The organism is Ruegeria sp. R13_0 (assembly GCF_017743995.1).
GTDB lineage: Bacteria > Pseudomonadota > Alphaproteobacteria > Rhodobacterales > Rhodobacteraceae > Ruegeria.
In genome coordinates this window covers 114,860-172,530 of record NZ_JAGHRB010000008.1, presented here as the reverse complement: position 1 = coordinate 172,530, position 57,671 = coordinate 114,860, and the positions used below count along the sequence as shown (strand labels likewise).

Annotated in this window: 47 protein-coding genes and 1 pseudogene (2 of these 48 running past the window's edge); 18 read left to right on the top strand and 30 right to left on the bottom strand. The window is 58.9% G+C overall.

The window, feature by feature from the left end:
* The 21 genes and pseudogenes from tssM to tssA all read right to left on the bottom strand — a co-directional run.
* On the bottom strand, positions 1 to 2,258 hold the 5' portion of the coding sequence (tssM, locus tag J7394_RS12420) for a type VI secretion system membrane subunit TssM (RefSeq protein WP_209253422.1). 1,312 nt of this gene lie to the left of the window's left edge; the window shows 2,258 of its 3,570 coding nt (coding positions 1-2,258); it begins with the start codon at positions 2,256 to 2,258; its stop codon lies off the left edge, out of view.
* Positions 2,258 to 3,694: a type IVB secretion system protein IcmH/DotU gene (gene icmH, locus J7394_RS12415; RefSeq protein WP_209253420.1), complete on the bottom strand. Its 1,437-nt coding sequence runs from the start codon at positions 3,692 to 3,694 to the stop codon at positions 2,258 to 2,260. Before icmH ends, tssM begins: the two co-directional genes overlap by 1 nt.
* 98 nt (positions 3,695 to 3,792) lie before the next feature.
* Positions 3,793 to 5,133 carry a type VI secretion system baseplate subunit TssK gene (gene tssK / locus J7394_RS12410; RefSeq protein WP_209253418.1) on the bottom strand — a complete coding sequence of 447 codons (1,341 nt, stop codon included), beginning with the start codon at positions 5,131 to 5,133 and terminating at the stop codon, positions 3,793 to 3,795.
* Between the two features lie 39 nt (positions 5,134 to 5,172).
* Positions 5,173 to 6,600 carry a type VI secretion system-associated FHA domain protein TagH gene (gene tagH / locus J7394_RS12405; RefSeq protein WP_209253416.1) on the bottom strand — a complete coding sequence of 476 codons (1,428 nt, stop codon included), beginning with the start codon at positions 6,598 to 6,600 and terminating at the stop codon, positions 5,173 to 5,175.
* A 10-nt stretch (positions 6,601 to 6,610) separates the two neighbouring features.
* Positions 6,611 to 6,820 (bottom strand): PAAR domain-containing protein, encoded by a 210-nt coding sequence (locus tag J7394_RS12400; protein ID WP_247748203.1) that lies wholly within the window; start codon positions 6,818 to 6,820, stop codon positions 6,611 to 6,613.
* A gap of 102 nt (positions 6,821 to 6,922) precedes the next feature.
* Positions 6,923 to 7,534 (bottom strand): hypothetical protein, encoded by a 612-nt coding sequence (locus J7394_RS12395; protein ID WP_209253412.1) that lies wholly within the window; start codon positions 7,532 to 7,534, stop codon positions 6,923 to 6,925.
* Positions 7,535 to 7,546: 12 nt separating this feature from the next.
* Positions 7,547 to 9,649 (bottom strand): type VI secretion system Vgr family protein, encoded by a 2,103-nt coding sequence (locus tag J7394_RS12390; RefSeq protein ID WP_209253410.1) that lies wholly within the window; start codon positions 9,647 to 9,649, stop codon positions 7,547 to 7,549.
* A 34-nt stretch (positions 9,650 to 9,683) separates the two neighbouring features.
* Positions 9,684 to 13,442 carry a type VI secretion system contractile sheath domain-containing protein gene (locus J7394_RS23125; protein ID WP_371812006.1) on the bottom strand — a complete coding sequence of 1,253 codons (3,759 nt, stop codon included), beginning with the start codon at positions 13,440 to 13,442 and terminating at the stop codon, positions 9,684 to 9,686.
* Between the two features lie 33 nt (positions 13,443 to 13,475).
* A pseudogene (gene tssB / locus J7394_RS22890) lies at positions 13,476 to 13,973 on the bottom strand (type VI secretion system contractile sheath small subunit); the annotation flags it as partial.
* Complete coding sequence (locus J7394_RS12380; RefSeq protein ID WP_209253524.1) at positions 13,966 to 14,823, bottom strand: ion transporter; 858 nt, start codon at positions 14,821 to 14,823, stop codon at positions 13,966 to 13,968. The gene J7394_RS12380 and the pseudogene tssB (J7394_RS22890), both read right to left, overlap by 8 nt.
* A 57-nt stretch (positions 14,824 to 14,880) precedes the next feature.
* The gene (locus J7394_RS12375) at positions 14,881 to 16,098 is read right to left on the bottom strand and encodes a hypothetical protein (protein ID WP_209253406.1); all 1,218 of its coding nucleotides are present in this window, start codon (positions 16,096 to 16,098) and stop codon (positions 14,881 to 14,883) included.
* A gap of 84 nt (positions 16,099 to 16,182) precedes the next feature.
* On the bottom strand, positions 16,183 to 17,739 hold the full coding sequence (locus J7394_RS12370) for a hypothetical protein (protein ID WP_209253404.1): 1,557 nt from the start codon (positions 17,737 to 17,739) through the stop codon (positions 16,183 to 16,185).
* Positions 17,740 to 17,780: 41 nt separating this feature from the next.
* On the bottom strand, positions 17,781 to 20,498 hold the full coding sequence (tssH, locus tag J7394_RS12365; RefSeq protein ID WP_209253402.1) for a type VI secretion system ATPase TssH: 2,718 nt from the start codon (positions 20,496 to 20,498) through the stop codon (positions 17,781 to 17,783).
* A 2-nt stretch (positions 20,499 to 20,500) separates the two neighbouring features.
* Positions 20,501 to 21,571 carry a type VI secretion system baseplate subunit TssG gene (gene tssG / locus J7394_RS12360; RefSeq protein WP_209253400.1) on the bottom strand — a complete coding sequence of 357 codons (1,071 nt, stop codon included), beginning with the start codon at positions 21,569 to 21,571 and terminating at the stop codon, positions 20,501 to 20,503.
* Positions 21,535 to 23,412, bottom strand: coding sequence for a type VI secretion system baseplate subunit TssF (gene tssF / locus J7394_RS12355; RefSeq protein ID WP_209253398.1), 1,878 nt, complete (start codon positions 23,410 to 23,412; stop codon positions 21,535 to 21,537). Before tssF ends, tssG begins: the two co-directional genes overlap by 37 nt.
* 5 nt (positions 23,413 to 23,417) lie before the next feature.
* Complete coding sequence (gene tssE, locus J7394_RS12350; protein WP_209253397.1) at positions 23,418 to 23,912, bottom strand: type VI secretion system baseplate subunit TssE; 495 nt, start codon at positions 23,910 to 23,912, stop codon at positions 23,418 to 23,420.
* Positions 23,905 to 24,708 (bottom strand): type VI secretion system accessory protein TagJ, encoded by an 804-nt coding sequence (locus J7394_RS12345; RefSeq protein WP_209253396.1) that lies wholly within the window; start codon positions 24,706 to 24,708, stop codon positions 23,905 to 23,907. Before J7394_RS12345 ends, tssE begins: the two co-directional genes overlap by 8 nt.
* A gap of 81 nt (positions 24,709 to 24,789) precedes the next feature.
* The gene (locus tag J7394_RS12340) at positions 24,790 to 25,284 is read right to left on the bottom strand and encodes a type VI secretion system tube protein Hcp (protein WP_209253395.1); all 495 of its coding nucleotides are present in this window, start codon (positions 25,282 to 25,284) and stop codon (positions 24,790 to 24,792) included.
* A gap of 96 nt (positions 25,285 to 25,380) precedes the next feature.
* Complete coding sequence (gene tssC / locus J7394_RS12335; RefSeq protein WP_209253394.1) at positions 25,381 to 26,877, bottom strand: type VI secretion system contractile sheath large subunit; 1,497 nt, start codon at positions 26,875 to 26,877, stop codon at positions 25,381 to 25,383.
* A gap of 3 nt (positions 26,878 to 26,880) precedes the next feature.
* Positions 26,881 to 27,396: a type VI secretion system contractile sheath small subunit gene (gene tssB, locus J7394_RS12330; protein WP_209253393.1), complete on the bottom strand. Its 516-nt coding sequence runs from the start codon at positions 27,394 to 27,396 to the stop codon at positions 26,881 to 26,883.
* A gap of 67 nt (positions 27,397 to 27,463) precedes the next feature.
* Positions 27,464 to 28,510 (bottom strand): type VI secretion system protein TssA, encoded by a 1,047-nt coding sequence (gene tssA, locus J7394_RS12325; protein WP_209253391.1) that lies wholly within the window; start codon positions 28,508 to 28,510, stop codon positions 27,464 to 27,466.
* A 367-nt stretch (positions 28,511 to 28,877) separates the two neighbouring features.
* Between tssA and J7394_RS12320 the strand changes: the two genes are divergently transcribed.
* Genes J7394_RS12320 through J7394_RS23120 form a run of 5 tightly spaced genes read left to right on the top strand, consistent with a single transcriptional unit; the run spans position 28,878 to position 32,113 of the window.
* Positions 28,878 to 29,294 (top strand): hypothetical protein, encoded by a 417-nt coding sequence (locus J7394_RS12320; RefSeq protein WP_209253390.1) that lies wholly within the window; start codon positions 28,878 to 28,880, stop codon positions 29,292 to 29,294.
* A 3-nt stretch (positions 29,295 to 29,297) separates the two neighbouring features.
* Entirely contained in the window at positions 29,298 to 29,918 is a 621-nt protein-coding gene (locus tag J7394_RS12315; protein ID WP_209253388.1) for a MotA/TolQ/ExbB proton channel family protein, read from the top strand.
* A 10-nt stretch (positions 29,919 to 29,928) separates the two neighbouring features.
* The gene (locus J7394_RS12310; RefSeq protein WP_209253386.1) at positions 29,929 to 30,357 is read left to right on the top strand and encodes a biopolymer transporter ExbD; all 429 of its coding nucleotides are present in this window, start codon (positions 29,929 to 29,931) and stop codon (positions 30,355 to 30,357) included.
* The gene (locus J7394_RS12305; RefSeq protein ID WP_209253384.1) at positions 30,354 to 30,764 is read left to right on the top strand and encodes a biopolymer transporter ExbD; all 411 of its coding nucleotides are present in this window, start codon (positions 30,354 to 30,356) and stop codon (positions 30,762 to 30,764) included. The genes J7394_RS12310 and J7394_RS12305 overlap by 4 nt, the downstream gene beginning before the upstream one ends.
* The gene (locus J7394_RS23120; protein WP_209253382.1) at positions 30,761 to 32,113 is read left to right on the top strand and encodes a DUF4384 domain-containing protein; all 1,353 of its coding nucleotides are present in this window, start codon (positions 30,761 to 30,763) and stop codon (positions 32,111 to 32,113) included. The genes J7394_RS12305 and J7394_RS23120 overlap by 4 nt, the downstream gene beginning before the upstream one ends.
* 12 nt (positions 32,114 to 32,125) lie before the next feature.
* Here J7394_RS23120 and J7394_RS12295 read toward each other — a convergent pair whose 3' ends face one another.
* Complete coding sequence (locus J7394_RS12295; RefSeq protein ID WP_209253380.1) at positions 32,126 to 35,677, bottom strand: PA14 domain-containing protein; 3,552 nt, start codon at positions 35,675 to 35,677, stop codon at positions 32,126 to 32,128.
* Between the two features lie 180 nt (positions 35,678 to 35,857).
* On the opposite strand from J7394_RS12295, the gene J7394_RS12290 reads away from it, so the two are divergent.
* Genes J7394_RS12290 through J7394_RS12280 form a run of 3 tightly spaced genes read left to right on the top strand, consistent with a single transcriptional unit; the run spans position 35,858 to position 40,982 of the window.
* Entirely contained in the window at positions 35,858 to 37,564 is a 1,707-nt protein-coding gene (locus tag J7394_RS12290; RefSeq protein ID WP_209253378.1) for an ABC transporter transmembrane domain-containing protein, read from the top strand.
* On the top strand, positions 37,561 to 39,651 hold the full coding sequence (locus tag J7394_RS12285) for an ABC transporter transmembrane domain-containing protein (protein ID WP_209253377.1): 2,091 nt from the start codon (positions 37,561 to 37,563) through the stop codon (positions 39,649 to 39,651). Before J7394_RS12290 ends, J7394_RS12285 begins: the two co-directional genes overlap by 4 nt.
* 2 nt (positions 39,652 to 39,653) lie before the next feature.
* Entirely contained in the window at positions 39,654 to 40,982 is a 1,329-nt protein-coding gene (locus J7394_RS12280) for an HlyD family type I secretion periplasmic adaptor subunit (RefSeq protein WP_209253376.1), read from the top strand.
* Between the two features lie 6 nt (positions 40,983 to 40,988).
* Here the strand turns inward: J7394_RS12280 and J7394_RS12275 are convergent, their stop codons facing one another.
* Genes J7394_RS12275 through J7394_RS12265 form a run of 3 tightly spaced genes read right to left on the bottom strand, consistent with a single transcriptional unit; the run spans position 40,989 to position 43,038 of the window.
* The gene (locus J7394_RS12275; RefSeq protein ID WP_209253375.1) at positions 40,989 to 41,783 is read right to left on the bottom strand and encodes an iron chelate uptake ABC transporter family permease subunit; all 795 of its coding nucleotides are present in this window, start codon (positions 41,781 to 41,783) and stop codon (positions 40,989 to 40,991) included.
* On the bottom strand, positions 41,783 to 42,523 hold the full coding sequence (locus J7394_RS12270; RefSeq protein WP_209253374.1) for a metal ABC transporter ATP-binding protein: 741 nt from the start codon (positions 42,521 to 42,523) through the stop codon (positions 41,783 to 41,785). Before J7394_RS12270 ends, J7394_RS12275 begins: the two co-directional genes overlap by 1 nt.
* A 2-nt stretch (positions 42,524 to 42,525) precedes the next feature.
* Positions 42,526 to 43,038, bottom strand: a complete 513-nt coding sequence (locus J7394_RS12265; protein ID WP_209253373.1) for a transcriptional repressor — start codon at positions 43,036 to 43,038, stop codon at positions 42,526 to 42,528.
* 57 nt (positions 43,039 to 43,095) lie between these two features.
* Here J7394_RS12265 and J7394_RS12260 point away from each other — a divergent pair, with 57 nt between their 5' ends.
* Together J7394_RS12260 and J7394_RS12255 are read left to right on the top strand one after the other, a co-directional pair.
* Complete coding sequence (locus J7394_RS12260; protein ID WP_209253371.1) at positions 43,096 to 44,256, top strand: zinc ABC transporter substrate-binding protein; 1,161 nt, start codon at positions 43,096 to 43,098, stop codon at positions 44,254 to 44,256.
* Between the two features lie 155 nt (positions 44,257 to 44,411).
* On the top strand, positions 44,412 to 46,595 hold the full coding sequence (locus J7394_RS12255) for a Tex family protein (RefSeq protein ID WP_209253369.1): 2,184 nt from the start codon (positions 44,412 to 44,414) through the stop codon (positions 46,593 to 46,595).
* A gap of 2 nt (positions 46,596 to 46,597) precedes the next feature.
* On the opposite strand, the gene J7394_RS12250 is transcribed toward J7394_RS12255, so the two are convergent.
* The 5 genes from J7394_RS12250 to J7394_RS12230 are packed head-to-tail and all read right to left on the bottom strand — an operon-like array spanning position 46,598 to position 49,543.
* Positions 46,598 to 47,710, bottom strand: coding sequence for an energy transducer TonB (locus tag J7394_RS12250; RefSeq protein ID WP_209253367.1), 1,113 nt, complete (start codon positions 47,708 to 47,710; stop codon positions 46,598 to 46,600).
* On the bottom strand, positions 47,707 to 48,084 hold the full coding sequence (locus J7394_RS12245) for a biopolymer transporter ExbD (protein ID WP_170488189.1): 378 nt from the start codon (positions 48,082 to 48,084) through the stop codon (positions 47,707 to 47,709). Before J7394_RS12245 ends, J7394_RS12250 begins: the two co-directional genes overlap by 4 nt.
* Positions 48,085 to 48,088: 4 nt before the next feature.
* A complete protein-coding gene (locus tag J7394_RS12240) occupies positions 48,089 to 48,454 on the bottom strand; it encodes a biopolymer transporter ExbD (protein ID WP_247748191.1) in 366 nt (121 codons plus the stop codon).
* Positions 48,447 to 49,112, bottom strand: a complete 666-nt coding sequence (locus J7394_RS12235; protein WP_209253365.1) for a MotA/TolQ/ExbB proton channel family protein — start codon at positions 49,110 to 49,112, stop codon at positions 48,447 to 48,449. The genes J7394_RS12240 and J7394_RS12235 overlap by 8 nt, the downstream gene beginning before the upstream one ends.
* The gene (locus J7394_RS12230) at positions 49,109 to 49,543 is read right to left on the bottom strand and encodes a hypothetical protein (RefSeq protein WP_209253363.1); all 435 of its coding nucleotides are present in this window, start codon (positions 49,541 to 49,543) and stop codon (positions 49,109 to 49,111) included. The genes J7394_RS12235 and J7394_RS12230 overlap by 4 nt, the downstream gene beginning before the upstream one ends.
* Before the next feature lie 231 nt (positions 49,544 to 49,774).
* Between J7394_RS12230 and J7394_RS12225 the strand changes: the two genes are divergently transcribed.
* The 8 genes from J7394_RS12225 to J7394_RS12190 all read left to right on the top strand — a co-directional run.
* Positions 49,775 to 50,125 carry an MbcA/ParS/Xre antitoxin family protein gene (locus J7394_RS12225; protein ID WP_170378480.1) on the top strand — a complete coding sequence of 117 codons (351 nt, stop codon included), beginning with the start codon at positions 49,775 to 49,777 and terminating at the stop codon, positions 50,123 to 50,125.
* The gene (locus tag J7394_RS12220) at positions 50,125 to 50,637 is read left to right on the top strand and encodes an RES family NAD+ phosphorylase (protein WP_209253361.1); all 513 of its coding nucleotides are present in this window, start codon (positions 50,125 to 50,127) and stop codon (positions 50,635 to 50,637) included. The genes J7394_RS12225 and J7394_RS12220 overlap by 1 nt, the downstream gene beginning before the upstream one ends.
* 49 nt (positions 50,638 to 50,686) lie before the next feature.
* Positions 50,687 to 52,240: a caspase family protein gene (locus J7394_RS12215; RefSeq protein ID WP_209253359.1), complete on the top strand. Its 1,554-nt coding sequence runs from the start codon at positions 50,687 to 50,689 to the stop codon at positions 52,238 to 52,240.
* Positions 52,210 to 52,911, top strand: a complete 702-nt coding sequence (locus J7394_RS12210) for a hypothetical protein (RefSeq protein WP_209253357.1) — start codon at positions 52,210 to 52,212, stop codon at positions 52,909 to 52,911. The genes J7394_RS12215 and J7394_RS12210 overlap by 31 nt, the downstream gene beginning before the upstream one ends.
* A gap of 11 nt (positions 52,912 to 52,922) precedes the next feature.
* Complete coding sequence (locus J7394_RS12205) at positions 52,923 to 53,327, top strand: hypothetical protein (RefSeq protein ID WP_209253355.1); 405 nt, start codon at positions 52,923 to 52,925, stop codon at positions 53,325 to 53,327.
* A 221-nt stretch (positions 53,328 to 53,548) separates the two neighbouring features.
* A complete protein-coding gene (locus J7394_RS12200; RefSeq protein ID WP_209253353.1) occupies positions 53,549 to 55,645 on the top strand; it encodes a hydantoinase/oxoprolinase family protein in 2,097 nt (698 codons plus the stop codon).
* Positions 55,642 to 57,282, top strand: a complete 1,641-nt coding sequence (locus tag J7394_RS12195; RefSeq protein ID WP_209253351.1) for a hydantoinase B/oxoprolinase family protein — start codon at positions 55,642 to 55,644, stop codon at positions 57,280 to 57,282. Before J7394_RS12200 ends, J7394_RS12195 begins: the two co-directional genes overlap by 4 nt.
* Positions 57,279 to 57,671, top strand: the 5' end (the start) of a protein-coding gene (locus J7394_RS12190) for a histidinol-phosphate transaminase (protein ID WP_209253349.1). 675 nt of this gene lie beyond the right edge of the window; only the first 393 of its 1,068 coding nucleotides appear in the window; the start codon lies at positions 57,279 to 57,281; the stop codon falls past the right edge of the window. Before J7394_RS12195 ends, J7394_RS12190 begins: the two co-directional genes overlap by 4 nt.

The following is a 57,671-nucleotide window of genomic DNA, read 5'->3' as shown; positions in this document are numbered from 1 at the left end:
ACATCACGGCTGAGGGCGGCAAGCGCTTGCTCAGTCTGTTCGGCCTCACCTCGGGGTCCCAGAACCCAGCTTTCCTTCTGCACCCGTTTTGCGACACCGATGGCCTCTCCTAGGAAGACATTGTTGAAGCCATTGTAGGTAAATATGCCCTCAATCCCGTCGTTCAGAGGTTTCCCGGAGGACCGCACCAGAACGCGCCCGACAGCGGGGCCACCCACTTCGGTGATCCGCCACTCCGGCAGCGCTGTGGCCGCGGGGCTGGAGACGATGCCGTTATAGACACGCTGCGCCAGCGGGAGTTCCGACAGGATACCCTGAATCTGATCCACCATTGGGCCATTCAAAGCGATCTCTTGCATTGGCTGGCTGAGCATGGCGTCGAGGTGATCGTTCAGGTCGGCACGGAATTCCTCACGCGATGGGCCGGGGAAGGACACGCTCCAGTCAATGTTCATCCACTCCTTGACCAAATCCTGGTTCATCGGCCCCTGCAGACCCAGCATCAGATAGACCTTCAGCGCCTCATAGAGCACATCGGGGTTGTTGATGTTGGCGCTCATCTGTTCTTCCAGACGCAGCAGAAGACGCGGCAACAGGCGCTGGTTCAACGCAGCACGATAGGTTTGCGCCGCCTGTGTGCCGATCACGTCGCCCTGGTATAGACCATAGGTCAGGCGTGATTCTGGCTCAGGATCCGAGAGTGTCGGGTTGGCCGGCAGGTCGCGCAACGTGTTCAAAGCTTGAACGACTGGAACCAGATCGGTGTCGCCAACGGGGCTGGGCGGCAAAGTCGCAGCGGCGGCCTGATAGGCGGATACACCCTCCTGAGCCTCGGCGATCAGGTCGGTATTGCCCATAAAGCTGCGCACCAACAAGGCTCCGACCGTGACGGCGGCAATAACAGTTGCGGCAATCGAGGCCCATTTGGTGATCTTGTAGCGCTTTTCGACCTTGTCATCGGCGCTGACCAGCCCGGCCTCGCGGAAGATCACCTGATCGAACAGGCGCGTCAGGAAATAGGACCGACCCGACCCCTGCCCCGAGCCGATGGCCTGACGGCCAATCCCAAAGGTCCGCGCCATGCCCAGCATTAGACGGTCAATTGGCGTGCCTTCTTGCGTGCCTGACGTGAAATAGACCCCGCGCAGCATGTGGCGGTGCTGATAACGGCTGTCCTGAAAAACCTCGGTCAGGAACTCATGTGCGACTTTGCGAACCGAGGCGACCTGCATCGGGAACCCGGCAATCAGAGCCCGGCGCTGCGGGTCTGTCTCGGTCTGCATCCGCTCCAACGACTGCGAATTCAGACGACCCAGAAGCAGGGCGAATTCCTCATCAAAAGCCGCGACCGGCGACTGTTCGCTGCGCGATTTGTCCAGTGGCAGAGTAAAGCCCCAGACCTGCTCGCGATCTTCCTTGCCTAGATTGTCGTGGAATTCGGCAAAACCAGCGATCAGGTCGGCCTTGGTAAACAGGATGTATACCGGGAACCGCACGCCCAATTTTTCACGCAGCTCTTCCAGCCTGCGGCGGACGGCCTTTGCGTGTTCCTTTTGCGTGACCTCGTCCTGCAAGGACAGGTCAGACAGCGAAATCGCAATCATCGCGCCATTGATTGGCTGCCGCTTGCGGTATTTCTTGAGTAGATTGAGGAACCCGATCCAGGCCGCATTGTCGACCTCGGCATCGCTTTCCTGCGTGGTGTAGCGCCCGGCCGTGTCGATCAGAACGGCGTTCTCAGTGAACCACCAGTCGCAGTTCCGCGTACCTCCGACACCACCAATCGCAGTCTTGCCTAGCTCATCAGCCAGCGGGAAGTTCAGGCCCGAGTTCACAATCGCCGTCGTTTTGCCAGCCCCCGGAGGGCCGATCATGACGTACCAGGGCAGCTCATTCAGATGGCGCCGCCCGTTCTTGGACTTGCGCAAAGCCGCCATCGCGGTTTTCAGCTTGCCGCGCAGCTCGGAAATCTCGCTGTCGATCATATCGCCGCCATCGGCGACGGATTCCGTTATCTCTTCCGTCAGTTTCTTTTCGCGACGTCGGCGCAGAAGGAAGATGGTCAGACCGATCAGGAAGAAGACCAGATAGATCACCCCGCACCAGATCAGGCGCGTCCCGACCCCGTCCAGCGGTCGCCACTCATCCGAGCCGATCCACGGGCCGAAATAGTACAGACACCCGGCCAGAACCGTCGCCGTGAAGAACAGCACGGTGTAGATCGACATGAAAACATATCTTAGAACGCGGCGGATCATCAGTTCTCCTCCTGAACCAGCAGGACTTCGATCCGGCGGTTCGTGGCCCGCCCTTCGCGGGTCGAGTTGTCGGCAATCGGTTCGCTATCGGCACGGCCTTCGGCGCTTAGGCGGTCGGGATCGGAAATCTCACCCGCCATCTGGTTCATCACCGATTTGGCCCGTGCCAGAGACAGCGCAAGGTTGGACGGAAAGCGTGATGAGCGGATTGGCACGTTGTCCGAATGCCCGGTCACGATCACCCCTCCGGGTTCTCCGTCTAGCGCTACAGCCACACGGCGTACCGGTTCCTTGAATTTGTCCTGCAAGTGGTCAGAACCCGACCCGAACATGCCCGATCCCTTGACCCGGATAATCAGCGTGTTGCCCTTCTCAAAGACCTCAACCAGCCCTTCGTCGATCTCGGGCTGCAGGAAAGCAACGACCTTTTCGACCTGCGGCTGGGCTTGCGGCGGTGGCGGAGGCGGCGGCGGGGCGCGGCGCTGCAGCTCTGTCACCCGGCCAGCATCAATCACCGACATTTGTCCCACAAGGTTTTCTGTCTTGTTGGACAGCAGATAAGACAACCCGCCAAATTCGATCAGTAGCAGCAGAGCGGTCACGCCAACAGCGATCCAGACCGGCTTCCACAGGCTGAGGGCGCGGTATGGTTTATCGACCCCTTCCCAATGCGGAGCGAGATCCCGTTCCACGTCACCACGCTGCGCGCGAATGATCCGCGCCAGACCCTGACGGATCTGCATATGCTTGTCCGCGCCGCCCTGTTCGACGCGCAAGCGCCCCTCAAACCCAAGCGAGAGGCACATGTAGACGAATTCCAGCAGCTCAATATTGTTGGCCGGGTCCTGTTCGAGACGTGCCAGCAGGTCATAGAAGCGATCACCGCCGACGGTCTCTCGGTGGAAGGTGCCCACCAGCGACTGGGTCGCCCAACTGGATTGGCCACCCCACGGTGTATTCAAAACAACGTCGTCCAAAGTCGCGCACAAAGCATAGCGTGCGATCTTGACGGTCTGCGCCGCAATGCCCGCCTGCAAAGCGGCATTTTCAAACGCGCGTACCTCGGCCACAACGCTTTGGCGCAGCTTGTCTGGGTCCATATGCTGCGCACGGTTGCGAATACGGCTTATCAAAGAAAACAGCGACGCGGCGCAGGCGTTCAGCCGGTTCATACCGGTGGTCGCAACCTCTTCCCCGCCCGAGGCAGGCCGGGATTGAGGCGTCTGGGGTTGAGGCACCCCGTATCCCGCGCCGCCCTGCGCCGGTTGCGCCATAGGATCGGGCTGTGCCACCTGCATCGGATCGGGATATCCGGCTGGTTGCTGCGGAGCCGGCTGTTGCGGCATGCCACCCGCCTGACGTCGCCCACCGGGATTGGGGCGAATGACCGTCTTGTCGGTGTCGTCCGGTTCGGCAAATGGATCTTTGTCGGACATTCTTTGACCTGTTCCCCTAAGGCTTCCGCGTCACGAGTGTGACCCACATATCAAGCCCTATCAAATTGTTTTGGCGCCGCCAGTGATCACGTTCACTCTTATTGGTTGCGGATCGCCCACAGCTCCATCTCAAGTCCCGGATATTGCCCCGATACATGAACCGCGATCCCACCCGAGGTGGTCATCTTGCCCCAGTATGGGCTGGCGGCATCCAGTTCGAAATAGACGACACCGGAGTGATATGGAATCTGCCGCGGAGCGACCGGCAACGGGCGCAGCGTGATACCGGGAAGGGCCGAGTTCACCAATTGACGGATTTCCTCAACCGGGCCGGTTTTGGCTTGCCCGGCGAAATGACGGCGTACGTCCTCGGCCGGGATATCTGCGTTCACGGCCAGCACGAAACCGGCGTTGCCGATAAGCTTGCGGTCGGCAATCACGCCCACGCTGATACCGTATTTCCGTGCCTCCAGTGGGATTGAGACCGCCGTCTGCTCCAACACCGAGCTCAGATATTGCCGCAGGGTTCGAATGACTGGCGCGAACGAGGCGGTCAGGTCGTCATGCTGGTAGGCCGGGAATTGCACGGCCTCTTTCTCGGTGCTCATGAAGGTCGCCAGCTCACCGGCGAGCGCGGCGCAGACACGGTAGACATGTTCGGGATGCACGTTTTCGATATTGGCGAAATGGCGCACCAAGGGCAGGTTGCGGTTGATGGTCATCAACAGCAGGAAGTCCGAAATCTCGGCAGCCCCTTTGGCTGGCCCTCCATCCGAAAGACGCCCTGCCAAGGCCTGCATGCGGTGCGACAGCATCCCCTCAAGCTCATTCATGAATCCGGCCAGCGCAGCGGCGGCGCGCACGTCCAACACAGATGGGATGAAACCGCGATCCAGAATGATCTCTTTGTCCGGGCGCATTTCGATGATCTTGGCAATCGGGATCGCCAATTTATCCGCCAAATCATCCACTTCCAGCGCGAACTGCAATCGGAGTTTGCCCACACCCAACGTGACAGGCTTTTTCTGTTGGCTCATCACATCGGTGATTTCCTGCTCAGCCGGGCGTAGACGGCTGACCGATTGTTCGGCCCCGCTCAGATCCACCTCTGAGGCACCCTGCCGCCGCTGCGGAACCGTTAGGTAGACGACGCAATCCTTGATTGTCTCTGGCACTTCCAGCGCAGGAGGGTGATCTTCGGCCTGCGGCACGCGAAATACCTGCCCGTCCGGTGTCAGACCCGAGCACGATTTCAAGGCAAACTGACCGACCTTGAGCACTTCATCATCGATCTCTAACGCACTGACACCCCACGCATAAGGCGTGACCCGGCGTGCGAGACCAGCCACCAGCGCCTCGGTATACCGATCCGCCTGCTGGAAGTGATGGGGCTGCAGAAACAACCCTTCGGTCCAAAGCACCTTGCTGTCCCAGGACAATGGCTGCCCTCCCTTGTTCTTGCCGCCCGCGATGGGGCGCTACTTCAGCTTTTCCAGCTGTTCTTTATACGCGCGCGCGAATTCCCGGCTGAAGAGATCGTGAAAGTCATTCTCTGCCTGATCCGAGATATCAGCATACATCTTCTCGTACACTTCCCAGTACTGAGCCTTTTTACCTTTAAAAAGTGACCCAAGTTTGCCGGAACCCTCAATTTTTCCTGCCAGCACCTCGGGGTCCAGCCGGGCCAGAACGCCTTTGAGCGCGGCCTCCATGCCAGTGACCATCGCAACCTCATGCGCCTTGATGTCGTTCAATGCCTGTTCGGTCGCCTCTTCCGAGGCAAGGTAGCCTTTGACACGCGGTTTGACCAAGGCCTCAATCGCCTGTTCCGGGCTGATCGAGAACTTCAACGGGTTGTTGCCGCCCGCATTGATCATGGTCTGTTCGATACGGAACTCTGACTTGATCGAGGTGCGGGTCATCAGGATTTCCCGCAAGCCGGTGATCATCACCCGCAACACACGGCCCATACGGCCCATCGTGGCAGGCAAATCGGCGTCGTCGATACGCAGATCGTCGACCTCCAACGCCTCCAGCAAGGCACGGGCAGCGGATTGATCGCCACCGCCGGTCGGAACGGGTTTTTCTGCCTCAACCGGTTCGGAGGGCGGAGCTACCTCGGCTTGCCTGCCCGGCTTTGGCTTGATCGGAGGCGGCGCGGTGGGTTCCGGACGCGCCGGTTCAGGCGCGGCAAATGGATCCGAGGCAGAGCCGCCCGAGGGCGACAGCAGATCATCATCCCAGTCATCAGGGATCAGGTTCGCTCCGCCTGCGGAGGGTGCGGTAAACGCGTCGCTGGCCGACGGGTTATGCATCGCATCGCTTGCGCCCATATCCGCATGCACATCCTTGGGCTTGGCAAAGAACGGATCGTCATCCTCCAAAGGTGGCAGCAGTTCATCCATCGGGTCAGGCGTGGAAATCTGCCCGGGCCCTTTGGCGTCACCGCCCAAAAGGTCATCCAGAAAATCCCCGCCCGGAGCGGCATCGTCCAACAATGCCATCGGATCCGGCGCGTTCTGGGACATACCCGGAGACACCCCCGCCTGTTGCACCGGCTGCGGGATCGATTCTTCGAAACTGGGCAGGTCCGCCCCGATTTCGACAACCATCTCGTACCCGCCCGCAGCAAGCACGTCGCCATTGTTGAGCGGCGTCGGTGTCCGACCTAGTGGGATTTTCGAGTAGTTCAGAAAAGTTCCGTTTGTCGACAGATCAACAATCACCACGTTTCCATTGTGATCTTCAATCACGAAATGGCTTTTGCTCAGCGTCTTTTCAGGGTCAGGCAGGACCAAGTCATTGGCCGCCCCACGCCCTACGGTCAAAGAGCCCCCCTGCATCGAGACCGGGCGCCCGTCGCCCGGGACCACGCCGGTGGATTGGAATTTCAAAGTGACCGTCATTCGTTTGTCTTCATCCTCCGACCAGTACGGTGGGGCAGCACGGCGGTATAATGAGGCCACCACAGGCGCAATTATCTGTAACCCGCGCTGCTGGAAGCTTGCTGATCAACACTGTTGCTGACCCTTTCACAATTGGATGCGGGAAAGCGGGCGTGGCCAGATCCGTTACACGTGCCGCGGGCAGTTTTGACACCAGAACCGTGGGGCAGCAGGGCGGCATGATCGGCATCGGAACTGGCGCTGGCGGCGGCGGCGCTGGCGGCGGGGCCGGCAACGTGCACAAATGCATATCTGTGACGCGGGCTTGCGGAAATCCCATGTCCTACTCCTCTGTCTCCAAACCGTCTTCCTTGCGGTCAAGCTTACCATTCCCACCCCGAGCAATATCGACCCCGCGGTCGATCAGCAACTGCACGTAGGCGTCAAAATCCTCTTCGTGATTGTCCATTGCAACAATATTCATGGCAAAGGCCAAAATCTCGGCCGCGCCGGGCGGCGCGGGCATGGTCGCCAGATCACCGGTTCCCAGGGTTCCCTCCGCATAGAGAACCCCCATGGCGCAGTTTATCGTCTCATCATCCGGTTCGGCCACCTCGATTGTAGCTTCGGCCTTTTCCCGATTCTCGGGCGTAGGGCGAAACACCCATTCCTCGGACGCCGCCAGTGCGGGTGTGTTGTTGTCCGGGGCCTCACCGATATAGTCGCGCGCGGCCAGACAAGACCACCACACACGCTCTCGGGCAGGCAAGGCCACCCCCAGAAGGCGCAGGATATCGATCACTGCGCCTTTCTCATCCAATTCAGTCAACACCACATCCAAGGGCGCACTGGCCGGGGCCTCAAGCTTGACGCTCAGACGTGCATTTGCATCGGCCAGCATGCGCGCAGCAGGCATCTGGGGCGTTTTGGTCATTCCGGAAAAACGGTCTGTCATCGCGCTGCCCCCTTAGTTGATCATGGTCAGGCCGCCCTTGAGGGTCAGCATGGCGTCACCGTTGACCGTCGTCATCGGGCTTTTTGCATCCAACTTGGCATTGGCCTGCACTTTGATCATCGTGCTCTTGATAGTAATGCTTGTCGGGTCCAGTTTGATCGAAGAGCCACCAACCTTCAATTCGATCGACTTCATTGCGGTCATTGTGATCTTGCCCATTTTGGCATCGACCTGAATATCACCCATCTTGACCGTCGTGGATTTGTCGCCTTCCTTGATCGTTTCGGCATGATTACCCGTCACTGTGCGGGTGGACTTGCCCTCGATGGTCTCGGTCTGGTCAGTCTTGATGCTGACCGTCTGGTTACCCTTCTCGATGGTGAAGGTATGGTCACCTTCCTTGATCGTCTCATCCACGTTCTTCTTGACCACCTGGCTGAGGCAGCCGTCACCGCCATTGCCACCCTTGTCCAGCTTGTCGTAGCCGATAGTGATCGTGGACATATTCTTGACCAGCTTCTCGTGATCCTTCTGCGCCTGAAAGCGCACGAGTTCAGCGTCTTTCTTGTCCTCGAACATCAGTTCGTTGAACGTCTCGGCACTGCCCTGTTTCGAGGACCGCGTCTTGATCCCGGTTTGCGTCTGGTTTGCAGGCAAGGCATAGGGTGGCATGGTGTCGGCATTATAGAGCATACCCGTGCAGATCGGCCGATCCGGGTCACCCTCTTCGAACTGGATGACAACCTCCTGCCCGATCCGGGGGATGCTGACCATACCCCAGTTCTTACCCGACCAAGGGGTGACAACCCGCACCCAGCAGGTGGTCTTTTCGTCCTTCTTGCCTTCGCGGTCCCAATGGAACTGCACCTTGATGCGACCGTATTTGTCAGTCCAGATTTCCTCACCAGCCTTGCCGGTTACGATGGCCGTATGCAGGCCCGAAATCTCGGGCCACGGGATCGTGCGCAGCGACTTGAATTCGGTTTTGCCGGGCTGGGCTTCAAACTCAACCATGAACATCTCATTGCTGTCCTCCGGAAACTCCAGCGCACCGGTGTCCAGATCTTTATCGTTCTTGGCAAATCCATAACCTTCGGTGGTCTGAAGAAAATACCGCGCCTTGGTGATCAGGTATTCCGCATTCTCCGCCTTGTCGGGATGATCCTGCAGCGTGAACTTGCGACCGGTTTCCAGCGCCCGGACCGAAGCCCGCCCGCGCCGCCGGTCGAACAGAGCATCCTCGGCCGTCATCCGCACCTTGGCCAGCGTATTGCCCGGCCCGGTTTCCTTGTAGTGACCAGGGATATCGTAAAGCTCCAGCTTGTCCTTGAACCCGTGCTTTGCACCAGTCGGCGTTTTAGCCCGCGCATCCAGCGATGCCTTGGGCTTTTCGAAATCAAAATCGCCTAGCGAGACAACTCCGGGCCGGATCGTCTCGGACGCGGCCCATTCGGTGACCGAGTCGCCAAGACGTTGGCTGTAGTCATCCCCGCCCCGGAATTCGACCTTTGCGTCCCCGGCAATCGGCGTATGCGCGTTTGGTCCGTCGCACATGACCAGCGTCTCATTCTTGTCTTCGGCATTCGTGTAATCGAAATAGTAGTAAATGCCCTCTTCCTGCATCAGGCGCGAGATAAAATCGAAATCCGTTTCGCGATATTGCACGCAATATTCGCGCTGCTGGTAAGTGGCGCGCAGGCTTTTTCTGAAATCCGTAAGCCCGTATTCACCGAAAATCTTTTCGATGATCTGCACGGCGGTCATTTCCTGAAAGATGCGACTGTCGGTGGTCTGCGTCAGCAGCCAGAACCAAGGGCGCAATTCGGCCAGAAACTGTACATAACCATCGCGCAGCGCCAGCCGCTCCACCCTCACGATCGTGCCGGTGAATTTTCGCTCGGCCCCGTCGGCGGCCAGATGGATGGTCATCACCTTGCCCAGCAGCTTGTCCAACGAAATCGTAGTCTTTTCCGACAGGAATTCGACCTGAATTTCGGTCAGTTTTCCCAGCTCTTCCGAGACGACGGCCCGCCTGATGACAAGATCATCCTCACCATAGATATACGACCCCGTTATCCGAAGCGGCCACTCTTTACTTTGCAGACTCTCAGCCATTTACCGTTCCTTCCAATTCTCGTTCACCGCGCCGTCACAGATCGTTCAGCAGTGCAGCAAGTTCGGGGTCCATATCGTCATCATCACTATCGTCACCGCCATCATCGTCGCCAAATGACGCCAGCAGATCATCAAGATCACCGCTGTCGTCATCTCCGAGGTCCAGATCTAGGTCGAAATCATCGTCGTCGCTTGTGTCGAGGTCCAGATCCAAATCCAGATCGCCATCCTCATCAGCCTCGGGCGCAGCAGGCACATCCGGCGACGGCGCAGGCGCGGGCATACCGGACCACGGGCCCAGAATCTCCTGCCCGGCAACCGAGTTGAACGAGCCCAGCCGGATTTCATCGCGGCCTTTGACCGACAGCACCGGCATGTAGCCGCGCTGGACCGAATGTTCGTGTTTGGGCAGCGTGATATTACGTTCGGTACACGGCAGCGCCACCTGATCGCCGTAGCGGTCATTGACGAAATGGTAAGGTATGCCACCCAAGCTCATGACCGAGCCCAAATTCATCGCCTTGCCATTTTGCTTGAAGGACCGCGCCAACAGGATCGTCACCAGAACCGCCGGATTGGCCCAAAGCATACCGCGCAGACCCTCGGACTCGGTGAATTCCTCAAAATCGAACTCATAGATCGGCTCAGACTTGGCGCCGTAAGGCCGCCGCAGCAGGAACCGGGGAGAGGCCAGACCGACATGCCCGGCTTCGGGCATCGCGCGAAGGGTATCCCAGGCATCGACGACCAGCGGGTGACGGTCCTCGGGCTTCACATCCAGATAGGCCGGAGTGATTGCACTGATGAACGGCGCATCCACATGGGCCGCAACGCGGCCAATACGGCCCAGCAGTTCTGCATGAGGCGGCGTTTCCTCAAAGGTATAAAGCCCGATCAGCGCGGAATATCCACCGCGCCCGTTTTCTTCGTCCAACGGCTCTTCGGTCAACAACCGAACCAGACCGGTTTTTGCCAGATCTTCTTCGGCGGCCAAATCCGCTGCGATCTCTTCGGCCGAGACGTCATACAAAACCACGTCGAGCGTATCGTCATCCTCAACACTGCGTGCAATCAGATCGAGACTGCGCCATTGTGCTTCGACGGATTGGAACTCGGGGTGATGCAGAACCATGCGCATGGCAGCGCTCAGCGCCTCGTCCACTGCCTTTTGCATCGCTTGCACATCGGGGCTAGGCAGTTTGCGGATATGCGGGCCGACCACGCGTTTCAGCAGGTCATCAACGGGTGAGGCCTGCGCCAGCTCTCCCGACGTATCGCCAATCAGCTTCTGAAAGTCGCTGAGCTTCAGGTCAGCACGAACCGTATTACCGCCCGAGGTTTTACGCGGCGGCACCACCGCCTGCCCGAACTCTTCCCCCCAGCCGATCAGCTGTTTGGCGGCATGATCTGCAGTTCCACCCGCGCTCAACTGGCTTTTCAGACCCGAGAGGCCATCGAACAGTTCGACCTTTTCATAGAGTTCGTCGGGGTGCAGATCGTCCAGCTCTTTCAACTTCACTTTGATCCCGGCACCGTCCTTGCCAATCGGCAGCACGAGATCGGTTGCGAAGCCCTCGATCACCTCTTCGACCGTATCGGGATCCAGAATGATCGGCTTACGTGCGGCTAGGGCGTCGCCGGTCTCGATCTGCCCGCGCGCCGCGCGGCCTGAGAAATCACCAAAGAGCGCGATCCGGAACCGGGTGCGTTTCAGCCGTTCAGGGTCAGGTCGATCCGCACTCATGCGGCCAAAGGCCAATTGCGGCTCGTCGTCCAATTCCGCTGTGTCATCTGACGCGTCATCAGCATCGAGGTCACCCAGCAGAGCGTCCAGATCATCAGCTTCGCCGTCATTGTCCAGGTCTAAATCGCCCAGCAAGGCATCCAAATCATCTGTTGGTTCGTCAGAGGATGCCTCATTATCCTCATCTGCGCCCAAATCATTCAACAGATCATCAAGGTCGTCTGAACCGCCCTCATCATCGCCCAGATCCGCCAGCAGAGCGTCCAGATCATCCGCTGCACCCGCCTCAGCCGGGCTGTCGTCGTCCGACCCCAGGTCATTCAGCAAAGCGTCGAGATCATCCCCACCTGCATCCTCATCCTCAACATCGTCGCCAAGGTCCGCCAGAAGCGCATCCAGATCATCTGTATCCACGTCTTCGGTCTCATCACCGCCTTCAAGATCACCCAGCAAGGCATCCAAATCGTCTGAAGCGGCGTCGCTGTCCGGCTCGGACTCCAAATCACCCAGAAGCGCATCCAGATCGTCAGACGCATCATCTGACGTCTCTTCGAGATCACCCAGCAGATCTTCTAGGTCATCGGCCGCTTCATCCGTCAGTGCAGATGTATCCTCATCCGACCCAAGGTCATTCAAAAGATCATCCAAATGGCCGTCAGGCTCTTCGGCCAAATCTGCAAGAACATTTTCTACGTCGGCTTCGTCGACCTCATCAGCTTCGGCTTCCACCAAATCCCCGAGGATGTCATCCAGAACATCCTCCTCCGGCTGGGCCTCGTCAGAAGAATCCGCCAGATCGGCAAGCAAATCATCCAGATCGGACGCTTCTGCCTCTGGATCAGGTTGATCCTCGCTTGCCAGATCACCAAGGATGTCCTCCAACGGATCCGTCTCATCCGTGCTGTCCAGTTCGTGCACCGAGGCGAGTATGTCTTCTGCAGCAGGCTCATCAGCTTCATCGGGAGCCTTCTCCGCCAGATCATCAAGCAGACCGTCCAGATCCACGTCCTCATCCACCTCCTCAGGGGCAGCGTCGGCGAGGTCGGACAAAATGTCCGAGTGATCTTCTGCAACCTCTTCATCGGTATCCGGAAGCGATGAAAGCGCCGCATCCAGCGCGCCGTCCTCTTCCGTCTCCTCCAGTTCCAGATCGGCCAGTTCAGAGAGGATATCGTCGCTCTGATCCGTCTCAGACGCGACCTCAACCTCGGGTACCGAAGCGAGAACATCGCCGAGCGTGTCCTCTTCGACCTCAATGTCCAGCGCGGAATCTGCAAGGTCTGACAGGATGTCATCGGACCCATCACCCTCATCCGCGACATCCGTTTCGGGCAGAGACGCGAGGGCATCGGACACAGAGCTGTCTTCGACCTCTTCCGTGCCCAGATCGCTGAGGTCAGACAAAATATCCGAAGCCACATCCTCAACCTCGGTCGTCTCGGGCGCAGCATCAGCCAGATCGGCAAGAACATCCGTGGTGTCGTCCGACACGTCGGACAGATCAACCTCGGGAACAGAAGACAGAGCATCCGCGACCGACGTATCCTCGGGCTCATCATCAGGTTCGACGCGGGCCAGATCGGACAAGATATCATCCGACGCATCCTCTTCCGCCGTAATCTCGACATCTGGCAGGCTGGACAGGATGTCATCTGCGGCGGTGTCTTCAACCTCATCCGCTGGTGCGGCGTCGGCCAACTCCGCGAGAATATCGCCTGACGTGTCGGCTACCTCAGTAACCTCGGTTTCAGGCAGCGAAGACAAAGCGTCCGTGAGAGAGGTATCCTGAGCCGCTTCTTCAGGCGCGGACGCCGCCAGATTCGACAGGACATCTGCGCTGTCATCTACAGGCGCCTCCGGTTCAACCGAGCTGGGCAAAGAGGACAAGGCATCCGCAACGGCTGTATCTTCAGGCGCGTCCTCCGGAGCGTCAGCCGCCAGATCGGACAAGATGTCAGCCGATTGATCCTGCGCCTCGGCGGTCTCAACTTCGGGCAAAGACGCAAGCGCATCCTCCACCGAATTGTCGGCAGGGGCATCCTCGGGCATCATATCCCGCAAGGCGTCCAACGTGGCCTCATTGTCCTGCTCGGGGAGCGTACTGCCCGCAAGCGCGCCCAGAAGGGCCGGATCGGCCAGAACTTTTTCGATCAGCGTCTCGGCCCCGGTTTTCCCATCCATATAGGCCATCAAGGTCGACAATTGCGTGCGGGCCTCAAGCAGTTTGCGCAGAGGCTCGATTTTTGACGCGATCTGGGCCGGGGTAAAATCGGCCATTTTCTCGAAAGTCAGATCGACGGCCAGATTACCCTCGCCCGTCAGCGTATTGGGCACGGCAAATTCAACGCGCGGGGCCATGGCCTTCATACGGTCGTCGAAATTGTCGACATCAATCTCAAGGAATTTGCGATCCGAGACTGCGGGCGTTTCGACCGTTGACTTGCCGGAGAGATCGCTCATCACGCCCATGACAAAGGGCAGTTGAACCTTTTTCTCGGCCCCGTAAAGCTCCACATCATATTCAATCTGAACGCGCGGAGCCCGATTGCGGGCGATGAATTTCTGAGAGCTGTCAGCCATCGGTTTGACCTTTCAACTCGGCTACTTCGCGCCGCAGGGCGCGAACCTCGACCAGCAGTTCCTTCACGCGATCGTCTACAATATCGGTCTCGCTGCGTACCAATTCGCGCAGGTGCGAGAACTCTTCGACCGACTCGTCCTCCACGGCGGATTGCATGGTGTTGACCAGCAGACCGATGAACAGGTTCAGAACCGAAAACGCGGTGATGACGATGAAGGGCACGAAGAAAATCCAGGCGGTGGGATGAACCTCCATCACTGGGCGGACGATGCCCATCGACCAGCTTTCCAGCGTCATGATCTGGAACAGAGAATAGAGCGACTTGCCCAAAGAGCCGAACCATTCCGGGAAATCCGGGCCGTACATCAGCGTCGCCATGACAGCGAAAACGTAGAACACGATTGAGATCATGATGATCACCGCGCCCATACCCGGCAGCGCGTCAAGCAAGGCCTGGACCACCGCCCGCATCTGCGGGATGACCGATAGCAAACGCATCGCCCGGATGACCCGCAACCCACGTAGCGCAGACAGCCCATCGCGGTTGGGCAGCAAACCGAGCGTCACAACAACAAGGTCAAAGATATTCCAGGCGTTGTTGAAGAAGCTCAGCCGGTAGGCATAGAATTTCAACAACAACTCGGCCACGAAAATGCCCAGCACGATCTTGTCTATCAAAACCAGAGCCGGGCCGATACTCGACTGAACCGAAGGAGAGGTTGATAGCCCCAGCGTGATCGCATTGAAGATGATCACACCAAGAATGGTGTTGGTCACAGCCTTACGCTCGACAAACTCGCGCACGGTGTCGCGGAGCGTTTCGCTCTTCTCGATACCGGATTCCACCAACACCTCCTGTTGTTTTGGGTGTCGGGCGCAGCGAACCGCGCCCAGAATTTTGTTTGTTTAACCAACAACGTCGCTGATTTCGTTCACCAGGGTATATACCCCTTTGACCGAGGTCAGCATCGTCTTGGTTTCTTTCAGGACAGTCATCTTATCCAGCTTCTTCAGCTTGTCGACAATGGTCGTATCATCCACTTTCAGACCGTTGCCTTCCATCAGGGTCTCCATCTCGGCCAGGAACTTCTGACGTTCCTCGAGCTTGGCAGCCATGGCGCTGGCCTCACGCTTGACGGCCATACATTCCGCACCCAGCTTGACGCCCTCTTTTAGGGTTTTCTGCGATTTCGCAGCCTTCATAAGCTTGTCAGCGGCCTTGCCCAGATCATCGACCTTGTGGCGCGTTTTGGTCGTATGCTCGCGATAAAGCGCGCGCTTCTTGTTCGAGTCCTTTTGGTAGGATTGGTACCCTTTGATCGCAAAATCCGCGATTTCCTTTGCGATCTTTTTAGCGTCGCGACCCTTGGTCACTTCTTCGCCCATGGCCACGGCCTTGGCGGTCAGCTTCTGGATCGCCTCCATCGGTTTCTTTACTGAAATTCCCGAAGTATCTGTGATCCCCTGCCGTTCCGCCGCCTGCATGATGGACGTACCCCGCAACGTAATATACTTCTGAATTGCACCATACAGGTCTTTGCGCAGCTTCTCTTCGCCCTTCAACTGCTGCTGAACCTCTTTGCCAAGATCGTAGACCTGTTTGACAATGGTCTTGTAGGCCATGACATCCGCACCCGAGGTCGCCACCAGCCGCGTGACAGCCGTACCGATTTTGATCACACCCGCGGTCACCTTCAGCGTGGTCTTGACCCGCGCTTCTTTCAGCAGCTTGTCCTTATTCGCCTCAACCTTGATCTGCTTTTCTATAGCCACCTGAGCGGCCCCTTCGGCCGACCGCAGGGCGTTCTTGATCATCTGGTTGGTGGCTTGGATCATCTTCTCAGCTTCAGCCTGAGATTTCTGACCCGGCGTTTTCATCAGCTCGGCGACTTTCTTGTCGAGCTTGACTGCCTCTTGGCTGATCACCGTCTCATAACGCTCCAGCTCTTTCATGCCGGCTGCTTCAAGACGTTTCAGCGTGGTCGACGGTACCGGACCCTTGGCCGTGACTTCGAATTTGACGTCAACGCGGTAGCTGGGGATCTCGATATACTGAAGCTTGGGCTTCGATCGGATAAGATCGACCACGTAAAACTTGTGAGGTGTAACTGTCTGCTTTGCCATTTTTTTCGCGCCTATATTCCGTTTCGTTCCTGCCGGATGAGGTCGGCGCCACGTGGCTTTGGGCCACGGGCGCCGCCCCGCCGCTTAGCCGATCGCTTCTTCCAGCTGATCCTTGCCTTCCGAGGCAATGTCGTTGAACAGCCCAAGTGCCGTGTTGACCGTGTCGAGCGTGCTCGACGCTTCCTTGAAGCCAACCCCAGCATTTGCACCCGCCAGCGTCAGGTTAACGACAACCGGGAATACCTTGTCAAAGATCTGAGCATATTTCGGATTGCTCGAATTCAGCGCATCCAGCATCTTCTTGAGGTTCGGCGCGTTCTTATCCGCGTCCGAGACCCGCTTCATCATATCCGAACACCCATCCAGACCCTTCTGCAGCGAGGCACGGGCTTTCTTGAGCTTGTCCAGATACTTACCGGCCTTCTTCGCATCAGCCTGTTTCATGGCTTTCTCAAGCTTGTCGCATTCCTGCAGACCTTTCATGATCGCCTGAGACAGCTTGCGCCCACCAACTTCAAGCCCGGCGACCTTGTTCTGCCACAGGCCGTAGTTCTTGTCGCATTTCGGCAGAGTGGCCAGGAACGGCGTATCGGTGCCCAAGATGCCCTTGAGGACTGAGGCACCAACCTCGGCACCGCCCTGAACTTGCTTTTTGGCTTCGCCTTCTGCATTGCGGTACCGCGCGAGCAGCGTATCGAGATCGCCTTTAAGGTTCTTTTCGACCTTCTCGGCCTCTTGCGCGGCGTCCTTGATCTTGTCGGCCAGTTGCGCAACGCCACGCACCAGAGAGACGATCCCCAAGGCCAGCGACGCACCACCAGTTGCGGCCGCACCGGCAACACCTGCTGCCCCACCAACAACGCCCAATGCGCCAATCGCAATTTCGAAGCCGGTTTTGACCTTGTAGTCCTTGTATTGCTGCTTGCGCTTAACAAAGGCCAGCCAGCGTTTAGCCGGGATCGATTCATAGTGCTTTTTGGCGCCGTTCATGATGGTCGCCAGCTTGTCGTCGAACCCCTTGATCAACGCCGCGCGTTTCTTTGCGTCACTGGCCTTCTTGAACGCCGCATCCGTCGCCTTCAGCTCTTTGACTATTAAATCAACCAGCTTGTCGGTCACCGCATTGGCGTCGTCCACCATCTGCTGCGGCGTGACATAATCGCCTTCATCTTCAAGGACATCCAGAAGATCATCGTTCAGCTTCAACTGGAACGCATAACCCTTCAGCTCTTTCAGCCAATCGGGCTTGTATTTCTTGGTAATCTCGGTGCCCAGGTCCTTTTTCCAGATGACAACCGACTTACCCAGTTTCTGCTTTGGCGCGTCGGCCGAGGCTGACTTGGCCCGAGCCGCTGCGTCCTTTTTCTTTTCCTCGAGTTCCTTTTCTTTCTTGTCGATGATCTTGGGGTACTTTTTCAGGACCGTCACAGTATCCGAGTGCTTGCTGCCCGCGAGCTTCACAGCCTCAGCCACCTTGCGCTTGACGTTGGACAAGGCTTTCAAAGTCTTATCCCAATCCATCTGATCTTCGGCGACCTGGTATGCTTTCAAAGCATCGCCCAGGCCCGTCTTCTTCATCAGCTTCGGTTTGTTCTTGGACCACCATTTCTGATCCAGTTCCGGTGTCATAGTCGCCTTCATAAAGTGTCCCCTTTCTCGGTCAGACGCATCATGCGTTGCGCTCAATCAAACCCGTAAGTGAAGTCCCCGTCTGTGACGTCGATCACGACTTTGGAAACTTCTTCGCCCTCCATCATTCTTTTTAGGAATTCTGCCGAGATATCCGGCAGCATTGTATTGGTCACGATCGCGTCGATCATACGACCACCGCTGTCCAGCTCCTGACAACGGTTGACGATCTCGTCCACCACGGCGTCGGTGTATTCGAACGGTACACCATGAGCAGATTCGACGCGCTTCTTAATTCGCCCAAGTTGTAGCTTTGTAATCTCGCCCAACATCTCGGGGCTGAGCGGATAATAGGGAATCGTCACCAGACGACCCAACAGCGCTGGCGGGAATACCTTGAGCAGCGGATCGCGCAGCGCCTTAGCCATGCCTTCCGGATCGGGCATCAGATCCGGATCGGCGCACATGTCCATGATCATCTCGGTGCCGACATTCGAAGTCAGCAGAATCAGCGTGTTCTTAAAGTCGATCACGCGGCCCTCGCCATCCTCCATGACGCCTTTATCGAAGACCTGGAAAAAGATCTCATGCACGTCCGGGTGAGCCTTTTCGACCTCATCCAGCAGCACGACCGAGTATGGCTTGCGCCGCACCGCTTCGGTCAGCACGCCACCTTCGCCATAGCCGACATAGCCCGGAGGGGCGCCTTTCAGGCTGCTGACGGTATGCGCCTCTTGGTATTCAGACATGTTGATGGTGATGACGTTCTGTTCGCCGCCATAAAGCACCTCGGCCAAGGCCAACGCGGTTTCGGTTTTACCAACCCCGCTGGTGCCTGCCAGCATGAACACCCCGATAGGCTTGTTCGGATTGTCCAACCCCGCGCGGCTGGTTTGAACCCGTTTGGCGATCATCTTCATTGCATGATCTTGACCGATCACACGCTGTGCCAGACGATCTTCGAGTTTCAGGATCGTTTCGATCTCATCCTTGACCATGCGGCCCACGGGGATACCAGTCCAATCGCCAACAACGCTCGCCACGGCCTGATGATCGACGATGGGCAGGATCAGCGGGCTGTCGCCCTGCACCTCTTCCAACTCGGCGTTCTTGGCTTTGAGTTCGGCAAGCAGAGCCTCACGGTCGATGGGCTGCGCGTCCGGGGCCTCTTCTGTCGCGGCTTCTCCCTCGGCGGTACCAGTGCCTTCGACCTCCTGCCCGCCGGAGCGCAGCTTGGCCCGCAGGTCGAGGATTTCTTCGACCACTTTCTTTTCAGCCTCCCAACGCCCGTTGAGTTCGGCCAGCCGCGCCTCTTCAGCCTCTTTCGCGGCATTCACCGCCTCGCGCCGGTCGGCAACGTCATAGCCTGCTGTCTCATCGCGCTCAATGATCTCCAATTCGGTGGTCAGAGCCTCAATCCGACGCTGGCTGTCATCCACCTCGGCCGGAACCGCGTGCTGAGACACCGCGACCCGCGCACAGGCCGTATCCAGCAAGCTGACCGATTTGTCCGGCAGTTGCCGCGCCGGGATGTAACGGGCGGACAGGGTCACTGCCGCTTCGATCCCCTCGTCCAGCACCTGCACGCGGTGGTGTTTTTCCAGCATGGAGGCGATGCCGCGCATCATCAGAACCGCTTTTGGAATATCGGGCTCTTCCACATGCACCACTTGGAAACGGCGGGTCAGAGCCGGGTCTTTCTCGATATATTTCTTATACTCGGCCCATGTGGTCGCGCCGATTGTGCGCAACGTACCGCGCGCCAGCGCCGGTTTCAGCAGGTTGGCCGCGTCGCCGGTCCCGGCAGCGCCGCCCGCACCGACCAACGTATGAGTCTCATCGACGAACATCACAATCGGAGTGGGGCTGGCCTGAACCTCATCAATCACCTGACGCAGACGGTTTTCAAACTCGCCCTTCATGGACGCTCCTGCTTGCAGCAGGCCCACATCCAGAACCAACAGGCGCACATCTTTCAGCGCCGGAGGCACGTCACCGCGCGCAATCCGCAGAGCAAACCCTTCGACCACGGCAGTCTTACCCACGCCCGCCTCTCCAGTCAGGATCGGGTTGTTCTGACGACGGCGCATCAATACGTCGACGATCTGGCGGATTTCCTCATCTCGGCCGACGATGGGATCAATCTCACCATTGCGGGCCTGTTCGGTCAGGTCGGTGCAAAACTGCTCCAGCGCCTCACCCTTGCCCATCGCACCGGGGGCCATTGCGCCGCTGGCCTCGCCCGGCTCGGCGCCACCGCCCACGTTCGAGCCGTCCTGCGCCCCCAGCGTATCCTCAGGCGAGCCATCGGTGGCCTCAGCAAAGCTGTCGGCCAGATCATCCGCGCCAATCTTTGCCAGCTCCGGCGACATGCTGGCCAAGATGTTGCGCAGCGCAGGCGTTTTGAGCATGCCGAGGATCAGGTACCCCGTCCGCACCTTGCTGTCGGAATACAGCAACGAACCCCAGACCCATCCGCGTTCCATCGCGTCCATCAAATGATCGGACAGGTCCGAGATCGAGGACGCCCCACGCGGCAGCATGTCCAGGCTGCGCGTCAGTTCCGATGCAATCTTGCCCGGATCCAGGTCGTAGTGCTGAATGATCCGGTGAATGTCACTGTCCTGACCGTTCAGAATCTGATGCAGCCAATGCTGAACCTCAACATACGGATTGCCCCGCATCTTGCAGAACACGGTGGCCCCTTCGATGGCCTGATAGCCCAGCTTGTTCAACTTACCGAACAGCGAAACGCGGCTGATTTCCGTCATCTTCAATACCTCTCGTTGTGGGCCAGTTCTTCGGCCTCGAATTCTTGTGATACATATCCGGGATACAGGATCAGATCGTCCGCATCCGGGTGGTTCTGTTCAGGATCATCGCGGGTTCTTATCCAGCTGGTATGACCCAGCTGCGTCGTTCCACCCAGCGAGGCGCGCGGCACCTCATCACCGGCCAGCACCAGATTGACCTCCCAATCCAGGGTGTCACCGGCATAGGTGCGGATGATCGCCTCCATCCGTTCCTGAGAAACGCCGCCGGGCAGCAGGCGTTTATAGTCTTCCAGCGACAGTGGCCCGATGCGAATACGGAACTTGGCCGCGCGCGACCAGACGCGGTTGCCGATGCTGGTCGATTGCCCCAATCGCGCGGGCGCGCCGAGCTGCCATGTGTCGTCCGGCTCCAGCTCCAACCACGAGCCGACGAACTGCTGCACATGTGCTTCGACCCCGAAATAGTCCGACAGGATCGCGATCAAGCCTTCGACCGTTTTCGTCCCTGACCCGAGATGCCCCGCAAAGAAACGGCGCAGCATGTCCGGCATTGCATCGCGGTCGCTGTAGTCGGTACCCTTGAAGCCGGCCAATGCCGCCACGCGCTGTTCAAACGGATCATCGCCCCGGTCAAAACTGGGCGCAGGTTCCGCCGCGGCCCAGGCGCGATAGAGCAAACTCATCATCCGGTGGGTCAGCATATCGGCAAAGGCCACGAAAGTCGGATCGCGGTGGTTGCGCTGACGGTCGCGGGCGAACTCGGTCAGGTGCAGGGGCAGAGGGCCTTGCGGACCAAAGAAGCCAAAGAACAAGTTGTTGAGCTTGCCTGGCGCGCCGTCGGTCGCCGGTTCAAACCGTGTCAGCGTGTTGGGCGGAAAGGCCAGTGAAACATCCTGCCCCAAACGCACGCGATCCTCGCGCGGGCGGCGCGATTCTCCAAGACGCGGCGCATCCGCATAATGCGCTTCGATCACCCGCAACGCCTGAAAGACATGATGCCTTTCAGGATCAGCCGCCAGCGCGGCAAGCAGGCTCAGATGATCCTGCCCAGTCCGGCCGCTGGTCGCCATCTGGCAATCTCTCCTCGTCGTTCGGTTTTCAGCACGGTTTCCGTGAAGCTGTTGATCGTGGTGTATTTGCGGAAGAACCGCTCGAGCACTGCGCCCAGCACATAGACGCTGGTGCCCTCGTAGAAACTTTCGTCAAAGCCCAGCGTGATCTCGAGCCCGCGCACCGCTGTGCTGAGGACCTCGTCGCTCATCCGGCGCACAATGGGGCGGCTGGAGACTGAGACGACGCCCTCAAGCTGTTTTTCGGTCACGCGGTTGCCAAGCGGGGCATAGATCCCGAGCAACTCGCGCAAAGCGCCCGCCCCGCCTTCTTTCCCGTCGCCCGCAATGGACAGATAATTCAGGCTGAGATGGCTGATCAGTTTCCACGCGGCATCACCCTGCGCCAAGGTCGCGTGCGGGCGCGTGGGTGTCACCGGCGTCCGGATTGTCTTTACCGGACCACCGTCAGGCAGGTGAAAGACGTCATCGCCGCCTGCGGCCAGCAAAAGGGGCAAATCGCGGTTGGAGCACAGCGCCTCGACCGCCAATTGCTCCAACGATCCGGGATAAGGCGCTTGTGCCCGGTCGACCAAGGTCAGGTAAACCTCGGACCCCAGATATGAGGTCCGCACGCCCCGCAACCGTTCCTTTTCGTTGCGCTGCCGCATCCGGCGTTTGATCGTGTAATAGGCCGAGTGATTGTCGCCCGCGGCTGTCAGATCAGTGTCGCTGTAGAAGGGGCGGAAGGGGATGTCGCCCTCTTCATCAGATTGAATGCCGGTCACACGTTCAATCGCAAAAATCTCATAGTCGAGACCCGCAGTACGGTTCGGCACCACATGATGCTGCGTGTCCATCTGGGTGATATGCACCCGGTCGCAACGGCGGTGGAACAGGTTCACCGCGGGCACCGCGTTCAACGCAAAGGCCGCAGGGGTCACGGCAGGGGCGACATCGCGCATCCCGTCCTGCAACAGGATGTAGATATCAACATCCGTGTCCGCCGATTTTTCAAGCGCGGGCCGCAAGCCGGTCAGTTCCACAAACAGAAACCGCTCTGGCATCGCAAAATATTCCTGCAGCAAGCGATAGCCGTCGAAGGACTGGCGCGGGGTTGGCAATAGGGCCTCATCCGCGTCAAACCCTTTGGGCACGACATCCGCAGTCGTCAGCCGGGTGGTCCAGTCCGCGCGGCGGTCAGTCGAGCGCCCCGTCAGCCCAACACATTGGGTGGCCAGCAACTCATGCAGGGTCCAGGCCTTGCCGCTCTGGGTGTCCAGATGCATCACAAGGCTGTCCATTCCCAGCTCGGCCATGGGCTCACCGTCGGTGCGGTTCAAACGCAGGCGAATACCGGCGCGAGCGTCGGTGTCGCGCGCCACGCCGGCTGCTACCAGCTCTCCGCGACCATCAATATATTCGGCTTCGGTGATTTCTATCGGCCAGAGGGTGAGGTCCGAGGACGTGGTGAACTCACACGCGGTCTGTTCGCCCTCGGCCAGGCGCGCGCGCAAGGTGGTGCCGCGCGGGATTGGGTAGCCTTCTTTCAGCGCCGCGTTGCCGATGTCGGGCTCCATCTGCGCCACCATCATCGACGGTGTCGGGGCCAGATAGTGCGGATAGACAATCTCGAGCAGGTTCGAGGTGAAAGTCGGGAACTGCATGTCCAGTTCCAGTTGAACCCGAGCCGCCAGAAACGCGCTGCCTTCCAGCAGACGTTCGACATAGGGGTCGACAACTTCGATCCCTTCCATTCCCAAACGCGAGGCGATCTTGGGGTATGCGTTTGCAAACTCAGCCCCCATTTCGCGCAGAAATGCCAGTTCGGTTTCGTAGTGTTTCAGAAGCCGTGTATCCATCGCGCCTAGCTCCGCTCGATCGAGACTTCGCCGGTGGTCACATCTACCCGGCTGCGAAGATACAATTCCAGAGGCATGGGCTGCGCCCACATCACCGCGCGGATGTCATAGTCCACATGCATCTCGCCCGATTGCTTTTCCGAGCGCAATTCGACCGCGACCGAGCCTTTCACGATCCGAGGTTCAAACACTTCGATAGAATCGGCAATGGACTTCTGAATGCGCTGGGCTTGTCGCAGGGTCGAGAAAGAGCCCGAAGTCTGGCGGATGCCGTAGTTCAGGACCGACTTGGAGGCATAAGGATAGACATCCTCATCAATCAGATCGGATTGATCGGTGGTGTTCAGCAGCATGGACAGATCGCGCTGTATGATCTCGCGCAGGCGCCCGACGTCGATCACGCGGGACTCCCGCCCCTCTTTCAACTGATCCGGCGCGTCATCCGTCAACCGATCCAGAAGCGAGGGTTGCAGGCGTTCGGCAAGGGTCTTCTCAGCCATCTCCTGCCGCCACGTCCAGAACCAGTTCGCGAATGTCCAGCAGCGCGATGTCGGATTTGTCCGTTGTCAGCAAACGCTGGCCCAGCCCGACAAAGGTTTCACCGCCGGCATCGACCCAAGAGGTCGCCCGCGCCAGACGGGCGGCATCATCGCCCTGCTCGGTCGAACCGGCATAACGTGTTGGGATCAGGGCCGCGAGTTCTCCTCCGCTGGCAACGGTCAGCGTGCAGGCTGTCCAGACCGCGTCCCGCAGGTCGCTGGGCGGTTCGATGTCGATCCGCACGATCTGCGAAAACGGCAGCCAGAAATAGCGGCCATTCACAATCACTTCGAGGACCGGCCCCAGCCGCATATCGGCATCCGCGATCCATTCGAACGCTTCGCCATTCACCGTACCGGATGTCGCAGGCGCAGCGTCAAACGCTTTTGCGCGCAGCTCGGCGGCCTGGTCGAAATGCCCACCAGTTGTCAGTTTCTGTGCCTCGATCAGATGGGCCAGCCACTCTTCCGGCTCACCAAAAATCATCGGGGTCTTTTCACCGGCGAAGACCTTTTCGCGATAGACCTCGCAAATGATGGCCTCGCGATAGGTTTTGGCCATCATTGTGGCCGCTTCATCCATTTCCGCGCTCAGTTTCAACTGGGTGATCGCGCGCTTCCAGTCGCCCATCACACAGAGCAGTTGAAACAGAAAAATCCGCAGCTTCGCGTCTGCGGGATTGGCACGGACTTTATCTTGCAGAGTGGCCAATGTGGCCGCCAGATCGCCTGATTTAAGATGCTCTTCCGGCGTCATGTAACCCTCGCGCAGTCAGGATGGAAAAAGTGCAAAAGCCCCGGCAGCAAATGCCACCGGGACCCGTTGTCGTTTGAGACCTTAGCTGACGTCGCCGGTTTCCAGGTTCCACAGGAACTCGTTGCAGTCGCTGAGCTTGCCGGTTTTGAAATCGGCAATCTTGTATTTGACCGAGATGCCGCGATACGCGACGGTCCAGGTTTCCGACGGGATCGAGTCCTCGCCACCATCGACCGAGTAGCTGTCAATGATCGCGTCGCGCAGCTTGATGATCAGATAAGGCTCCATGCCTTTCTTTTCGTCATCGCCAGACCGGCACATATGGATCAGCATTTCCGAGTTCGACTTGCCCGACGCGACATAGGTCATGATCTTGGCAGACGCTTTGCTGAGCTCGGTGTTCAGGGTCACTTTGCCGAAATTCGCATTGGCATAGCCGCGCTGTGTGGTGCCCATGTCGGACATGTCCAGCGTCCGCTCAACCTCCCACGAGATCGACTTAACCGCGATCCAATCTTTGTGCTGCTTTTCCCGTGCTTCGCCCGGGAAGTCCATCTGTACAAATACGTTTTCCATTTTAGCCTTCCTCTTTTCTAGTTTCTAAACCCGGTTTACCGGAGGGTCGTAGCGGCGGCAGTGAAACACATCACATGCCGCCAATTTTTTTGACCTTTATCCAGCTTTTTCGGACGGAAGTTTCGATACGAGACGCAGAGAGACCGAAAGGCCTTCCAGCTGATAGTGCGGGCGCAGGAAGAATTTGGACGTGTAGTAGCCTGGATTGCCTTCGACATCTTCCACAACCACCTCGGCCGAGGCCAAAGGCTTACGTGCTTTTTCCGCTTCGGCCGAGATATCGGCGTTGAAGTCCACGTATTGGTTGATCCAGCCCTGCAGCCACGATTCCATGTCTTGGCGGCTTTTAAACGAGCCGACTTTGTCGCGCACCATGCATTTCAGGTAGTGTGCGAATCGGCAGGTCGCGAACAGATAGGGCAAGCGCGCCGCCAGATTGGCGTTCGCGGTTGCATCCGCATCATCATATTCCGCCGGCTTGTGCAGCGATTGCGCGCCGATGAAGGTCGCCGAATCGCTGTTCTTGCGGTGGATCAGAGGCATCATGCCGTTTTTGGCCAGCTCTGCCTCGCGACGGTCCGAGATCGCGATCTCGGTCGGGCATTTCATGTCCACGCCGCCATCGTCGGTCGGAAACGTATGCGCGGGCAGGCCTTCGACCGTACCGCCGCTTTCCACGCCACGAATGCGCGAACACCAGCCATATTCCTTGAAGGAGCGGTTGATGTTCACGGCCATACCATAGGCCGCGTTAACCCAGCTGTAGCTGTCGCTGTTTGCGCCGGTGGTGTCTTCTTCGAACGCAAACTCCTCGACCGGTTCGGTTTTCGATCCATAGGGCAGACGACCCAGGAAACGCGGCATTGCCAGACCAACATATTTGGAATCTTCGCTTTCGCGAAGGCTACGCCATGCGGCATATTCCGGCGTCTGGAAGATCTTGGTCAGATCGCGCGGGTTGGCCAGTTCCGACCAGCTGTCCATCTGGAACAGGCTGGGCTTGGCCCCGGTGATCAGAGGCGCATGCGCCGCAGCGGCGATCTTGGACATCTCGCCCAGCAGCTCGATATCCTGCGGGCTGTGGTCGAAGTGATAATCCGCTACCAGCGAGCCATAGGGTTCGCCACCAAACTGGCCGAACTCTTCTTCATAGAGCTTTTTGAAAATGGGCGACTGATCCCATGCAGTTCCTTTGAACTTGCGCAGGGTCTTGTGCATGTCCTTCTTCGAGATATTCATCACGCGGATTTTCAACATCTCGTCGGTTTCGGTGTTGTTCACCAGATAATGCAGACCACGCCACGCGCTTTCCATCTGCTGGAAATCGGCATGATGCAGGATCAGGTTGACCTGTTCGGTCAGCTTCTTGTCGATCTCGGCAATGATCCCTTCGATCGAGCGCAATGCGTCGTCCGAGATCAGGCCGGTATTGGCAAGCGCCTGTTCGGCCAGCGTCTTGACCGCGCTTTCAACAGCGGTTTTCGCCTGATCCGACTTGGGGCGGAACTCTTTCGTCAGCAGCGCCTCGAATTCCGAGGACCCAAACGCGGTTGCGCCTTCGGCGGCTTCTACCTTGGCTTCTTCTTCGGCCATCTTTTACTCCTCCTCGGCGGCGTCAGCGCCGGGTTTGGGCTGGGCTGCCAGTGTCTTCAGCAGCGACGGGTCCTGCATGATCTTCGTAATCAGATCCTCGGCCCCGGTTTTACCATCCATATATGTCATCAAGTTGGACAGCTGGGTGCGCGCATCCAGCAGCTCCTTAAGCGGCTCAACCTTCGCTGCAATCGCGGCGGGGCTGAAATCATCCATGCTCTCGAACGTGATGTCGACGGCCAGATTGCCCTCGCCCGTCAGGGTGTTCGGCACGGTAAAGGCCGCGCGCGGCGCCATCGACTTCATCCGGTCGTCGAAATTGTCGACGTCAATTTCCAGGAATTTGCGGTCGGCCACGGCGGGCTGCTCGACCTCGGATTTCCCGGCAAGGTCGCTCATGACGCCCATAACAAAGGGCAGCTGGACCTTCTTTTCGGCACCATAGAGTTCAACATCATATTCGATCTGAACTCTCGGAGCCCTATTCCGGGCTATAAATTTTTGTGAACTGTCAGCCATCTGATGCTCCTCGATTCATCCATCAGTGTTTCTTTTCAATCCGGTTTTCGGCTTGCGCCCAAACGGATCAATAATCGTCATCGTCGTCTTCTTTTATGCCGCCGATCTGGCGCACCTCGTCCAGACCCTCTTTTGCCATATCTTCGATAATCGTCAGAAAATCGGCATTCACAAGGCGCTTGGCGCGTTCCAGCAGAATAGGCAGCGGGCTGGAGGGCTCGCACCGGGCATAATAATCCATGATGCGTTCCAGCATCCGCGTGACATCTTCGGGCGTGTTGATCGCCCCACCGCCGCCACCGCCCGACGCCATCGGCGCGGCCGGGGCACCCGATGGGCTGCTTGGGCTGTCATCGTCGCCGGAGTCGACTTCTTCGGCCTCACCGACATCGGCATAGCTGGCCAACGCCTGCTTAATGCTTTTCAGCGCATCAGACAGAGGCGTCAGATCCGGACCTTCGCCGGGAGTTTTGTCGCTGAATACAGCGTCGATTGCCTCGACATCATCCAGAGCCGCGGACGCCGCATCGGCATTGGCCTCCAACACCTCGTCATCGGTGTCTTTGAACGCGGCGGCAACCCCGGTTGCATCCGGCGCGTCGTCCAGATCTGCGGGCATATTGATGCGACCCTCGGCGACATCTAGATGGCGCAGGGTCATCCGACCGAACATGCGGCTGTCTGTCAAAGCGGTCCGACGCAAGGCGCGTACCATCCGATCGGACGAGGCCAGACCGCGCACCGCGTTGATACGCATGGTGGCATCGCCGTCGTCTTCGTCCAGCTCGGGGTGGCAGGTCTCCCAATTGTCTTCCAGCAGAGATTTCACGTAGCCCACAGCCGAGGCAAAGGCGGGCAGACCTTTGGTGTGCAAAACAGCCTCGGCCAGATAGATCGCAGCGCGAATGTCATGGCTTTTTTCCATGACGGCGAGGGCCTTTTCCTCGACATCGCGCCAGTCCTGTTCTTCGGCCGCGACGACCTCATCGCCCATCTGACGCTCTTCGCCCGGCTGGGCCGCGATCTCTAGGTCCGTAAAGGCCGGATCGTATTCCAGATTTTCTCCGCTGGGGGGTTCGTCGTCTCTGGGCTCCAGATAAGATGAAAGGTCCATTTTATTCCCAATACCGTCCTGTTCGATCGCAGCTTGTTGTTCTTGTTGAATCGCTTACAGCAGCGCCTGCAATCTTGTGTATGAATTAGTTCACATGATGGCGAAACTCGCAAACACTTCCCGTTTCCTCTGCGGTTTGTGTGGTTAATCGGTCGCAATGCGCAGACCAGGTCGAGGTCAATATACACATTTTCCCGACCCGCCGTACCGTTTGTTTACGCTAGGGCAAGTTCATCATTCCATCGCGAACGTGACCCATTGCAGAAATATCTTCCCGCATGCGCCCTGTTTCTGCAATGTTCAGTGCTAAGACCCGCGACGCAAGACATCGGATGCGGGTTCAACGACCGGCAGCAGAGGTAGGAAGATGAGAAAATCGCTTTTCGGCGCAGTTGCATTGACACTGATGGCCGCAATCGCGCAGGCCGATGAGGGCCGCCTAGGAATCGAGCTGAACAAATTCGAACCCGCCGATGGCGGAGGATGCCGCGCGTTCTTCCTGTTTCGCAACCAGACTGACAACAGTTTCGAAGAATTCGAGATGTCGCTGGCCATCCTCGACAGCGATGGCGTGATCGACCGGCTGCTGTCCATCGACGCGGCCCCCCTGCCCGTTCAACGCACCGTTCTGAAACTGTTCGAAATCCCCGAGATTGAATGCTCCAATATCTCGGAGGTGCTGCTGCATGACCTGCCGGCCTGCAAGCCCCAGAACGCCGAACCTCTGGATTGCTTTCCACTGCTGGCGCTGGGCAGCAAGACCTCAGCCAATCTGGCGCAATAGATCATGTTCGGGCTCGAGACACTGGGCGCAGGAGGCCCAATCATCGCAATCCTTGGCGCGTTGTCGCTGCTCTCTGTCACTTTGATTGTCATCAAGGCGATGCAACTGGCCCCGGTTCGGTCCGGCGAAGGCGCGAGGGACACGGCGCTGGTGCAATGGTCCAAGGGCGACAAGCAGGCGGCACAGGCCGCCGTCGCTGCGGGGAAATCTCCGGCTGATCGCGTCTGCGCCTATGCCATGCAGGCGCTGAACGATGGGTTCAAGGGACCCGCTTTGATGGCCGAACTTATTCGTCGCGGCAATCAGGAATTCGCGGCCATGAACACATGGATTCGCGTGCTAGAGCTGATCGCAATGATCTCGCCCCTGCTTGGCCTGTTGGGGACTGTGACCGGTATGATCCAGTCATTTCAGGAGCTGGAGCTGGCGCAAGGCGCGGCCAATGCCTCGGTCCTTGCGGGCGGAATCTGGCAGGCATTGCTGACCACCGCCGCCGGCCTGTTGGTTGCCATCCCCGCCGCTGTCGGGGCATCGCTGCTATCGGGCCGCGCAGAAGCGGGCGCTCAGGCGATCGAGAACGCGGTCGGGCAGTTGATGGTGATCGAGGAACGCGGCACGCAGTAAGGGTTCACACATGTCCACCGAGCCTAGCCTGAACAGACGCAGACCGACACGGCCCCTGATCTCGCTGGTGCCGATGATCGACGTGATGCTGATCCTGCTGGTGTTCTTCATGGTGACCTCGACTTATCTGAACCTCGACATGATCCCGGCATTGGCTCAATCGGATCGCCCAGCAGCCTCCGGCACCTCGGGTGAACCCGCCAGCGCCGTGGTGATCCGTATCGGAAGCGACGGAGCGCCCTATTTCCGCGGGCAAGCGCTGACCTCTGAGGCGCTTGAGTCACTGTTGTCCGACAGGATAGCCCAGGCCCCGGCAACTCCGGTGATCGTTCTACCCACCGGCAGTGCCCGCATGCAGGCGCTGGTTACTGTCATGGACGTCGTCACCCGCGCAGGCGTGACCAACATGCGCGTCGTCCGGCTGGAGGCGCGCCCATGAGGATCACCCGCCCCGCCCCGCGCCATCACCCCGAGACCATCATCGCCCTGATAGATGTCGTCTTTTTCCTACTGGTCTTCTTCATGCTGATCGGACGCATGGACGCCACCGCGCCATTCGACGTGACCCCGCCGGTGTCGCAATCCGGAGCGGATATGCCAGCAGGAGGATTGACCCTATCGGTGAGCGCTGATGGCCAATTGGCCCTGGACGGAACAGAACTTTCGGCGGATCAGATCGCACTATCGGTCGAGGAGGCGCTGACGGAACAGCCGGACCTGCTGCTGCGGATAAACGCCCATCAGGCTGCCGCCCTGCGTGAGGTCTTGCCCTTGATCGCCAAGTTCGAAGCGATGGGCGCGCGGGATGTGGTGCTGGTCGTTACACCTCCGGGACCGGTCCGGTGACGCGCACTCCGCTGATATGGGGCGTCGCGCTGTTCTGTTCGGTTGCCGTTCACGCAGTGGCTGCGGTCGTTCTGCTTTGGTCTACGGAGCCTGAACCCGTGATCGAGCAGCCCGTACCGGAAACAAGGATGCAGCTTTCGGCGCATCAGGTGAAACAAAGCACCGCAGCGCAGACGCAGCCGGATGCAGAGGCGACCTCAACCGAAGAAACAAGCGGCGCGCGATTGGCGCAGGGCTCTATTTCACAATCTTCGGCCCCAGAGATTGCCGCAAATGCCCTAAGCCTCGCGACCAGCGACCAGGTGGCCAACCAAACGCAAGCTCTGGCGGCCGTTCCGGACAAGCCGCAACCTGTCGTTGCCGAACAGGCGGTTGCGGTATCTCTGGCCTCAGCCGAGTTGCCAACGACCACGTTATCATCCAACCGCGCACCGACAGATACAGTGGCGGTGACTCAACCTTCTTTCGATGCCGCTAAGGCGGTGCAGGCGCAGCCCGTCGCTTTGATCCAAACCCAACCGGACGTCCCAAAGGCCAAGGCAGCTGATGTGTTTTCGGCAACCGGCGATTCCCCGATTGATCCCGTAAGCCTCGCTGCCTTTCAAAGTTTCACGCGACCCGAAGATGCGGGCCAAGCAGCTGAAGACCTGCGTGATGGCATAGATGGCCTGCTGGCCCAGGTACCCTGCTCACGCCTTCAGGTGCAGTTCCGTCCAGAAACAAATACGCTCGAACTGATCGGTCATATCCCAGAAAACGGCCTTCGCGGGCCTGTCCTGTCGGCGCTTCAGGCGCAGATGGGGGCCAATATTCAGGTCACAGACAATCTGCTGATCCTTCCCCGACCCCAATGCGGCGCGCTCAGCGGGATTGTCGATGTGGGCTTGCCACAATCTACTGACCAGATCACCAACCCCTTATTGGTGGGAGATGATATTCACACGCGAGAGTTTCGCTACGCTTCAGGTCAGCAACTGGTCCTTGATCTGACCGGAGCCGACTACGACGCCTATATCTATGTCGACTATTTCGACGCCGACGGTCAGGTCATACACCTTAGCCCAAACGCATCGGTCCCTCTTGCGCGAACACCCGCCAAATCTGCATTCAAAGTTGGCGCTGAAAAACAAGGCGACCCCGGCCTTTTCATAACTATCGGCCCTCCATACGGACAAGAAATCGCAGTGGCCTTTGCGGCGTCGACCCCCCTCTTTGAAGAGGAAAGACCCCTGATCGAACCGGCGGGACCCTACCTTGAATTTCTCAAGGACCGAGTCGCTGACGCCAGCGCCAAGGACCCAGAATTCAAAGGCGAATGGGTCTATTTTTTCATAACCACGTCCGAATAACCCAGCCACGGACTACCAATCGACCCTTTCATAGGCCTCTGTCTCGATACTCGTGATCTCGGAATGTGAGGGCGAGATTACGTCTTCATTCAGAACATCGTCAGCGTCGTCCTGCGCGGCATCGGATGAATCAGCATCCCAAGATGCTACATCCCCGTTGCCCGAGGCATTCGCAAAAAACTCGAATTCATCCGGCGCGTCGAGTTTCGTAAGCGTAACAACATCTCCAACCTCCATCGAAAACGCCGTTGTCGATGTCACCGGCGCGCCGTTAAAGCCGGTATCCGAGATCACGATCTGGCCCTCAATTGCGCCCTCAAACCCCGGTGGCGGCGAGATTTCAAGGTAGCCGATATCCCAGCCTGTTACATCAACCAGCCCCCCATTCGACATCACCGCCGTCTCAGTACCGACGATCAGGCTGTTGGCTGGCAACCCCTCAATTGCCACGTCCGCCTGTTCACTTGCGCCCGCAAGGTCAATGCCAAGCGCCAAGGTCCCGTTTTCTTCAATCGCCAGTCCCGGGTCCGCCTGCACCAAGGCGCGGCCCTCTGTATCAGGGCCATCCCATTCCAGTTTTAGCCCCGCATGCCCGTAATTTTCGAAATACCTAACCTCGATATCATGGATGCCCGGGTCGAGCTCGATCTGACCGGCTCGGGTCCTATAGGCGTGGAGACCATCATTCTCGATCACCTCGATACCATTGACGAACAATACGACGCCATCATCCCCTCCGGCAAAGAACGTGTATGTGCCGCCTTCTTCGACCGAAATGCGCCCCTCCAAGCGGGCGCCAAATGTGTCTTTTGATCCGCCTTCCCAAAACGAGTCAGCGCTGTTTTTGTAGTTAATTTCAGACACAATTTCCTGGTGTGTCGGGTCGGCACTCCAATCAATGTCGTCCAATTTTGACAGCCTACTTTCCACGTCGAAGTAACGGGCCTGAAATCCTCCAGTCACTTGCGCAGTCGGGGCAAAAACCTGCGCCGGGTGAACCTCGAGTGACACTGTCTGGACAGCGTCTTGGCTACCACCTAATTCGGTTGGAGTGGAGGAGCGTACCCCCACATCAATAGAGCCCGAGAAATCGAATGGAGGCTGTATGGTCAGCGCGCCCCCCTGCCAGCTGCCCATTTCTACTGTCCCGTCTGGACCGGCAGCATGGGTCTGACCGTCCACTTCAACCTGCGTTCCCGACGGCAATCCATCCAAGGAAAAAAGGGTATCGTGGCCAATTTCCAGAGCTGCTGTGTCGATATCGAAAGCGAGCGGAGTCCCCGCCACGACCTGCGCCTGAGCGACATCCGGGGCCGAAACAAGCTGTCGGCCGTCAAGGCCGGGGCCATCCCATTCCAGTTTCAGGCCTGCTTCGCCCGAATTCTCAAAATAGCGAACCTCGATAGCATGCGCTCCGGGTTCGAGATCAATCTGGCCCGACCGTGTTTGATATCCATGTGAATCGTCCTCGTTGATAACCGGCACTCCATCAACAATCAGCATCGCGCCTTCGTCTGCTCCGAGATGAAAAGTGAACATCCCGCCCTCGGAAACCTGTACCGTTCCGGTGACCTCAACGCCGAACGTGTTTCGTGACCCGTCTTCCCAAAAGGACCCGCGGCCAACTTCGTAGTCAATCTCCGTCGTAACCTCTTGATGCGTGGCGGGCGCGTCCCAGTTCACGTCCTCTAGTCGCGTTACGCTGTGGTCGACATCGAAATATTTGGCGTGAAACCCGGTGCTGATCGACATGTCGGGCCTGTCTGCAACAGAGATCGAAAATGTCTCGGTCGTGCTTAGCCCGCCTTCGTCAACGACAGTCACATCAACCGTCAAGGCCTCAGCCTCAATGCGATCAAGCGCCACATCCGGTTTCAGACGTAGCTGCCCGCCAATCACTTCGAACCTGTCATCCGAAACCTCGACACGGTGCGTATCACCATGATCGGGATCATCGAACCGAACCTGACCAACCACGGCACCCGCGACATGTTCAGCCACGGTCAACTGCGCTTCGGTCAGAGTGATATTGTCAACCAACGCGCCATAGGAGTCATTCTGGCCTTCGGCCTCACGCAGTTCCAGCTTGTCCTGACCCGTACCGACAACCTGTAGTTGGAACGTCTCCCAATCCGACGATTTGGGATCAAGTTCTGCAACCAGAGTGTCGCTCCAATACACCTCAACCGTATCGGTGCCATTCGCAAGGCGTTCGCGCAGGTCGAGGCCCAGATCATAGAGCTGCCCCTCTTGCGTCTGCACAACCTGAGAGATGCTATCCATGCCCCAGCCATGGTCCATCTCCATTACCTGATCACCGTCCGAGGCCTGCAGCCCTCCTAGGCGGTCCCATATCTCGATCCCGTTGGCATCGGTCCAGGCACCGGATTGATCATCGTCAAACCCCCTCCACCGGCCCTGTGCAAGGTCGAATTCCTCAAAGCTGCCGTTCCGGATCAGGTTTTCTGTTCCGTTTTGAACAGTCAGATCAATCGGCGCTTCGTTGATATCCTGAACCGATATCGAGAATGTTTCGGTGACGCTCAAACCTCCGGCGTCGGTCGCTTTGATACTGATTTCAATGTGATCTTCGGCCTCATGATCCAACGAGATACCGGGTCGCAAGTGCAATTGCCCGTCCGAGATTTCAAAGCGTTCATCCGAGATCTCATAGCTTTGGGTGTCATTCAGATCAGGATCCACGACGGAAATGTTTCCGACCGTCGCCCCCATCGCGTTTTCGGCTAGGGTTGTGTTGTCCAAAGACACAGTTTCCGGGCCTTCGTTCACATCTGCAACGTCGATTGTGAAACGCTCAGTCAAGCTCAACCCGCCCTCATCCGTAACGGTGACATCCACCTCAACACTGCCTGCGTCTTCATGGTCGAGCGCAACGCCGGGCTTCAACCGCAACTGACCGTCGACGATTTCGAACCGAGGATCAGACACCTCAAACTGATGCGGCCCATCCGAATCTGGATCAAACACCGTAATGGTCCCGACCACCGCGCCTTCATCATTCTCTGATAGGCTTGAGCCGTCGAGCATGACATCTTTGGGGGCTTGGTTTTGTTCTTCCAATGACTGAGGGGGCAAAGTCGCAGAAATTGTCGGAGGGTTGGGCGCGTTCGGCTCGACCGCAGCCGAAAGTTCAGGCAACTCGGCCGATACATCGGCAGTAGGAAGCGGTCCGACAGTTGTGTCCGCAGAGGAGACCATCCCTTGATAGTCCGATTGCCCACTTTCGCCAGATCGGCTTGTGTTCACAGACGAATTAGCCCGCGCGACAACGTTTTGCGGTGCGCCTGTTCTGTCTGAATCAGCACTTTTTTCAACCATCGCGTTTTCAGCGAAATTGACACCAGCCGAAGGGGCCCCGCCATTGATCTGGGCTTCATCCAGCACCCCTTGCGCCTGTTCGCCCGTATGCAGAGTACTCCTGGTCGGGTCCTCAGCCGAACTTGCAGGTGCCCGTGAAAGATGTTCTGCAATATCCTGCTTTTCGCTTTGCGCAGACTTCGCGGAATTCGCTTGAAAATTCAGATTGATGTCCGGCTTTTTCATCGCAAAACCCCGATTTACCTAAAGACGATTCCCAAAAACCAGTAGCACGCGGAGCTTTCTCGAAAGTTACTGAAATACATGCAATTTTTTCTAAATTCAGCGCATCACGCGACCTGATGTTTACACGTTCTTAAAAGCCTCGACCCCAGAACTTGGGGACAAATGAATGGACGTGAACACATGAAAGCGAACAAAGCAGTCAAGCGCAGAACAAGGCTGCGGATGGGTATTCCGCTTCTGGCGGCGTCGCTTTCCCTGAATATCTTGTCCCTTCTGGCGCCAATCACCATTCTGCTGATCTTCGACCGCATCATCCCCTTTCAATCGACCGATACGTTACGAATCCTGACCTGGGCACTGGTGATCGGTGCAGGACTTGAGTTTGCGTTGCGTTGGGCGCGTTCTGTTCTGTTGACGACCGCAGCCGAAGAAAGTGCCATCGCCCGTCAGCGCCGGTTCCTTGAACAGGTTTTGAACGCAAATCCGATCCGTTTCGCTCAGGATACCGCCAGTACCTATTTCGACCGATACATGGCGATCAACCAACTGCGAGAACACCAATCAGGTCAGAGCCAGACGCTCGCCATTGATCTGCCCTTTACGATCCTGTTCGCCCTCATGATCGGCTTGATCGGAGGGTGGTTGGTTCTGGTCCCGGCCGCTGCGTTCTGCATCGTTTTGGTGTTTGCGGGGGTGATGAAACACCTTCAGTGGTCCCTGTTTGAGCGTCGCAAGGCGCTGGATACCCGTCGATATGCGTTCCTATCGGCCCTGCTGTCCAGCCTGTCCACGGTTAAAGCCAACCGGATGGAGCCTCAGATGGCCCGAAGGTTTGAGTTGCTGGAGGACCAGACCGTAGACGTCAGCCGCAAGCTGATCCTGTTCTCAGGCTTTGCGCAGAATTTTGGCGCTGTTTTCGGGCAGATCATGGTTGCTGCAATGGGCTTGCTGGGGGCGTATCTGGTCATTCAGAACATGATCGGAATCGCCGAATTGGCGGCCTGTATGCTTTTGAATGGTCGTATCATTCAGCCTTTGACCAAAATCATGGCGATCTGGGTTCAGTCAGAAAGTGTCGCTTTGTCCCGGCGGAAACTACGCGAAATGGACAGTATCTCTCAGCAACTGCCAAGCTGGATCGGGCACAAAAAACTGAAGGGTGATCTACGGGTCGGAGGGCTATGCTTGTTGCACCCGCAAAACAAAGAGATCGCTAGTCGCCCCGTGAATTTTCACGTGCCAGCTGGCACTGGAATACTGATAGAGGCGGAAGAAAGCTGGATGGTCGATGCCCTCTTTGCGACCATTCAGGGCAACCAAAAGCCCAACGCTGGCTCTTGCCTGATTGATGAGGTTGCAACAACTGAACGGCCCGCCCTTGTTGGTCGGGGCGGGATAGTGGCGCTGGAGCGCGACCCTGCGATCCTTTCAGCAACCTTGCTGGACAATCTGACCGCGTTTGGCGGCGCCGAAAGGGCTGAATATGCCAAACAGATCGCTGCCACGCTTGGTTTGGAGCAGCGTGTTCACGGGCTGCCGGAAGGCTACAATACCCAGCTTGGCAAGGGATCGAGTTTTGAGAGCGATCCGGTCAACCGACAACTGATCGCGCTATCTCGAGCGCTTGCGTTGCGCCCTCAGATATTACTGATGAATGAACCTTCGTCTGTTCTGGACGCGCCGGAGCGCCAGGCCTTGGCCACCTGTTTGAAAACGCTGTCGCCACGCCCCTCTTTGGTGGTCGCAAGCCCCGACCCCCGGTTGCGGCAGTTGACAGATCAATCCGCCCAGCTGGGCAATCCCCAGACCTCCGATCTGCTTCAATGGCAAGAGGATGCCCATCAGGACACTGATGAAGCGTGCCGCATTAAGAGAGGTGCCGCATGACCACTTTGACGATTGAAAAAACCACTCAGCTTTTCCAATCGCTACTGCAGGCAAGCGGTTGGAAACATGACCGAGACAGCCTGATCGAAGCGTTTCCGCACTTTTCCCAACGCTTGCAGCCGGGGGACATCAAACAAACCCTGGAAAATCTCGGAATACCATTCGCACACGTCAGGTGTCGGATGCACGAGATCGCAGCCTCTGACTGCCCGACCTTGGTCGTACCCGATCATGGGCCAGCTTTTCTCGCGCTGGACAGAAAAGGCGCGCATGTGCTGGTTGACGATGCAACGGCGGAAAATCCACGGTTCCAAAAGCTTCCCTGTCACCTGTGCACCCTGTTTCGGATCGACCATTTTGCCTTTGACCTCAGCGCGAAAACGCAGATCACCGTAACACAGGCCTTTCGTGACCTCCGCCCGATCCTGCCGGGTCTTTTGTTTGTCTCCATGCTCAGCAACATCCTGGGCCTTTTCGCCCCGCTGCTGATCATGGCCGTTTACGACATGATCATCCCGTCGGGATCGGTTGATATGCTGCTGTCGCTGGCCGTTGGGGTCGCCGTCATCGCGGCAACAGACATGGGCTTTCGCAACATGCGCACGCGCGCGCTGACATATATTGGCTGGCGCGGCGAACAAAAGCTGATGACAGCCTTGTTCCGAAAGCTGATGTCGCTGCCACTGGGCCAAATGCAAAGCTCAGACGTGAACCAGCACCTGTCCCGGTTCCGCCAGTTCGAGACCCTGCGAGAGATGTTTACCGGGCAGATGATCACCACGCTTCTGGACCTGCCCTTTGCCCTACTGTTCCTTGCCGTTCTGCTCTATCTTGCGCCAAGCGTTGGGCTTTGGACACTTGGGCTGGCAGTGGCTTTGGCCATCTTGAGATTGATCACGATCCCGCGCCAGAAACAACTTGATAAGAAAGCGGCACAGGACGCCGCGCACAGCCAGCTGGCGGTACAAGACGCGATCATCCATCAAGGCGCCTTCGCAAGCCTCGGCATGCAAACGCGGTGGCTCCAGCGCTGCATGCCCTTGATCGAAACCGGTGAGGAAAGCACAAAGCGCGCTCGGCAATTCCAAGCACTTGCGCAGTCATTGGGGCAAACGCTTGCGGCCTTGGCCACAACCGGTGCAATTATTTTGTGCGCACATGCCGCCACGTCCGGGTCATTGAGTTTTGGCGCTCTGATCGCCTCAATCGCGTTGGTGTCAAAGATCTTTGGACCACTACAGGCGCTGTATTCCGGATTTCCGCAGCTTTTGTCTTTCCAGGCCAGTCGCGAGCAGGCAGACCGGGTGCTGTCCCTGCCGCAAGAGATGGAGCTTGGGCTCGGCTTGTCCCACCAAAAAGCACTGAACGGTTCCATTTCGTTTTCCTCAGTGACACATCGCCCGGACCCACTTCGCCCACCAATCCTGTCGCAAATCAGTATGGCATTTAATCCTGGTGAACTCGTGGTCATGCTCAGCAGCGACACGGCCGCTCGGACTGCTGTTCTGGATCTGATCGATGGTCTGGCATCCCCGATTGGGGGAACGATCGAACATGACGGGATCGACATCCGCCAAATCGCACGGGACGAGCTGCGTAAATCGGTCACCTATGCCACCTACGAGAAATCCCTCTTCTACGGCACAGTTGCGCAGAATTTTCGTTTGGCTGCGCCGTCCCTTTCCGACATGGAAATTCAAGACTCGCTGGATCGGATGGGCTTACGACAAGGGCACAGCATTTTGCCAGACGGTGTGCAGACGCGCCTTTCCGACGAAGCCCTTTCGCAAATGCCCGACGAGATTTTGAAATCTCTCACCCTTGCACGCAGCATGGCGCGACCAGCCTCGGTCTATCTGTTCTCGGAACCGACAAATGGGCTGAACGACACGCGCCGGCAGGCATTCAAAACCTGGGTCAAGGAGCAGGCCAGAAATCGCACGGTGATCATCGCGACAGCAGATCGTTCGTTTCTGAACATTGCCGATCGCTTAATCTATCTCAACGCGGGCCAGGTTGCTGTGAACGACACCGGAGAAGTCGGGCGCAAGAAGATGTTAGCCGCCCTGAAAACGCTTGGAGCTTGAAGATGGTTTTCCGCACACAGTCCGCAAACCGAGAAGGACCGCTTGACCGCAGCGCTCGACGAAAGCGTGCCCGCGCGCCTCGGTTTGCGGCGTTTCTCGCGCTTGCTATCACCGGTTTTCTTGCCAGTCTGATCGCTTTGTCATGGCGGACCGAGGTGCCACAGATCACACGCGCGCCGGGCACTATCGTTCCGATAGGCCACTATGTTCAGATCGAAACCATGGAAGGCGGGATTGTCCGTTCAGTCCATGTGCAGGACGGTCAAACTGTGGAAATCGGTGATGTCCTGGTCGAGTTGCACCACCCAGAACTAACACAAGAGATGGAGGTCCTGTCCGCGCAAGCCTCCTCTGTCGCGCGGGATCTAGGAAATGCAAGGGCCGTGCTTGCCATGCTTGAAGGCGATGCTCGGCAGACGACCACCGAGATACAAACGCTTAGGAAATCAGGTCTGACGACGGCTGCAGCCCGTATTGAGCTATTCATGGAAAGTCAGAAGGTTCAGCGTGTTTCGATTGAGCAGCAAGCCAAGACACTGCAGATTCTTGAAGACGCCGCCGAGTTCGCGCGCCAAAGGGTCAAAAAGAAAGAGCAGGTCTTGGATCGGTACGCGAAGCTGCAGACGCAGGGACTAAAATCTCTCAGTGATTTTCTGGAAGAAGAAGACGAAGTCGACGCCATGCGCGCGGCTGCCGAAGACGCCCGTGTCCGCGTCGCGGAGGCGCGCAACGCTTTGACCCTTGCAAAAGCGGCCCTCGCGGAAGAGGCCCTGACGCTGAGAGAGGACGTGCTGACACGCATCAACGCACTGGAACACGAGCACCACCAGTTGCAGACCTCGCAGAAACTCGTGGAGGCCAGGCTTGCCGACCTGCGCCTGACTGCTCCGGTGCGTGGCGTGATCCAATCGGTGGCCTCGCCCAATCCCGGTGAGGTTATTGCCTCGGGCGAAACGCTATACGAACTGCTTCCGACCCGGCAGAACCTGATGGTCGAGGCCCGCATTCCCAATTCCGAGGTGGGGCATGTAGCCTTGGAACACCCAGTGGCCATCAGCGTCGATACGTTCGATGCCCGTCGTTTTGGCAAGGTCGAGGCGCGGTTGCAGACGGTCCATCCCCTGCCCATGACAGACGAACAAACGGGCGAGACCTATTTCCGGGCCTCCTTCGTCCTGGCTGGCTCAACAATCGGCACCGGTGCGTTTAACCGTCCGCTGCAGGCGGGTATGACCGTTGTGGCCGAGATGACAACGGGTGAGCAGACGCTTCTCAGCTATCTTTTGAAACCGGTCCAATTGACTTTGGAGCGGGCCTTCAATGAAAGGTAAGTCGTTCTACCGCTTGTGACCTTTCCATCCCAACAGGCTGAAACAGGCAAACAAGATTGCCGCGACGCATACAATTGACGGCCCTGCAGGTGTGTCGAACACGTAAGCCGCCCGCAAACCGGCTACGGCGGAAACCGCTCCGATGGCCGCGGCGATCAGGGCCATGGACTCGGGCGATCGGGCAAGGCTGCGCGCAGCGGCCGCCGGAATGATCAGCATGGCTGCGATCAGAAGAACGCCCACGACCTTGATTGCCACCGCGACGGTCACCGCCAGAGACAGGGTCAGGATCAATTGCTCGCGTTTGGGGTCGTACCCGCTGGCATAGGCCAGTTCTTCGTTCAGAGTCGCGGTCAATAGCTGCGACCAGCGCCACCCGATGAGGGCAACGACCAGTGCCGCCCCGCACCAGATCACAGCAAGATCTGTTCGCGAAACGGCCAGAATATCGCCAAAAAGATAAGCCATTAGGTCAATGCGGACGCCGGAAAGAAACGAAACGGCAACCAAGCCAAAGGCCAGTGCAGAGTGGGCCAGAACGCCCAATAGTGTGTCCATCGCGTATCCCCGCCCGGACAGCAAAGTAACCGTCAACGCCATCAGCAGAGCTACGGCCAACGCGCCCGCGAAAATAGACATCTGGAAGGTCAGCGACAAGGCAACGCCCAGAATGGCCGCATGCGCGGTTGCGTCACCGAAATAGGCCATTCGGCGCCAGACTACGAAACATCCCAGCGGAGCCGCCGCAAAAGCCACACCTATCCCGGCCAGTGTAGCGCGGGTCATAAAATCATCCAGCATTATTCTGCAGCGTCCTGAGAGCTATGATCGTGGTCGTGATGATGATCGTGGTCATGCCGGTACAGCGCCAGTGCCCCTCCGGTGCCTGTCCCGAACAGGGCGCGATACTCAGGGGCCGAGGCCACAACGGCGGGCGAGCCTTCGCAGCAGACATGACCGTTCAGGCAGATCACCCGGTCCGAGGCGCTCATGACCACGTGCAATTCGTGGCTGATCATCAAAATGGCGCAGCCGGTCTCGCGGCGCACGGTTTCAATCTGCCGGTAGAAGGCCGCTGAACCCGGTTGATCCAAACCCTGCGTCGCTTCGTCCAGCAAAAGGATATCCGGGTGGTTGATCAAGGCCCGCGCCAGCAGCACGCGCTGAAATTGCCCGCCGGACAATTGTGTCATCTGTCGCTTCAACAGATCAGGAACGCCGGCTTCCTCAAGCGCCTCGGCACAGCGGGCGCGGCTGACGCGATTGGTCAGGCGCATGAAGCGCTCGACTGAAATGGGAAGGGTCGGATCGATATGCAGTTTCTGCGGCACGTAACCGATCCGCAGTCCCTGTTTACGTGTAATGCGCCCTTTGGCCGGTTTGGTGGCGCCGATAATGGCGCGCAACAGGCTTGTCTTGCCGGACCCGTTCGGCCCGACAATTGTCACGATCTCACCGGGTTCGATGATCATATGGACATGGCGCAACACGGTATTGGCCCCGTAGCTCACGCTCAGGTCTTCAACGGTGACAAGGGACATTGCTAGGCCTTTTCGGTGCAGTCAGAGCAGAGACCTTCGGCTTCTACTACAGTACGTTCGATTTCAAAACCCACGGCGCGGGCGGCATCGCCAAGGGCACCGCTATCAACGGCCGAGGAAGCTTCGGCCACCGCATCACAGCCACGGCAGATCATGAAGACAGGTGAATGCGTCGCCCCCGGATGGGCGCAGGCCACAAAAGCGTTCAGCCGTTCGATCTTATGGACAAACCCGTTTTCGACCAGAAAATCCAAGGCGCGATAGGCCACGGGCGGCTGCGAGCCGAACCCCTCATCCCGCAGGCGATCAAGGATGGCATAGGCGCCAAGCGCCCTGTGTTCCTGCAACAGCATTTCCAGCACCTTGTGACGCACAGGCGTCAGGCGCAGGCCCTCGGCGCTGCACTTTGCCTCAGCCATGGCAAGGCCGGTTTCCACGCAGGACACGTGGTCATGATCATGGAACCCCACCGGCGCAGCTTCGCTGGTCGAGTTCTGTTGCCTCTGACTTGTCATGTTATCTTATATCATATATGCCGCGATTAAATGTTATAAAATCACACAGAGGGTCCAATGTCCAGAAACCTCCTTTCCATTTCGATCACCGCTACATTGTTGGGCGGAACCGCCTTGGCCGACGTCCCTAGTGTTGCCGTTGACATTGCCCCGGTGCATTCGCTTGTAGCCCGTGTGATGGACGGTGTGGGCGAACCCAGCCTGATCGTTCAGCCGGGCGCCTCACCCCATGAATACAACCTACGCCCGTCCGAGGCGGCAGCTCTGCAAGAGGCTGATCTGGTCTTCTGGATCGGCGAAGATCTGACGCCATGGATGGAAAACGCTGTCGAAACGCTCGCTGGCGGCGCGACTGTAACAACGCTTCTGGAGGCGGACGGAACCACTCTGCTGGACTTCCGCGAGGACGCGCTGTTCGAAGCGCATGATCACGGCGATGACGAGGATCATGACGACCATGGTCACGAAGATCATGGTGATGATCACAAGGACGAACATGCGCATGATGATCATGACGATCACAAAGACGAACGCGCGCATGACGATCACGACGACCACGCCCATGATGATCACGACGATCACAAGGATGAACATGGTCACGATGATCACGACCATGACAAGGAAGATGACCACGCGCATGACGACCATGGCCATGAAGAGCATGCAGACCATGATGATCATGACGACCACGAAGGTCACGCGCATGGCGAACACGATCCGCATGCCTGGTTGTCGCCTGCAAATGCCAGCACATGGCTGAACGTCATCGCTGCCCAACTCTCTGCTGCTGACCCTGAAAACGCAGGCAAGTACTTTGAAAACGCAGCAGCCGCGCGCGCCGAGATGGAGGCACTTTCAGCCGAGATCGCAGAAACGCTGGAGCCTGTTAAAGGCGGTAGCTTCATTGTGTTCCACGACGCCTATCAGTATTTTGAAAATGACTTCGACTTCCCGGCCTCCGGCGCGATCTCGATCGGCGATGCGTCAGATCCAAGCCCCGCTCGCATTGCTGAGATTCAAGCGCGTATCCGCGACGAAGGGATTGATTGTGTGCTTGCTGAACCGCAGTTCAACTCCGGTCTGATTGCAACCGTGCTAGAGGGAACTGAGGCAAACACAGGTGTGATTGATCCCCTCAGCACGGAACTTGAACCCGGCCCGGCACTCTATCCCCAACTTCTGCGCAATATGGCGAACACATTGGCTGAGTGCCTCTAAGGCACGCCAACGCCCGACCGGCTCAGCGGCCGGGCCTCGAACACAGGCAAAGGGGCAGACCGTTTCAGGAAATCTTGCCCCAATGCGCTGACCCTCTTCCCCTCTGTCAAAACGCTGTCTAAGAAGTCCTTCCGACCCAGTTTCAGGAGGCCCCCTTGGACCGTATCGCACGCACAATCGCCACCGAAATCAACGCGCGCGCGGATCAGGTCTCGGCCGCCGTTCGGTTGCTGGACGAAGGCGCGACCGTGCCCTTCGTGGCCCGCTATCGCAAAGAGGCGACCGGCGGGCTGGACGATACGCAGCTTCGAACCCTCTCGGACCGGCTGACCTATCTGCGAGAGCTGGAGGCGCGGCGGCAGACAATCCTGACGTCGATCAAGGATCAGGGCAAATTGTCGGACGATCTGGCAAAATCCATCGCCGGGGCCGAGACCAAGGCGCAGCTGGAAGATATCTACCTGCCCTACAAACCCAAGCGGCGCACCAAGGCGATGATCGCCCGCGAAAACGGGCTGGAGCCGCTGGCCGACGCCATTCTGGCCGACCGCAATGCCGACCCCGAGGCCCTTGCGCAGAGCTACCTGTCAGAGGCTGTTCAAACGACCAAGGACGCGTTGAACGGCGCACGTGACATCATGACCGAGCGGCTGACGGAAAACGCCCTTCTGCTGGGTGAGCTACGCAATTTCATGCAGCAAGAGGCGCTTTTGTCTTCAAAACTCGTTGAGGGCAAAGAAAAAGAGGGAGCTAAGTTCAGCGACTACTTTGACCATTCCGAGCTTTGGGCAACCGCCCCCTCGCACCGCGCCCTGGCCATGTTGCGGGCTTCGAAAGAGGGGGTCGTCACGCTGGATATCGCTCCTGAGCCCGACTCGGGCGCGGCGCGGGCTGAGACGATTGTTGCCTCACATCTACAAACTCGTGGCGATGGCCCCGGAGACAAGTGGTTGCGCAAGGTTGCGGGCTGGACCTGGCGGGTCAAGCTGTCCCTGTCAATGATGGTCGAGCTGATGGCCGACCTGCGCAGCCGGGCGCAGGATGAGGCGATTCAGGTGTTCTCGCGCAACCTCAAGGATGTTCTGTTTGCGGCCCCGGCGGGCGCGCGGCCCACGCTGGGTCTGGATCCCGGCATTCGAACCGGCGTCAAAGCCGCCGTGGTGGATGCCACCGGCAAAGTCGTTGCGACAGACACACTCTATCCGTTTCAACCGAAAAACGATCTGCGGGGGGCGCAGGCGGCGATCTTGAATCTGATCTCGGCCCATCAGATCGAGCTGATCGCCATCGGCAATGGCACCGCGAGCCGTGAAACCGAACGAATGGTCGCCGACACGCTCAGCCTGCTGCCCAAATCGGTCAAAGCCCCCACCAAAACAGTCGTGTCCGAGGCTGGGGCCTCGGTCTATTCCGCGTCGGAACTGGCGGCGCGAGAGTTCCCGGATCTGGATGTATCCCTACGCGGTGCAGTCTCGATCGCACGCCGTTTGCAAGACCCGTTGGCCGAGTTGGTGAAGATCGAACCGAAATCCATCGGGGTCGGGCAATACCAGCATGACGTGGACCAGCATCGCCTGTCCCAGTCACTGGCTTCGGTGATCGAGGATGTGGTGAACGCGGTCGGTGTCGACCTGAACACCGCCTCGGCCCCGCTGCTGTCGCATGTGTCGGGCCTTGGCCCCGGCTTGGCCGAGGCCATCGTGCAGCACCGAGATCACAACGGCGCGTTCCAGTCCCGCAAAGACTTGCTGAAGGTGGACCGCCTCGGGCCGCGCGCCTTTGAGCAATGCGCGGGATTCCTGCGCATCCGCGATGGAGAGGAGCCGCTGGATGCGTCCTCGGTCCACCCCGAAGCCTATGACGTCGCCCGCCGCGTCGTCGCTGCCTGCGGTCGGGATATCCGTCAGATCATGGGACATGACGGGGCGCTAAAGGGCTTGCGGGCCGAGCAATTCGCCAATGAGACCTTCGGCCTGCCCACCATTCGCGATATCTTTGCCGAGCTTGAAAAACCGGGCCGTGATCCGCGCCCCAGCTTTGTCACAGCGTCGTTCCGGGACGGCATAGAAGAGATCACCGACCTCAAACCCGGCATGCTGTTGGAGGGGACGGTGACCAATGTGGCCGCTTTCGGGGCTTTCGTGGATATCGGCGTTCATCAGGACGGGTTGGTCCATGTCAGCCAATTGGCGGATCGCTTCGTCAAAGACCCGCATGAGGTGGTCAAAACCGGCCAGGTCGTGAAGGTACGCGTTGTCGAAGTTGACGTCCCCCGCAAACGGATTGGCCTGACCATGCGCAAAGATGGCGGAGCGCAGCAACGGCGCGGAGCGCGCTAGGCTCAGCCGTTCTGGTAGTAGAAAGACAGTTTGCGGCTGACACCACCGGGCGGCGGCGGGAACGGTGCGGCCCCCCGGACCTGATCTTTTGCAGCCCGATCCAGCTGATCCGAACCCGAACTGGTAATAACCTCGACCCAGGCCAATGAGCCATCCGGGTCGATCTGAAAGAACACCTGCGCGTATCCACGGACCGGAGCATAGACCCGGGGTGCGCGGTTCAGATGCACAAGAACTTGTCCGGCATAGTTGGTCGTGGTGGAATTGCCCGGCCCTCGCCCACCGGACTGGTTGCCCCGGTCATTACGGGTGAAAGCATCAATCCCTTTGCGCTGATAGGCTGCCAGCGGGGATTCAATGGTTTGTTCTGGAAATTTCAGATTGTCGAAATTGCGCGCGCCGGGCAGAGCGGGCTGAACCTCGTCCGAGGGCGTTCGATTGGGCAAGCGCGGTCGAATGGAAGTTGCCACCGCCTGCTCGGTTCCTTCGCTGTCCTCCACGGGTTCTGCTTCGTCTGGCACAGGCTCTACTGCGATTTCTGGCTCGACAGCCTCTTGTTCCAGCGGCACAGGAGCGACCTCGACGGGCGGCAACGCGGCCAGTTGCTCAGCCTCCGGCGTTTCGACCGGCTCGACCGTCTCTGCGGCACTGGCTTGCGGTATTTCGACGACATCGGACGGCTCGGCCAAAGGCGTCGCGTCGACCTCATCACTTGCTGCCGTTTGCGTCTCCGACTGGTCAACGGATTCGGTCACCTCCAGCTCTGGCACCTCGGCCTGACCGCCATTGGAGGGGCCGGTATCGGGCGCGAAAACCTGCTCTTGCGGATCGGGTGACGCAACCAGAGCTTCGCTTGTCGGAATCTCCGCCTCTTCAGGCTCGGGCGAGGTTTCGACCGGAGGTTCGGGCACCTCCGCTTCTTCTGGCTCGATCGGTTCGGGCACCTGTTCGGCCAAATCCTCAAAGGCCGTGCCGAGGGTCACCGCATCTTCCTCATCGCCCACAGCGCTTGGCGAATGGGTCAGGCTGGCTGTAGTCATGCTCAGGCCCAAAATGTGCACCAGCAGCGAAACCAGAACGGCCACGGCGGCAATGATGGCCGAGGTTCGGATCATTCGATCGCCTGCTGCGTGACCAGAAAGACCGATTTCGCCCCAGCCCGCCGCAGCGCGCCTGTCACCTCGATCAGACGCGGGCCCGAGGCCGCGCGGTCCGGCACGATGCGGACCTCTTCGCCTTCATGATCCGCCATGTAGGTTTCCGCGTCGGTGGCCTGCCCGCGAAAGCTGAGCGATCCGTCTGCATGCAGGACCAGCGCATCCGGCGGCTCACGCCCCTCAAGTTCTGCGGTGTCCACAAGCTCAAGATCGGGGTCCAAAGGGGGGGCCACGGTGCCGGCGATCAGGAAGAAGACCAGCATCAGGAACACCACATTGATCAGCGGGATCGTGGAGTCGCGTCTGCGGCGTTGGGGGGTCTGGCGGATCATCGGCCTACTCCAACACCGTGACGGTCAACCCGTCCCGACCGCGCAGAGGGACCAATACATCGACAAGACGTTGCGCCGAGGTATCAGCGTCGAGGCTGATCAGAACCTGCCCGGTTTCAACTTGCGTCAGCAGATCATCCAACGTGATCGAGGCCCCGTTCAGAACCAACCGATCCGGGCCAAGCTGCAGGAACACTCTGTCCGCTGGTGCCGTACCCGCGCCACTGCCAGCCGCCGCTTGGGTCAATTCGATCTCAGCAAATCGCGAGAAGGTGGATGAGAGCATGAAGAACAGCAGCAACAGGAATATGACGTCGATCAGCGGCGTCATCGACAAGGGGCGTCTGGCAAAGGGCGCCGTGTTACGCATGTTCGGGGGCGGCGCTCGGGGTCTGTGCCCCAGCCGTTGTCTGCAGCGCGTGACCGGGCACCAGAATGGTCCGCAGCGCTTTATCTGCGAACACCCGCTCACGCGAAGTGCGGCTTTCCAACCAAGACAGAACCATCGAGGTCGGCATCGCCACCGCAAGTCCTACAGCCGTTGTCACAAGGGCGACCCAGATACCACCGGCCAACAGCGACGGGTCCACCGAGGAACCGGCGGTTTGCAGGCTCTGGAACGCGTTGATCATGCCAAGCACCGTTCCGAACAATCCAAGCAGCGGGGCAAGCTGCGCGACCGTGTCCAGTAGTCGAAAGCCGCGCTCCAACCCGGCAAGGGCAAGACCGGCCTCGGCATCGAGGCGGTCATCCACGCCCGGGACATCCACCCCATCCATCGCGGCGCCAACGATCGGTGCAAGGTAGCTGCTGCTGTCGTTCAGCCGAGTACGCGCTGCGGCGCGATCCCCTGCATCCCAAGCGGCCAGCGCCTCGGACAGAACCTTGTGGCGACCAACACCACAAGCCGCGAACTGCCACAATTTATACAGCGTGACCGAAAGCGTCAGAACTGACATCACGATCAAGATACCAACGACCGGCCCGCCAAGCGCCAGAATTTCACGCAAAGTGCCCAAGATGTTCATCCCAAAAGCTCCACTTTGACCCGGCTGCTGAGGCTGAGCTTATCGCCACAGATAGTGCTTTCCGCACCGTCGACCACGCATGTATTTGCACCGTTGATCAAGGCGCGGCCCACTTGCGCGCAATCCCTTTCGGGCAGATCAAACTGCCGCACGCGCGGTCGATCTGCCGGAAGATCTCGGAAATCGAACAGGGACAGGCTAACCACGCCGCCTTCGGTGTCGAAGATCACGGTCTCGAACACGGCTTTGTCGATTGAGACCCCAGTTCCGTTTTGCACCAAAAACGTCAGACGGCAGGCATTGCCCACATTCTGTGCTGTGTTCAATTCGACGGACAGCGCCTCAGACGGCGCGCTGTCTGATTGCGCCCAACTGACGGCTGGCAGCACGGCCGCGAGCAATGCCGCAAAAGCGGTGCGATGAAACGACATGGACGGGCTCCTGCTGTTTTCTTGCCATTTGAGACCTCATACCCGAGGCTGCGAACAGGTAAAAGGGCCGCTCGGGCTGTCGTCAATCAACGGGTGGTCCCAAGTTGGTGAGGATCATGTCGTCTGCCAAGGGGTTTGATGAGGTTTGAGAGGCAGCGACACGGTATGTTTCCTTGAAGATCAGCGATAGTGACGCTATATACTGTCAAAGTTACAGGATTGGAGGGTGGCATGCAGATTGCTCAATTCGCCGAAGGCGGGCTGTTTGAGCCTCGGAAAATCGCGGCGGCCCTGCGTACATCCGCCGAAGAGGTCGCCTTGACCGTGGGGTTGGGCAAGGATGCCCTGCAACGCCGCACGCGTATTCAATCCGACAAGACCCAACGTCGCCTGCGCGAACTGGTCGAGGTTCTCAACAAGGTGCAACCGCGTTTTGGCTCGGATCTGATCGCCTATGCCTGGTATCGCTCGGAACCCCTGCCCGGCTTTGACGGGCGTACCGCCATGCAGCTGGTGCAGGAGGGCAAGGCGCAGCAGGTGTTGGAGTACATTGATGCCGTCGATGCCGGTGTCTATGCCTGATGCCGCTTGACGAGGGCCGGTATCGCGGGCCGCTTTTTCGAGCATTAAACCCGGTCTACGCGCGCGAACCTCTCTCGGGTCGCGGGGCAGAGAAATATGGTGGTCGGTTCAACGCGAAGGGTACACCTGCGCTCTACACGGCGCTGGACCCGGCCACGGCCCTGCGTGAGGCCTATCAGGTCGGGGATTTGCAGCCGACAATACTGGTATCTTACCACGCGGATCTGGGCCCGATCTTCGACACACGAGACGAGGCCGCCTTGGCCCAATACGGAATGACCGCGTCCGTACTGGCCGATCCCGGTTGGCGGTCGGCCATGCTGGACCGTCGCGCCGTCCCGACGCAAGACTTGGCCGCGCAATTGATCAAGGACGGATTGGTCGGTTTGCTGGTGCGTAGCTTCGCACCAGGGACGACACCGACAAACCTCAATCTCGTCCTCTGGCGGTGGAGCAGTCCGGATACGCGGCTGACCGTTGTGGACGACGAGGATCGACTGGGCAGGCTATAGAGCGCCAATCTTACTGTGCAGTCCAAAACCCATGCGCTAAGGTGACGGTATGACTCGGTTCCGATTTTTGCTGGTTTGCATAATGACCTGTCTGGTTCTGGCGACAGGCTCGGCCCGGGCGGCCGATCGTGTGGCCCTGCTGATCGGCAATTCCGACTACCGCGCCCCGGATATGGCCTTGCGCAACCCAGTCAACGATGTTGAGGCCTTAGGCGCAGCGCTACGAGAGCTTGGCTTTGCCGTGACCGAGGCCACCGATCAGAACGCAGCCTCGATGGATCGGGCCGTCCAAGCCTTTGGGCAGGCGGCACAGGGCGCTGAAATGGCTGTCTTCTTCTATGCCGGACACGGGGTTCAGATCGGCGGTCAGAACCACCTGATCGGCACCGAGTTTTCAGGGAATGACCTAACCGCCCTCAGCCGGAGTTCGATCACCATCGACCGCGTGCGCGATGTACTTGCCAAGGCGGGGCCGGATGTCGGCATCCTGCTGCTGGATGCTTGCCGCAATAACCCGTTCTCGGAGAAAGGGATGGTCGAACAGGGCCTCGTCCGCATCCGGGGCGGTGCAGGTTTGCTGATCGCCTATGCCACTGACCCCGGCAACGTGGCGTATGACGGGCTGGGCGACAACAGTGTCTTCACCTCGAGCCTGCTGGATCATATTGCAACGCCCGATCTGGATGTGCGGCTGATGCTGGGCCGGGTGCGTCAGCAAGTGGTTCTGGACACCGAAGGCCGCCAGATCCCATGGGTCGAAGAATCCGTTCTGGATGAGCATAGTTTCGCGCCGGGCTTGTCCTCGGCCAGTCCCACGGACGCTTTTGAGGCCGACATGGCCCATTGGCGGAGCATTTCCGCAAGCAGCGATCAATCTGACTTCAAGGACTATCTGCAAACCTATCCCGACGGCCTGTTCGCCGCTTTCGCGCGTGACCGGATTGAGCTGTTGAGGAAAACCGCAACCGCCCCAGCCGCGCCGATCAGCGCCACGCTGGCTGCCGCGGAACCCGATAAGCTGGCCGCGGCCCTTTCCACCCTTGGGTTGATGCCAGATGGGCCAAGCCGCAATCTGGAACCGGCCCTCGATCAGTACCGCCGTCGCTTGCCGCTGCAGGAAACCGCAACGCCAGAGCGTCTGTTTGAAGACGCCGCCGAAGTCTCAGTCTTTCTGGCCGCCACGACGTTGCAGAGTCTGCGTACCGATATTGTTGCACTGCGCAGTGTCGAACGCACTCTGGCCGTTGCTGAAAATGCCTTGGGTCAGATCGAAGAGATCGCCCGCTCGGACCCTGCCGCGCTGCCGGTACTGCAACAGGCCCGCAATGATATCTACGACATCTATCGCTCACGCGGTGTCATTCTAAGGCGGCTGGATCAAAGCCGCAGTTATTACGATGAACTTTTGACCCGCGCCGTGGTGTTCTTTCCATCCGAGCCAGGCGCAGATTTCTTTGACGCTGCGGCGACTTCGCGTAACCTCGGGCAAGCACATGCGCGCCTGAGCGAGGATGCCGCATTGTTTCTGCGCCATGTGGCGCAGGCAGAAGATAGTAAAAAAGGGAGTTACCAATGGCTGGCAGATCTAATTCCACCCGGCTGATCGCCGCCGTGTTAGGGGCATCGTTGGTTCTGTCCGCCTGCGGTGGCGGCAGCGAGCCGGAAACGCTGAGATCAGTAGGCGCTGGCTCAAGCCAAGCCGAGGCCGATCTGGCAAAGCAAGCCGCAGCCTTACAAAAGACGATCTTGCAAGGGGCGATCGCAGGCGGTGTCACGGGGGGAGCGATCGGCTTTGGGCTGGGCGGTTCTGACGACGTGGGCGCAGGCATTGCCCTAGGATTGGGTGCTGGCGCTTTGGCAGGCACCTATGTGGCCTATGTGCAGCGCAGCTACGCCGGGCGCGAAAGACGGCTGCGTCAGATCAAATCCGATCTGGACCGGAATGCTGCCGAAATGCAGACCACGCTGAACGTGATGAACGAAGTTCTGGTGGCTCAAAAGGCTGAATTGGACGCACTGAACGCTCGCGCCGCAGCGGGAACCGTAGATCAGGCCGAGTTGCAACGAGAGCTGACCGAGGCCAATGGCAATCTGAAACAGATGGAGCTGGCCATTGACGGGGCAACCAAACGGCAGGCGGAATTTGCCGAGGCGCGCAGCCTGACGATCAAGCGCCGCCAGACCACCTCGCCTATTGACGGTGATCTGCAGGCGCTTTCCAACCAGATTTCGCAGATGCGCGGAATCGCCAGCGATCTGGCGTCGTCGCTGTGACAGGGCAGAACATGATCACACGCATTGCTCTGCCTTGCTTTCTTTTGGCCGCCTGCCAAACCACGACAGACCCGGCGGACGGAGGTTTCTTCGCCGGAGTATCGGGCATTGCGACCGGAGCCTATGATGATCGGATAGAAGCCGCCGAGGGTGATGTGGCGACAGCTCAGGCCCGCAACGACGCATTGGCCGCGCAGATCAGGTCCTCGGAATCGGAACTGGCGCAGCTGAAATTGAAAATCCTGCAACAGCGCGATGCCATCGGCGGTGGAGATCCCGCCACAGCCGCCAGAATCGACAGGGTGCTGAACGCAAAGCCCCAAGGCACCACTGCCGAGGCGCAATTGCAGGCCTTGCAGCGCAGCATTTCCGACGCCCGCGCGCTAAGTGCGGATTTGGCGCGGCTGTCGGGATAAGCCCTGCAGCGAAGTTCAGGTTTTTACGTCGCTGAAAAGCCGCGATGTCGCAAATGCGCTAGCAGTAACGTAAAAACCGCCCGACAATTCCTCATGACTTGTCAGTGCATCCCAACTCGTATGGATCGCCGGGCCACCGGCTGCAACTTGGTGGCACCGGGTCGGTAACAAGCCGAACGGGCGCTATGCCCAAACTGTTACAGACGACAACGGACCCCTCCATGACAACTGCTCTGCGCCTCGCCATAGATATTGGCGGCACGTTTACCGATACCGTCCTCGTTTCAGGCGATGAGACGATACTGGCCTCGACCAAAACCCTGACCACGCACCAAAATCCGGCCGAAGGCGCAATGGAAGGGGCGCTGCGCGTCATGGAAAGCGCGGGACGGTCCCTGGCCGAGGTGACCGGTTTCATCCACGGCACCACACTGGCCACGAACGCTCTGATCGAGAGGCGCGGGGCCACCGTGGCAACCGTCGCGACAGAAGGCTTCCGCGATATCCTCGAAATCGCCTACGAACGGCGCTATGCGCAATACGATATCAATCTGGAAAAGCCCGACCTTCTCGTCCCGCGTGAACGCTCTCTGACCGTTCGAGAGCGAATGTCCGCGACCGGTGAGGTTCTGATCGAACTGGAAGACGGCGCTATTGACGCGCTTCTGGCTGAAATCGACGCCAGCGGGGCGGATGCGGTTGCGATCTGCCTCATGCATTCCTACGCGAACTCCATGCATGAACGTCGGCTGCGCGATGCTCTTGCCGAACGACGCCCCGATCTCACCGTGTCGATCTCATCCGATGTCAGCCCCGAGGCGCGCGAGTTTGACCGGCTCTGCACAACGGTTGCCAACGCTTATATCCAACCCCTGATGGAGACATATCTGACCCGCTTCGTCGAAAAATTCGAAGCCGAAGGGGTCACCTGCCCGATCCTGATGATGACCGCTGGTGGAGGCATGTGCACCGTCCAGACGGCCATGCGTTTCCCGATCCGGCTGGTCGAAAGTGGCCCTGCCGGAGGGGCTATTCTAGCCGCGCGTATCGCTGCTCGGGCCGGGTTGGATCAGGTTTTGTCCTTCGACATGGGTGGCACGACCGCCAAGCTCTGCCTGATCGACAACGCTCGACCTCAAACCTCGCGCCAATTCGAGATCGCGCGGGCGGAACGGTTCATCAAAGGCTCAGGTATGCCGGTACGCATCCCTGTGATCGAGATGATCGAAATCGGCGCGGGCGGAGGTTCCATTGCCGGGGTGGACCGGCTGGGCCGTCTGACGGTGGGGCCAAAATCGGCAGGCTCGGAACCCGGCCCGGTGGCTTTCGGGCGCGGCGGGACCGAGCCGACTGTAACCGACAGCGACATCACTCTGGGCTACATCGTGCCCGACACTTTTGCCGAAGGGTTCATCAAGATCGACCCGGAGGCGTCAAACGGCGCATTGCAAAGTGTAATCGGCACGGCGCTTGAAACCGACGCGACAGGGGCCGCTGACGGGGTCAGCCGCATCGTAGATGAAAGCATGGCCAGCGCAGGGCGGATGCACGCGGTGGAGTCGGGCAAAGACCTCGGGCCACGCACCATGATCGCCTTTGGCGGTAACGGCCCGCTACATGCCAGCCGCGTGGCCCGATCTGCGGGCGTTAACCGCATCGTGGTGCCTCCAGATCCCGGTGTTGGCTCAGCCGTGGGCTTTCTATTCGCGCCCGTGTCTTTTGAGATCGTGCGCTCGTACTATTCTCTACTGGGTACGTTGGATTTCAAGGCGATCAACGACCTTTTTGGCGACATGATTGCCGAGGCCAGCGCCGTCGTTGCCCAAGGTGCCGGAGATGCACCGACCGAAATCCGACGCTCAGCCTTCATGCGCTATAGCGGTCAGGGGCATGAGATTGAGATTTCGCTGCCCGATCGCACACTTACCACCGAAGACCTCGCCCCGCTGACCGAAGCGTTTGAAACCGAGTACCGCAAGCAATTCTCGCGCCCCGTGCCGGGCATGCAGATCGAGATCCTGAACTGGGCCGTGCAAGTCGCGACTCCGGACGCTGCCGTTCCTGATCTGCCTGCCACCCCGGGGCTGACCACCATGACGCCTTTAGAAGCCCGACCCATCATTTGTGATGTAGACGGGCAGATGAAACAGGCTTGTTTTGTGGCCCGCGCCAATCTCAAACCCGGCGACCGCATCTGCGGCCCTGCGTTGATCCATGAACCACAAACGACAACACTCGTCTCAGCCGATTTCTCGGCCCATGTGGATGCCATTGGAAACCTCGTCCTGACCCGGAACCAGAAAGGAGGCACGCAATGACCCCTGCCCGACTACAAGTGATGTGGAACCGGCTGCTGGCGGTTGTCGAGGAACAGGGCCAGACCCTGATCCGCGCCGCCTTCAGCCCTATTGTAAGCGAATGCGGCGACATTTCTGCCGGGATTTTCGACGTGAATGGCCGGATGCTGGCGCAAGCCGTGACAGGCACGCCGGGCCATATCAACACCATGGCCGAAGCGGTGCAGCACCTGCGCGCCACTTTCCCGGTACAAACGATGAAACCGGGCGACATCTATATGACGAACGATCCATGGCTCGCCTCGGGTCACTTGAACGACTTCCTGCTGATGATGCCTGCGTTCAAGGATGGCAAGGTCGTCGGCTTCACCTCCTGCACCTCGCATCTGGTTGATCTGGGCGGGCTTGGAATGGGGCCTGAGGGTTCGGACATATACGACGAGGGCCTGCTGATCCCGCCTTGCAAACTGGTCGAAGAAGGAACCCCCAATGCACTGCTTCTGGACATTATCCGCGCCAACAGCCGTGAACCCGTGGCCAATGAGGGCGACATCTACGCCCTGATCGCCTGCTGCGAGGCCGGAGTGAACCGGCTGGTGTCGATGATGGAGGAATTCGGTATCGCCGATCTGGACGCGCTGGGGGCCTATATCATCGACACCTCGCGCCGGGGCACTCTGGCCGCCATCGCCGAGGTGCCTGCTGGCGTCTACAAGAACGTCCTGAAGATGGATGGATATGAGAGTGAATTGGAACTGCACGCCACCCTGATCGTCAGCGCCGATGGGATGCATGTGGATTTCACTGGCACCTCCGGCTGTTCGCGCAAGGGCATCAACGTGCCGCTGAACTATGCCACTGCCTATACAGTTTTCGCCCTGCGCTGCATTGTAGGTTCAGACATTCCCAACAATGCAGGCTCACTGGAGCCGTTCACCGTCGACGGCCCTAAAGGCTGTATCCTGAACGCACAGCGCCCTGTGCCCGTGGCCATGCGGCACACACTGGGTCAGGTGACCCCTGATTTGGTTCTGGGCTGCCTGCATCAGGCCCTGCCCGATCAGGTCCCGGCAGAAGGCGCATCCTGCATGTTCGACCTGCCCATGCGCCACGCACCCGAAGTCGCCCGTGACGGAGGACGCGAATTCGCGGTGGAGCCTGTGCACAACGGCGGCACGGGCGCGCGACCTCATGCGGATGGGTTATCGGCAACCGCCTACCCTTCCGGCGTGTTTGGCAGCCAGGTGGAGATCACCGAAAGCGTCGCCCCCGTCACGATCTGGCGGCGCGAGCTTCGGCCGGACTCGGGCGGTGCGGGCAAGTACCGCGGCGGGTTGGGGCAAAGGATTGAGATGACCTCGGCCAACGGTGCGCCCTTCATCGTGTTCCTGTCGGTCGAGCGGCTGAAATTCCCCGCGCTTGGCCGGATGGGTGGCCAACCCGGAGCACCCGGGCGCATCCGGTTCCGCGACGGCGACGCTGACATCCCCGGCAAGGGCGAGCTGAGGGTGGAAGACGGCGATTACCTTATCTTTGAAACCCCCGGAGGAGGAGGCTTCGGCGATCCGACAGACAGGCACCCGGATGCGCTGGCACTGGATCTCAAGCGCGGCCTGGTCAGCGCCGAAGGGGCCAAAGCATACGGAGGTGGCTCATGATCCGGCCCGTCCCTCATGTTGGTGCCCTAGCCGCCTATGCACTGGCCGATCTTGGCGGTCCTCAGACGATTTCACTGGCCCAGAACGAAAGCGCTTTTCCCGCCAGCCCAGCCGCCATTGCAGCCGGACAGGCCGCGATGGCAAACATGCCACTCTATCCTGATCCGGAATGGCCGGACCTGCGTTTGGCGATAGCCGAAGCGCATGGGCTGGACCCGAGCAACATCCTTTGCGGCGCGGGATCGATGGAGCTGATCGGTTGCCTGATCCGCGCCTACGCCGGGCAAGGAGACCGCGTGCTGGGCACCGACTACGGCTACGCCTTTGTCGCCTCGGCAGCCGCGCAGGTACAGGCGGATTATGTCAAGGCGCGCGAGGTCGATTTGACT

What these genes read in the sequence shown, in the direction of transcription:
- icmH (WP_209253420.1), bottom strand. Translation starts at nt 3,694, where the DNA reads ATGTCCGACAAAGATCCATTTGCCGAACCGGACGACACCGACAAGACG.
- tagH (WP_209253416.1), bottom strand. Translation starts at nt 6,600, where the DNA reads ATGACGGTCACTTTGAAATTCCAATCCACCGGCGTGGTCCCGGGCGAC.
- J7394_RS12400 (WP_247748203.1), bottom strand. Translation starts at nt 6,820, where the DNA reads ATGCCGCCCTGCTGCCCCACGGTTCTGGTGTCAAAACTGCCCGCGGCA.
- J7394_RS12395 (WP_209253412.1), bottom strand. Translation starts at nt 7,534, where the DNA reads ATGACAGACCGTTTTTCCGGAATGACCAAAACGCCCCAGATGCCTGCT.
- J7394_RS12390 (WP_209253410.1), bottom strand. Translation starts at nt 9,649, where the DNA reads ATGGCTGAGAGTCTGCAAAGTAAAGAGTGGCCGCTTCGGATAACGGGG.
- J7394_RS23125 (WP_371812006.1), bottom strand. Translation starts at nt 13,442, where the DNA reads ATGCCCGAGGATGCCCCTGCCGACAATTCGGTGGAGGATGCGCTTGCG.
- J7394_RS12375 (WP_209253406.1), bottom strand. Translation starts at nt 16,098, where the DNA reads ATGGCAAAGCAGACAGTTACACCTCACAAGTTTTACGTGGTCGATCTT.
- J7394_RS12370 (WP_209253404.1), bottom strand. Translation starts at nt 17,739, where the DNA reads ATGAAGGCGACTATGACACCGGAACTGGATCAGAAATGGTGGTCCAAG.
- tssH (WP_209253402.1), bottom strand. Translation starts at nt 20,498, where the DNA reads ATGACGGAAATCAGCCGCGTTTCGCTGTTCGGTAAGTTGAACAAGCTG.
- tssG (WP_209253400.1), bottom strand. Translation starts at nt 21,571, where the DNA reads ATGGCGACCAGCGGCCGGACTGGGCAGGATCATCTGAGCCTGCTTGCC.
- tssF (WP_209253398.1), bottom strand. Translation starts at nt 23,412, where the DNA reads ATGGATACACGGCTTCTGAAACACTACGAAACCGAACTGGCATTTCTG.
- tssE (WP_209253397.1), bottom strand. Translation starts at nt 23,912, where the DNA reads ATGGCTGAGAAGACCCTTGCCGAACGCCTGCAACCCTCGCTTCTGGAT.
- J7394_RS12345 (WP_209253396.1), bottom strand. Translation starts at nt 24,708, where the DNA reads ATGACGCCGGAAGAGCATCTTAAATCAGGCGATCTGGCGGCCACATTG.
- J7394_RS12340 (WP_209253395.1), bottom strand. Translation starts at nt 25,284, where the DNA reads ATGGAAAACGTATTTGTACAGATGGACTTCCCGGGCGAAGCACGGGAA.
- tssC (WP_209253394.1), bottom strand. Translation starts at nt 26,877, where the DNA reads ATGGCCGAAGAAGAAGCCAAGGTAGAAGCCGCCGAAGGCGCAACCGCG.
- tssB (WP_209253393.1), bottom strand. Translation starts at nt 27,396, where the DNA reads ATGGCTGACAGTTCACAAAAATTTATAGCCCGGAATAGGGCTCCGAGA.
- tssA (WP_209253391.1), bottom strand. Translation starts at nt 28,510, where the DNA reads ATGGACCTTTCATCTTATCTGGAGCCCAGAGACGACGAACCCCCCAGC.
- J7394_RS12320 (WP_209253390.1), top strand. Translation starts at nt 28,878, where the DNA reads ATGAGAAAATCGCTTTTCGGCGCAGTTGCATTGACACTGATGGCCGCA.
- J7394_RS12315 (WP_209253388.1), top strand. Translation starts at nt 29,298, where the DNA reads ATGTTCGGGCTCGAGACACTGGGCGCAGGAGGCCCAATCATCGCAATC.
- J7394_RS12310 (WP_209253386.1), top strand. Translation starts at nt 29,929, where the DNA reads ATGTCCACCGAGCCTAGCCTGAACAGACGCAGACCGACACGGCCCCTG.
- J7394_RS12305 (WP_209253384.1), top strand. Translation starts at nt 30,354, where the DNA reads ATGAGGATCACCCGCCCCGCCCCGCGCCATCACCCCGAGACCATCATC.
- J7394_RS12295 (WP_209253380.1), bottom strand. Translation starts at nt 35,677, where the DNA reads ATGAAAAAGCCGGACATCAATCTGAATTTTCAAGCGAATTCCGCGAAG.
- J7394_RS12290 (WP_209253378.1), top strand. Translation starts at nt 35,858, where the DNA reads ATGAAAGCGAACAAAGCAGTCAAGCGCAGAACAAGGCTGCGGATGGGT.
- J7394_RS12285 (WP_209253377.1), top strand. Translation starts at nt 37,561, where the DNA reads ATGACCACTTTGACGATTGAAAAAACCACTCAGCTTTTCCAATCGCTA.
- J7394_RS12280 (WP_209253376.1), top strand. Translation starts at nt 39,654, where the DNA reads ATGGTTTTCCGCACACAGTCCGCAAACCGAGAAGGACCGCTTGACCGC.
- J7394_RS12275 (WP_209253375.1), bottom strand. Translation starts at nt 41,783, where the DNA reads ATGCTGGATGATTTTATGACCCGCGCTACACTGGCCGGGATAGGTGTG.
- J7394_RS12270 (WP_209253374.1), bottom strand. Translation starts at nt 42,523, where the DNA reads ATGTCCCTTGTCACCGTTGAAGACCTGAGCGTGAGCTACGGGGCCAAT.
- J7394_RS12265 (WP_209253373.1), bottom strand. Translation starts at nt 43,038, where the DNA reads ATGACAAGTCAGAGGCAACAGAACTCGACCAGCGAAGCTGCGCCGGTG.
- J7394_RS12260 (WP_209253371.1), top strand. Translation starts at nt 43,096, where the DNA reads ATGTCCAGAAACCTCCTTTCCATTTCGATCACCGCTACATTGTTGGGC.
- J7394_RS12250 (WP_209253367.1), bottom strand. Translation starts at nt 47,710, where the DNA reads ATGATCCGAACCTCGGCCATCATTGCCGCCGTGGCCGTTCTGGTTTCG.
- J7394_RS12245 (WP_170488189.1), bottom strand. Translation starts at nt 48,084, where the DNA reads ATGATCCGCCAGACCCCCCAACGCCGCAGACGCGACTCCACGATCCCG.
- J7394_RS12240 (WP_247748191.1), bottom strand. Translation starts at nt 48,454, where the DNA reads ATGCGTAACACGGCGCCCTTTGCCAGACGCCCCTTGTCGATGACGCCG.
- J7394_RS12235 (WP_209253365.1), bottom strand. Translation starts at nt 49,112, where the DNA reads ATGAACATCTTGGGCACTTTGCGTGAAATTCTGGCGCTTGGCGGGCCG.
- J7394_RS12230 (WP_209253363.1), bottom strand. Translation starts at nt 49,543, where the DNA reads ATGTCGTTTCATCGCACCGCTTTTGCGGCATTGCTCGCGGCCGTGCTG.
- J7394_RS12225 (WP_170378480.1), top strand. Translation starts at nt 49,775, where the DNA reads ATGCAGATTGCTCAATTCGCCGAAGGCGGGCTGTTTGAGCCTCGGAAA.
- J7394_RS12220 (WP_209253361.1), top strand. Translation starts at nt 50,125, where the DNA reads ATGCCGCTTGACGAGGGCCGGTATCGCGGGCCGCTTTTTCGAGCATTA.
- J7394_RS12215 (WP_209253359.1), top strand. Translation starts at nt 50,687, where the DNA reads ATGACTCGGTTCCGATTTTTGCTGGTTTGCATAATGACCTGTCTGGTT.
- J7394_RS12210 (WP_209253357.1), top strand. Translation starts at nt 52,210, where the DNA reads ATGGCTGGCAGATCTAATTCCACCCGGCTGATCGCCGCCGTGTTAGGG.
- J7394_RS12205 (WP_209253355.1), top strand. Translation starts at nt 52,923, where the DNA reads ATGATCACACGCATTGCTCTGCCTTGCTTTCTTTTGGCCGCCTGCCAA.
- J7394_RS12200 (WP_209253353.1), top strand. Translation starts at nt 53,549, where the DNA reads ATGACAACTGCTCTGCGCCTCGCCATAGATATTGGCGGCACGTTTACC.
- J7394_RS12195 (WP_209253351.1), top strand. Translation starts at nt 55,642, where the DNA reads ATGACCCCTGCCCGACTACAAGTGATGTGGAACCGGCTGCTGGCGGTT.